This window comes from Paenibacillus sp. J31R120 (genome assembly GCF_056269225.1).
The window spans coordinates 691,092-747,707 of sequence record NZ_JBWDNN010000002.1 but is presented as its reverse complement, the minus strand read 5'-3'; the positions used below and the strand labels follow the sequence as shown (position 1 = coordinate 747,707).

The window sequence follows — 56,616 nt, the reverse complement described above, 5'->3', positions numbered from 1 at the left end:
TTGTCTCCTTACTTCCGGATTACCGGCACCCACAGATCAACCGCTATCGGAAGCGTGACAGCGTGCATATCGCAGCATGTTTTCAGCAAACCATGCAACATCAATCATAAAACCTCCGGGCGCGCCTGCAGTGGCATGCTCGGAGGTTTTATGATTAATCCCAATTTATAATGTTTGTTTTAATCCACGACTCAAGCTCCGTGCTCTCGATCCGGTACGCATGGTTCACGTCACTTGGATGAAGCTCAATTCCGCCGGAAGGTCCGAACAGAATCAGCTTCACCTCTTCGCCGTCCTGAAATGTCATGACCCCTGAACCCGAGTAGCCGTAACTCGTGCCAAGATCGAACCGTGTAAGCGCCGCTTCCTTCATCATCCTGACAAGCATATCCCGTTCCTCAGCCGTGATGCTTATTCGATTATAGTCAAAAGATATATTCGTCACTTCACCCGCCTCAATCCGCTCCTGGAACTGTTTCTCCCACTTCGTACTGACAAATCCGGACGAACAGCTTGATACAATAAGGATGATGCCAACAATGACGCCAATCACACCCGTGATCCGGTGCATAGCAAGAGCCGCATCGCTAGGCTCGGCATCCTTGAACTTCCAGCCGACCGATATATACCAGACAGACTGGGGAGATACAGCTGATATGACGCCAAATATAATCAAAATAAATCCGAACAATCCATTCATGTCAGAATCTCCTTTGCCCTAGCGCATTGCTTTTCTTACGCATAAGGACAGGGAAATGTTCCAGCATTTTCTCTTCTCTTGCCTATTATTATGCCATCACCTCAACGGTGAAGCCTCCCGGAGCCTCCACATAGAACGTCCAAGCATGTGCTCTTTCGGGCGGATCGGCGCTGAAGCCGTCATCGATTAACCGCTTATAGATTTCATTCACCTTCTCCTCGCTCTCCTGGCTAAACCCGATATGAAACGTAGAGGGGTACTTCACTTCTTTCCCTTTCATTAGCGTCAGTACCATTCCATTATCGTCAAACAAAGCCGCGAAGGACCGCCCGCGCTCCCCTCCAAGCTTAAGCCCAAAATAGGTTATCAAAAAGTCTTTTGCCGCTCCTACATCCGTAACCGTAAGATTAAGGTGATTCAGCTTCATTCGATCCGCTCCTTTGGCATCATCATTTGCTTTCTACTTTATTATCGTACATTGATGCAAATGATAAGCTTCGAGTGAAACAGAGTGTTAATCCGGCGAAAACACCGTCACGCACAATTAGCCTTTTGGAGAAGCCCGCCCCTCTATCTCAAACGTGACAGATTTGTATCCCCGCTATACTAAGCGCAAATCTGCAAGCATATAGTTATATCGCTATACCACAAAATCCATTTTTGGGAGGAATTGTTCATGCGCAAAAAAATGACAAAAATGACCGCATCATGGCTTGCACTTGCTCTGCTTATGGTTTCGCTAATCGCCCCGGCTGCAGGCGCACAATCCGGCGCTCCGCTTCAAGTATCCGCACAAGGAACAGCCTGGGGAATCGGCACAAGTTTTGAAACCGCTATCATAGATTTGCGCATTACGAATCTTTATGTGGACCCGGCCAGAAACAATACGATTTCCCCCTGGGTGCTACAATTCGATTTCGACGGCAACATTGAATCCGTCGCAGGCGCAGTCATTACAGCAAGGGATGGAAATCGCTATACGTTAAAGGGTGACACGGACACTGATATCTCCTACGGAGAAACACTGGAGCTGCGCATCACAACTACGCTGAACGGTTCCTCATCGGCTTCCTTTCAAAACCTGACGCTTAAGCCCGAATCAATCGCGGCTCCTTGGCGTTGGCTCGGCACGTACAACGTCAATGATATTGTGGAGTATAACGGCATCTTTTACAAAGCGATTCAGGCCCATACCGCTTACGCGACGAATTGGACCCCTGATCAGACGCCAGCGTTATGGCAGCCGGTAAGCGTCGAATCCTACTCTTATTCCACATCTGTCGATGTCGAGCTGAACATCATCGAATCTTGGACTTTGGGAGGCACTTATACGGCGGGTCAAGTCGTCTTCCATGACGGCTCGTTCTACAGCTGCGTGCAATCCCATACCGCCTATGCCCCGAACTGGTATCCTGGTCCGCAAACGGCAAGCCTGTGGAAGAAGGTCTCGCTGCCCATTTAACGGAGAGAGCAATAAACACTGAATCGCACAAAAAGAGACAGGTCGTCGGGATACGGCCTGTCTCTTCTATACCAATAATATAATGATTGCTATAACTTATTTTTGCTTGCCTTCAAAATAATCCTTCAATCCGTCTACGATCGATTGCGCAACGCGGTTCTGCCAAGCATCGTCAAGCATATTGGCCTCTTCCTGCGGGTTGGTCATAAACCCGACCTCAAGCAGTACTGAGGGCCGCTCGCTGCCGACGAGGACTCGCCACTGCTCCTGCTTCACGCCCCGGTCAGGGAAGCCCGTTGCCCCAACCAGCTTGTCATGAATCGCATTCGCGAGCGGGATGCTGATTAACGAGTCGTAATACGTCTCGGTCCCTTTAATGCTTGGGTCTGTATATGTGTTGCCATGAATCGAAAGAAATGCATCCGCCTCCAGCTCATTCGAATAAGCCGAGCGTTCATCCAGCTCCAGGAACGTATCGTCATTCCGCGTCATATAAGGATCGAACTTAGGGTCCTGCTGAAGCAAGGCGTATACCTTCTTGGCGAGCGCCAAGGTGTAATCCTTCTCCTCCGCTCCGCTCACCCCGTTCGCGCCGGGGTCCTTGCCGCCATGACCCGCATCAATCACGATCGTATATCCGCCCCTATTGCCCGCAATCGTCACCTCGCCTCCATCACTCGCCGGCGGCGCTAATGCTGGATCTACAACGAGCTTGCCTGGAGAATTAAAATCATATTGATTCAAGAAGATCGCAATAAATGCAAGGATACCGAGAAGAAGAAATAGATTGCGAAACCTTGGCTTTTTGCGATAGGCCGGATTTGGTCTCGTATTAGGATTCATCATTCTGTTCGCTCACATCCATCTGTGACATCGTGTCCTGATAAGAACGTTCCATTCTTGCTTTGAACGCATCTGACAGTTCAAGGCTGTTGCTATAATCCTCAGCAGGTAGAATTCGGTAAGCAAAGGTCTGTTGTCCCGGCTCCATATCCCGGTACACCCATGTCGGCACATAATCGACCTTATGGATTTCCGTTGCCCCTGTCTGCTTGTCCTTGCGGATCTCGAATTGAACAATGACGCCGTCTTCCGTAAAGACATTGTCCAGCGTCTCCTGACGCTGATTGGAAATAAAATTGCCCATCGAGTAAACGACGAATGTCTTGCGGTCTCCGCTCTGCAGCCATTCGGACTTCTGTATGACATGAGGATGACTGCCCAGTATAATATCTACGCCGAAACTCGACAAGCGTTGCGCCAGATTAACCTGCCCGCTTGACGGCTCGCGCTCATATTCGTTGCCCCAATGCAGCGAAGCAAGGATAAGGTCAGCCCCTTGCTCCTTGGCGTAAGCAATATCCTCCTGAATCTTCGCCTCATCTACCTTATTCATCATCGCATCCAGCTCCTCCGCGGTCAGCAAACTCTCCAAGCCGTTCAAGCTCTCGGTATAGGACAGAAATGCGAGCTTGATTCCCTTCACTTCTTTGAGCAGCACTCTTGTATCGTGACGGTTTGCATAGGTGCCAACCGTGGCGAGACCGCGGCTGTGAATCGTCTCCAGCGTCCGGATGACACCCTTCTTTCCCGTATCCAAGCTATGATTATTGGCTGTCGTCAAGATATCAAAGCCTGCCTCCTTAAGCGCATCCACCGCTTCATCCGGCGAGTTGAACCGGGGATAGCCTTGATGCTTGTACGGATCAGTACCAGCGGTCGTCGTCTCGAAATTGGCGATTGCGATATCCGCCGTCTCGATGATCGGCTTCACTTGTTCAAAGACCGGCTTGAAATCATAGCCGCCCGTTGCCACTCTTGCGCTTTCCAGTTGGGCATTGTGAAACATCACGTCGCCCACAGCCGCCAGTTGAATAGACTCGTACGCCCCCTCCTCATTCACAACCGGCACAGATGGTTCAGACGGTTCAGAAGCCCCTGTTCCGCTCGCACCCTCCGTCCTCAAATGCTGCAGCCAGCTAGCAGCTCCGATTGCAATACCGATTACGACCGCAGCCGAGATCCCCCTAACAAACCATTTCCTCTTCCCGCTCACTCTCCTGCTCCTCATGGCGCCTCGTTCCCGTTTGTATATTCTTCATACGTCAGCCCGCTGTCAAATACTTTTGTTGCAAGCTCGACGCTCAAGTACCGGATATGCCACGGCTCGTAGATATAGCCCGTTATGCCCTCTTGACCTTTGGGATACCGGATGATGAAGCCATACTGATGAGCATGCTCTGCCAGCCATCGACCCTCATCCGTCTCTCCGAATTCCTCCTTCAATCCCTTGGACACGCTGTCGCTCGTTACATCCATCGCAAGCCCCGTCTGATGCTCGCTCTGTCCAGCCTTCGCGCTGTAACGATTAGCCGCAGCTTCTCCTTCCCTGCTCACATAATCAGCGAACAAGGCTTGCTGCGTCTCGAACGAACGGTAGCCCGACCGGGCAAACAGCTTGTACCCTTCTTTCTCCGCACCAGCGAACAGTCCCTTCAGCGCCTCCGCCGCTTCCTTTCGGAGTTGATTCACTTCCGCATTCTGCAAGACTGTCGGCACTTCAATCGCGACCAAGTCGTCTGGCGCATAAGAACCCGTTAGCGGATGCGTCTTGTTCACCAGCGCCGCAAGGGCAGGATCGGCCGGTGTCTTTTCTTCTCCTTCCTCGCCTTGCGAGCCGGAAGGATTGCCGCTCGTGACCGGTTCAACTTGGGACGAGCCTCCCGCCTTCGTCCCGCTCGCCCCGCCCTGCGCCTCATCCGAGCAAGCCGCTGTCATGGTGATGGAGAGAGCCATAACAGCCGTCCATACCGCCATATACGTCCATCTTTTTTTCCTCATATCGGGTACTCCCCTTCGTCTTTCGTCGTTGACATGCTGTTAGTGTAACGGAGCCAAATATGAGAAGTGAGATCAACTTGTAATGGAGTTGTAAAATTTGCGGGCGGAATCGAAAAAAGAGACCGTTCCGAGTCTCTTCCTTCCAACCATCCTATTGCTTATATTTTTCCTCGTACAAATAAGACGCCTTCACCTTATTCATCAAAAACTGCAAGACGGTCATCATATCCTTGTAGAAGCCAATGCCTTGACCTGTATAAGCATTCAGCAATACGCTGAGCACCACCTCGTCGCTGCCCTTTTTCTTATAATAAAACTCGACGCTTCCGCGATAATAGAAAATATCTCCAAGCTCAAGGTCGCTGAGCTTGAATTCTCCGATTCCCTCCACAAACTCATCGGCATGGCTCTCAAGTTCTTCTCGCGAAAGCTCCTTCTGCTTCACCATACTAAGATCATTCACCTTCGATAATCCCAGCACTTCCCCGTCCTTCGCATTAAGAACGACGCCATATACATCCGAAGAATCATAAATGTTCAAGACGTTAGCCATATAGACACCGCTCGCCACTTTCTTCAAGGGCTCCTTGTATTCCACCAGAAATTCGCGGTCCATCTTAACGTTTTGGGTGGCATCGGCAAGCAGCGACTTGATGCCTTGCTGATCCATGAAGTACATCTCGAACATAATATCGTCGAGCGACAGATTATGCTCAAAATACTTGTTCACCGCATTCATGCTAAGCGTCTTGACCGTCTCTTCGGATAAAACGCCATTGTATTCCACTTCTTCGCCCGGCTTCTGCTCGGGAATCTTTTTCACCATAACCGTATCCTTCGGTATGCCTGTATAGAAGGCCGCACAGCCGGACAGGGCCATACTCGCTAGAGTGAGGCTCACGGCCAGTGCCACATATTTTACGATTCTCACGGCTTCACCTCGCTCCCTTCCTGAGGCTGCGGAAAGACGATCCGAATCGCAGTGCCCGCTTGAACCTCGCTATCCACTTCGATCTCCGCATGATGAATACTCGCTATGCTTCGGCATATAGACAATCCCAGTCCCGCTCCGTTATTATTGCGCGTCCTGGCTTTGTCGGCCATATAGAATGGCTCGAATATTTTATCGAGATGCTCCCGGGGGATGCCGCTTCCCTTATCGGCAACTTCCAGCACACAGCTGCCGCTGCGCTCCAGCGTGCGAATGACCACCTTGCTCCCTTCTCCTGAAGCCTTAACGGCATTGTCCACGAGATTGAAGATGACAATCTTAATCAGATCCTTCTCCAGCGCAAGACGGCAATCCTCGCATTCCAGCTCAAGCCAGATCCCCTTAGGGGCTACAATAGGCTTGAGCGAAGGCTCCAGCTCTGTCACAATTTCCTTCAAATTATCCGGCTTCATCTGGAACTGATGGTCCTTCAACAGAATCAAGTCCATCAGCTTGGTCGCCAGCGCCTCAAGCCGCTTGCCCTCACTATAGATGGCGTTCAGGCCTTCGAGGAACGTTGTTTCGTCGTATTTGGTCGATCGCATATAATTGGCGTATCCGATGATCGAGGTCAGCGGCGTCTTCAGCTCATGCGTAATGTTGTTAATGAACCGCTGCTTCTCGCCGTTATTGCGCTCCAGCTCGTTGATCTTGTCCTCCACGACCGCAGCCATCTCGTTGAAGTTCGTCGCCAGCACGCCGATCTCGTCCCTGGACTTCAGCTGAACCCGTTCCGAGAAGTCGCCTTGCGCAATCTCTTTCGCTGTACGGACCATCGTCTCGATCGGCTTGGTAAGACCTTTGCTGATGAAGAACATGACGATTATATAGATCAAGCACGCCACAATATCCATTTGAGCAAAAAACGTGTATTGATCCATCCGCTCGGTGTAGAGCGGAGTCACGTCCTTGATATACGTGAAGATATAGCTCTTCTGGTTAATATCCATTACATTTGCCGTGAAGAGCAGCGTACGCTCATTGATATCCCGCAATATATATTTGATCTCGCCCGGCTCCAGCTCCTTGCGCTCCTCGCGTGCGGCGGGCATCGCAAAGTTCAGGTTGCTGAAGACAGTCTTATCCTTGTCATCGGCAATATCCAGATAGCTGCCCTGGTCGCTATTTCGCCTCACGAACTCATTCGCGATATTCGTAAGAACAGTCTTCTCATAATCGATGGAATCATAGATGCGCAGGATCGGCACAACTGCATTCACGCTGGAATTAATACTCATATTCGCGCTCAGCGTATTGTTGATCTCCTGCTGCAGCATCTTGCTGTGATTGCGCTCAATGACCATGATGGATGCCGCATTGAAGATGATGATGAAGGTCAGAATGGAGAACAGGCATATTTTTTGCCAAAATTTCATCCGCTAATCCTCCAGCCTGTACCCGATTTTATAGATCGTCTTGATTTGATCCTGCAGGTTCAGCTTCTTTCTGAGCGACTTGATATGCATGTCCACCGTCCGGGTCTCTCCATAGAAGTCGCCGCCCCATACCTTCTCAATGAACTGTTCCCGGGACAGGGCAATATTTTTATTTTTGAGCAAAACAAGAAGAAGATCGAATTCCTTAGGGGTCAGCTCGACAACTTCCTTGCGGACCGTCACTTCCCGCTTGTCCACGTGGACGTCAATATCCTGAAACGTGAGGATGGCCTCCTCCTTGCCATATCGCCGAAGCACCGTCTCCATCCGAGCCAGCAGCTCGATCGCTTCGAACGGTTTGACCATATAATCATCCGCTCCCAGCTTCAGGCCATTCACCTTGTCGAAGACGGCGTTTTTGGCGGTCAGGAAAATAACCGGGATGTTCATTGGCCGAATCTTCTCCATCAGCTCGAAGCCGTCCATCCGCGGAATCATGACATCCAGCAAGATGAGATCGAATCGGCCTCCCCTCACCCTCTCCAGCGCCTCGACTCCGTCATAGACCTGTTCCGTCTCATAGCCGACAAGCGTCAGATTCATCTTAATAATATTGGATATATGAATATCGTCCTCGACGATCAGTATGCTTTTCTTCATCTCGGTCCCTCCCCGCTCCTTCCATCCGAGCCGGCTATCCCTATTGTATAGGAGCAGCGGCACCGGCTGGTGCATCAATTTCTTCCACTCTTCCTCTCAACATAGCATAGTTGGAGGAGCTGAGGAAAGTCCACCGGGAATGCAGGCACAGCAAAAAGCCCGGCAGCGGCTTCTCGAAGAAGCGCTGTCGGACTCAGGCTTGAATCATTAAAGTTTTACCCGTGCAATGCTGCTTGTCTCTTGTAATGGTCTTCCAGAACGAGACTGGCCATTGCTTCAACAACAGGAACAATTCTCGGACAGATGCAAGGATCATGTCTTCCCTCCGTACGAATCTCCCGCTCCTCGCCCTCTTTGTTGATCGTCCGTTGAGGAGACGAAATCGACGAAGTCGGTTTGACTGCTACCCGGAAGATGATCTCTTCACCTGTGCTGATGCCGCCGACGATGCCCCCTGCGTGGTTCGTCAGGAATCCGCTCTTGTCCATCGCATCGTTATGCTCGCTGCCCTGCATGGATGCCGCTGCGAAGCCCTCGCCGAACTCAATGCCTTTCACAGCTCCAATCGAAAGCATCGCCTTCGCCAGCTCTGCATCCAGCTTGTCAAAGGTAGGTTCGCCAATACCAGGCGCTACCCCTCTGATTCGGCATTCCACGATGCCGCCGCAGCTATCGCCGATTGCCGATAGCGCTTCGATCTTCTCCACCATCTTCACAGCCGCTTCCGGATCGCAAGCCCGTACAGGATTCTTCTCAATGATGCTCTCGTCAAAAGTCTGGCACTTGATGTCGCCAACTTGAGTCGTATAAGCGACGATCGATACCCCTCTGCCTTCCAGCGACTTGCGGGCAACAGCCCCTCCGGCAACCCTGCCTGCCGTCTCTCGGCCTGACGCTCGGCCGCTGCCGCGGTAATCCCGGTGTCCGTACTTCTGATCGTACGTAAAATCGGCATGCCCAGGGCGGTACAGCAGCTTAATATCGCTGTAAGCCTCCGGTCTCATATCCGTGTTCTGCAATTGAATACTGAGCGGAGCACCTGTCGTCTTGCCTTCGAATACACCGGACAGGATACGGATCGTGTCGTATTCCTTCCGCGGAGTTGTAACAGAGGACTGCCCCGGCTTTCTGCGGTCCATCTGCACCTGAATATAAGCCTCATCTATTTCCATTCCCGGCGTTACTCCGTCGACAATGACACCGACCGCTACGCCATGGGATTCGCCAAACGTCGTAATTTTGAACCGTTCTCCGAATGTGCTTCCCGCCATAGTGATTCACCTCGTTAAATTATTTTCCTGTTCTTATTGTAGTCAAAGATTTGCAATTAATGAAATCACAATTTCCTATAGCAGCTATAGATTCAATCTATAACACCATGGACTGGCAACTTTTCCAAATGAATGAGCGTTTAATTGGTATTCAATGAATAGAGGAGGAGCCATCAAACATGGAAATCAAATGGCTGGAATGGGCGAAGCAAATTCAAGGCATTGCGCAAACAGGACTTACTTATTCAAAGGATATCTATGACATCGAACGTTATGAACAATTACGGCAGCTTAGCATCGACATCTTATCGAGCTATACGGATGCGGGGACGGATAAAATCAAGCTGACCTTCGCCAGCGATACGGGTTATGCGACACCTAAGGTCGATGTTCGGGCTGTTGTATTCCGGGGTGAGCAAATCCTGCTCGTCCGCGAAAAACTCGACGGAGCCTGGGCGCTGCCAGGCGGCTGGGCCGATATCGGGCTTTCTCCCTCTGAGGTAGCGGCCAAAGAGGTTGAAGAGGAGTCCGGTTACCTCGTCAAGCCGCTCCGGCTGCTCGCCGTACTCGATAAGAAGTTTCACGAGCATCCGCCTGAGCCTTACCATGTCTACAAGCTGTTTATCCTATGCGAGATTGTTGGCGGTGAAGCGCTAAGCGGCATAGAGACAAGTGAGGTTGCGTTCTTCGGCATCGACGAATTGCCTGAGCTGTCGCAGGAGCGGAATACGGAGGCACAAGTTAAGTCCATGTTCCAATACTTGATCAACCCCGATCAAGAGATCGTTCTGGATTGAACCTACGCGCTCGATAGCCGATTCGTTTTTCAGCAATCTACTCATGTGCGCGTATCAGACTTTGCCCTCTTTCAGCGATTCCACCGCTTTGAGAATGCGGCGCTCGCGAGTCTCCGCGGTCTTCGCCTGACCGATTTGGTACACGATTCGATTCTTGTTGCTATAGCTTAGTCCAGCAAAAAAAGCAGCCGCCGCTTCCTCCTGAGCAAGCGCCGCCGCAAGATCATCAGGCACTGCAATCTCTCTCGGTTCCATATCCAGCGACAACTCCACCTCTACATGATCGCCAGCCGCCACTCCGGCGCCTTGGCGATTCTCAGCACTTAGCGGCAGCATGAATTTGCCGCCCATTACGGCAACCGTGCTGCGGTACGAATAACCGCCGATCGTCACGACAACGGGCGGTTTCTTCCCTTTTCCCAGAGACGCTACGACTTCACTCGGCACCTCAAAGCCTGTCGCAGTCTTGCCTCCCAATATGATTTCCGTATTGAACCTCATCAATCATTCTCCCCCCCGTGGCTTGTACATATCTCTTGCCGCTTTATCCAAAAATAACGACAGCATCCTAACGAAACGCCGGAATCTGCGGCATCGCTCTCTATTGCCGTTCTTATGCGCTTGGATCGCCGTTCTGCTCTCTACCCGTTCGTCTTGTCTTTATTGTTCAAAATATTATCCTCCAGAACGGCAAACTTGTCGCCGTATTCCCGGATAATATGGAGTTCTCCCCAATTGCACAAGGCATCCAGTATGGAGCGAAGGCTGTTGCCGTATTCGCTAAGCTCATATTCAACCTTGGGAGGCACCTGATTATAGACGATCCGGTTCACGATTCCGTCATCCTCCAGCTCCCTAAGCTGCTGTGTCAGCATCTTCTGCGTAATGCCGGGCATAAGGCGCTTCAAGTCGCTTGTCCGTCTCTTGCCATATGTAAGATGGCACAGGATGACGCACTTCCACTTGCCGCCAATGACCTCCAGCGTCGCTTCGACCGAGATGTTGTATTTTTTCTTAAGTACCGCTTCTTTGGTCATCCTTTCTCCTCCTTGCCATACGCTATGGGTACTTTTCAGTGCCTATATCACTTGAAAGTACGTACTGTTCATTTTGATCTGTGTCATTGATAATAGCACTTACCGGCCGGATATCACAATATGACAGAGTAGGAGTGGACCCATGACAACAGAGAAAAAAAGAAGTACGTTGGCGCTGCTCGCTTTGGCTGTCAGCGCCTTTGCAATCGGAACAACCGAGTTTATCAGCGTGGGACTGCTTCCGCTCATTGCCGATGACCTTCATATATCCGTCACCACCGCTGGGCTGACTGTGACACTATATGCGCTGGGCGTTATGTTCGGAGCACCGGTGCTTACGTCCATGACCTCCCAAGTGTCCCGGAAGACGCTGCTCTTCTGGATTATGATCGTTTTTATCGCGGGTAATATACTCGCTGCCACCGCAGGAAGTGTGGCTGTCCTGCTTACTGCGCGCATCATATCGGCATTGTCGCACGGCGTCTTCATGTCAATCGGCTCCACGATTGCCGCAGACCTCGTACCGGAGAACCGCCGGGCCAGCGCGATCTCTATTATGTTCTCAGGCTTGACCATCGCCACTGTAACGGGCGTGCCGCTAGGCACCTTCATCGGTCAGCAGCTTGGCTGGCGTGCGGCCTTTGTCGCGATTGTCGCGGTAGGCGTGATCGCTTTGCTGGCGAATATGCTGCTTGTCCCATCCAATCTTAGGAAGGGAGCCAAGGTGCGGCTCGGCGACCAATGGAAGCTCGTAACGAACGGACGGCTGCTGCTTGCCTTCTCCATTACGGCTTTAGGCTACGGCGGCACGTTTGTCGTCTTTACCTATTTATCCCCGTTGCTTCACGATATAACCGGATTCAGTGAACGGTCCGTAGCCGTTATCCTGTTGCTCTACGGAATCGCTATTGCCATCGGCAATGTCATCGGAGGCAAAGCCGCCAACCGCAAGCCGACCCAAGCGCTCTTCTACATGTTTGCTGTTCAGGCGGTGGTCCTAGTCATTCTGACGTTCACCGCACCGTTTAAAATCGCTGGACTAATCACCATATTCTTTATGGGCTTGTTCGCCTTTATGAACGTTCCGGGGCTGCAAGTCTACGTCGTCATGCTCGCCGAGCGTTTCGCACCCGAAGGGAAGGATGTGGCTTCCGCGGTCAATATTGCGGCCTTCAATGCCGGCATTGCAATCGGCGCTTACCTCGGTGGTGTCATCACCGATTCCATTGGCCTCATCCACACGACTTGGATCGGAGCCATTATGGTGGGAGCCGCCGTCATACTGACGGGCTGGGCTCGTGTTCTGGATACACGGGACCAGGCGTCAGCGCCAGCATCTCAAAGAGTCGCTTAATTAGCAGCATACATCGTCTATACATTTACATTAACTCACACAACTTACTGGAGGAATAGGATCATGATAAAACATTTGCAGGATACGGTAGCATTGCACAATGGCGTCAAAATGCCAGGGTTCGGACTTGGCGTATTTAAGGTAGAGGAAGGACCAACTGTCGTTCAAGCGGTGAAAGCCGCAATCGCGCACGGCTATCGGAGTATCGATACAGCCGCCATCTACGGCAACGAACAGACCGTAGGTCAAGGCATTCGCGAAGCATTAGCGGAGAACAACCTGACGAGAGAAGATATCTTCGTGACATCTAAAGTGTGGAATGCAGATCTGGGATATGAAGCCACCCTGGCCGCTTACGAGACAAGCCTTCAGAAGCTGGGACTCGACTACCTTGATCTCTACCTCATCCACTGGCCCGTGCAAGGAAAATATAAAGACGCATGGCGCGCGCTGGAGAACTTGTATGAAGCCGGCAAGGTAAAGGCAATCGGCGTCAGCAACTTCCAGATCCATCACCTCCAAGATGTAATGGCTGATGCGAAGATCAAGCCGATGGTCAATCAAGTGGAGCTTCATCCGCGCCTGACGCAGAAGGAGCTGCTGCACTTCACGAGAGAGCATGGGATTCAACTGGAGGCGTGGTCGCCGCTGATGCAAGGCGAACTGCTCGATAACGAGGTATTGACCGAGATCGGGGCGAAATACGGCAAGTCCGTCGCACAAGTGATTCTGCGCTGGGATGTGCAGCACGGCATCGTCACGATTCCAAAATCGATCAAGGAGCATCGCATTATCGAGAATGCCTCCATCTTCGACTTCGAGCTGAGCCCGGAAGACATGACTCGCATAGATGGACTGAATCAGAATCACCGTGTCGGTCCAGACCCTGATCATTTTGATTTCTAATCCGAAATCATTTTCTAATCATCCAAATTCCTATGAAAGACGCCACTCCTTGCCGGGAGTGGCGTCCTTGTCATATTCTTTATCAGCCGGCACAATACTGCATGTTGCACTTACGCCGCTCGCTTCTTATGTCCATTAACAGGATCTCCGATGTAACATAAAGAGGGTCGCAACGGGCCTTACCGACCATTGCAACCCTCTATCCTATAATCATCTCTGTTAACTATTCATACGTATGATTTATCGTTTGTTTCTTTCGCCTCAAGCTCCTAATGAACTCAAGTACGACTCAAGCTCCGAGCGGATCACAAGCGTCAATTGCCTAGACTTAGCAGCATCGTTGCCGAGAGCCTCTGATGGTGCAGAAGCTTCCTCTAGCACAGCTGCGGATTCATCTCTCACTAACAATGCTTCCCTGTCCAACTCCACACCGCCTTCTAGAAAAGCCCAGTTGACAGCTATCGTAGCGTTCAGCAGTTGCAGTTGCTCCTCGCTCAGCTTCACCTGCTCAATCAAACCAGGAGATGCCGTGAAGTCCACACCCGCCTCCAGGCCGAACCGTTCTTTCAGCCAAAGCTGTACGCCGCCGGGTGTACTAAACTTGATCCGGTATCCGAATCGGATGGCGTCTTCCAACCGTTCGTTATGTTCATGGGCATAGGATACAAATTCATCATAGCTGTAATATTGCGCCTCAGCCACCTGTAAGGAAGTAGTGTCGCCTGTAGCAGCACAACTCAGCAGTTCCTCTTCAGAAACGCCAAATCGGCGTGCACGCTCTAGCAGAATTGCGGTCTGCTGCGATAGTTTTACACGGTTGCTCATCCTAGTCCCTCCTTCTACTCTTTCTAATTGATAGGTTAGATCAATGATGCAAGTGACAAGCCGCAAAATGTCCGGGGGCAATTTCGAGCAATTCCGGCTCCTCTACGCCACAACGCCGAAACGCAAATGGACAACGCGTCCGAAACTTGCAGCCAACGCCGGATTCCATCGGACTTGGCAGCTCGCCCTGCAGTAGCCGATCAGCCGCAAATGGCACCCTTGGGTCAGGTACTGGAATAGCGGCCAGAAGCGCTTGCGTATAGGGATGCGCAGGACGGGCATACAATTCCTCACTAGTCGCGACTTCCACCAGCTTACCCAAATACATGACACCGATGCGATTCGAAATATGACGCACCATCGATAGATCATGCGCGATGAACAAATACGTCAAGCCAAGCTCGTCCTGCAAATCCTCCAGCATATTTACAACCTGAGCCTGCACTGACACATCAAGTGCCGAGATTGGCTCGTCGCATAGTACAAATTGCGGATTGGAAGCAATGGCTCTTGCAATACTGATGCGCTGTCTCTGGCCGCCACTGAATTCATGCGGATACCTTTCCATATGCTCTTGCTTCAGCCCCACTTTGCCAAGCAGTTCGACTACCCGGTTACGGCGTTCCGAGCGGCTAAGGTCAAGATGGATTTCCATCGGCTCGCTAACGAGCTGAAGCACATTCATCCCAGGATTCAACGAGGAATAAGGGTCCTGGAAGATCGCCTGCATCTTCTTGCGATAAGGCTTCAGTTCCTTCTCACTCATAGCAGCCAGATCGACTCCATGATATCGGATTTCCCCGTCGGTAATATCGAACAGACGAATGACACTGCGTCCCGTCGTCGACTTGCCGCAGCCTGACTCCCCCACAAGACCAAAAGTCTCGCCGCTGTCGATATGGAAGCTGACGTCATCGACCGCTTTAAGCACTTTCGTCGTTTTGCCGAAGAGCGACTTCTCTATCGGGAAATGCTTCCTCAATCCGCGAACCTCTATTAAAGGTGTATTGCCGCTCATGCCATCCCCTCCGATCGCTCGCATAGCTTACCTGCCGAGTGCCAGCACATCGAGCGATGGCCTGGCTTTGATTCAAAGTAAGGCGGCAACAAGAGGCACTGATCCGTCGCTTTTGGACATCTTTCCATGAATGGACAGCCCGATGGAGGATTCAACAAATTCGGCGGCGTGCCGTCTATCGGAACGAGCCGCTCACGCTTGCCTTCCCGCGGTTTTGGAATAGAGCGGATAAGCCCTTGCGTATAGGGATGCTGCGGCGACTCGAATATATCCTCTACTCTTCCCTCTTCCATAATCAGACCGCCGTACATAACCATAACACGCGAGCACACTTGCGCTACAACGCCGAGATCATGCGTAATGAGCAGCACGGAGGTGCCTGTTGTACGGCACAGCTTCTTCATTAGCTCCAGAATTTGTGCCTGGATCGTCACATCAAGCGCTGTGGTCGGCTCATCGGCAATGAGCAGCTCCGGGTTGCAGGAAAGGGCCATCGCAATCATGACACGCTGCCGCATACCGCCGCTGAATTCATGAGGATACTGGTCTATTCTGGTCTCTGGCGAAGGAATACCTACTTCTTCAAGCCACTTGATCGCTTGGCGGCGTGCTTCCGACTTACTCAGCTTTTGATGGCGACGCAGCACCTCGGTCAACTGGGAACCAATCGTAAGCACCGGATTGAGCGAGGTCATCGGGTCCTGGAAGATCATAGCGACCCGATTGCCCCGTATCGTCCTCAGCTTCGCCCCAGACATCCGGGTTACGTCGTCTCCGCGCAACTTCACTTCACCGCCAACGATCTGACCGGAGGGCGGCATAAGCCGGATAAGCGATTTCGCCGTTACGCTCTTGCCGCTTCCTGATTCTCCTACTATGCCGACCATCTCCCCTTCACCGATCGAGAAGCTGACGCCTCGCACAGCCCGAACCTCGCCGTCTCGGGTAAAGAACGAGGTGCGCAAATGATGAACAGACAACAACTCAGCCATGCTCCTCACTCCTCTCGTTCATCGTTTATTGCCGGTTCGCTTTCGGCTCGAATGCGGCGCGGAATACGTCACCCAAGTAATTGAAACATAATACCGTCATCAAAATAAGCAATCCTGGGAATAAAGCCAGCGTCGGATGATCCCCGATATGGCCCTTGGCATTGTTCAGCATGCTTCCCCAGGATGCATGCGGCGGGTTAATACCCAGCCCCAGGAAGCTCAGAGCAGACTCCATCATAATCACTCCCGCTATATTAACCGTGGCGGCAACGATAATGGTCGGAACGATGCTTGGTATGATATGCCTTGTAATAATTCGGAACGCGCTTTGGCCCGAAACCCGGGCATACAACACATACTCCCGTTCCTTCACCGATATCGTCTCCGCTCTCACAATCCGCGAGATGGACATCCAACTGAGCAGCCCAATCATCAGTACAATCGTTACGATATTCGGCCTCATATAAGCATTCAGAATGAGCATCAGGAAGAAAGTCGGTACCGACATCCCGATATCGACGCTCCGCATGAGCAAGCTATCCGTTTTGCCGCCGAAATAACCACTGATCGCCCCTACTGTCGTCCCGATCACAAGCGATACCAGCATAGCAAGCACGCCAACACTAAGTGACACTCTAGCGCCATACAAGGCACGCGCGAAGTAATCGCGCCCGTTGTCATCCGTTCCGAACCAATGGTCCGCACTTGGCGGCAGCAGCCGCTTGTCCAAATGAATCGTGTTGGGATCATGTGCCGCCAGCGGCGCGGCCAATGCAACCACTATAAGTATCGCAAGTACAATCAACGCGATCAAAGCCGACTTCTGCTCCAGAAGCTGCTTCGTAAGAAGGCGCCATCTCATCCGGTTCATCCTGTTCACCTCATCGATTTAATGCGGGGATCAACCACGCCGTACAGTACATCCGCAAGCAAGTTGCCGAAGATCAGCAAGAAGGACGACATCATCGTAATGCCCATAATCATCGGGTAGTCCAAAGCGAAGACCGCGTTAATGCCGAGCGAGCCCATGCCCGGCCATGAGAATATACTCTCGACGATGAACGCTCCCGTAATGATCTCGGGCAAGGACAAGCCGAGTATCGTAATGACCGGAAGCAGTACGTTGCGCAAGACATGCCGAAACAAGACCGTCATTCTCGTAGAACCGAAAGCGTATTGAATCTGTACGTAGTCTTCTTCAAGCTGACTGATCGTACTGGAACGAATATAGCGCATATAGACCGCAATGTTCGTTATGCTGAGAACAAGGCACGGCATAATGCCATGCAGAATAACGTCCCACACAGAATTCACACCGATCGTTCGCATACCGATGCTTGGCAGCCAGTTCAGCTTCAAGGAAAAGAAATAAATAAGAATCATCGCAAACCACAGGCCTGGCAGCGAAATACAGATATAGGCGAGCAGGCTGAGCACCCGGTCAATGAGCTTATTCTTATTCAGCGCCGAGATGAGTCCGAATAGAACGCCAATAATAAGAGAGAGGACTAGCGACGAGCCCATCAGACCGAGCGTCGCCGGAATGCGCTCCACGATCAGATCAAGAACCGGACGGTGATTGATTAAGGAATAGCCCAAGTTTCCAGTCAGTACGTTCTGCAGCCAATAGATGTATTGCTGATACAAGGGCTGATCTAGTCCCATGCTGGCCCGAATTCGTTCCACATCCTCTGGACTCATGTTGGGCGTAACGAACGACATCACGGGATCTCCGGGAGAGAGCCTAATTAGCGCGAATGATACAAGGGATATAAACAGCAGCATCGGAATAAGTTGAAGCAATCGTCGCAATATATACTTTCTCAACTGTTACTCCTTCCGGACAGCGCTGTTTGCCTATCCGCTTTAGTCATTACTTTTTGTACAGCTTGGAGAAATCATCGAACAGCACAACCGACTTCGGTACCGCTTCATCCAACCCGCCGAATTTCGAATCAACAGCGATAATCGTATTTCCGTAAGCGATCGGATAGGTGGATACTTCCTCTGCCGACAGCTCCTGAATTTGCTCATAGAGCTTGCCGCGCTTCTCCGCATCCGTCTCGACAGCAGCCTCATGCCACATCTGATCGAATTCCGCATTCTTGTAATGCGAATAGTTATACGCCGCGTCGCTTAGATAAAGCACCTTGTACGCGTCCGGCTCGAAGCCCATGCTGTAACCGCCAAAGGACATATCGTAATCGGTATTGTCCTTGTTCAGTGCTTTCTGGCCAAGCGCCGCCCCATCCAGCGGTATCAATTCAACCTGAATGCCTGCTTCTTTCAGTTTCTGCTGAAGGTAAAGCGCCATATTGGTTTCCGGGGTGCTCGCATTGAAATAAGCGAATCGGATGGTCAGCCCTTCGGCACCTGCAGCTTTCAGCATGTCCCTGGACTTGTCCGGATCATAATCATACGTTTTCACGCCGGTCTTCAGATGAAGCGTTCCCGGCGAGAAGATCGACGTTGCCGGAATCGCAAAATCAGTGGAAGAGAAGCCGGCTTTAATCAATTCCTCTTTATCAATCGCATGGACGATGGCCTGACGCACCTCTTTATTTTTCATGACATCGATATTCAAATTGAAGACCATCGTTGTCACGCCGCCAGATGGGAACATGAGGATGTTTGCTTTGCCGGAGGCATTCACTTTGTCATAGTCCTGCGGCTCGATTCTCAGCAGATTCAGCTCTCCATTCTGAAGCGCCAGCACCGCTGAACTATTGTCCTTCGCCACACGGAAGGTGATGGAATCCAGCTTTGCTTTCCCATCGTGATAATGGTCGGAGCGCTCGACAAGGACATATTCGCCGGCCCGGTATTCCTTAAACTTGAATGGCCCAGAGCCTACCGGATTGTAGTTCTTCTCGCTTTTCTCTAAGTCCGCTTCACCTTCGTAGATATGCTTCGGAATGGGGCGAATCTGAACAAGGGAGCTCTCGAAAGCAGCCGATGCTTGGGGCAATACGAATTGAACCGTACGATCGTCTACCTTGCTCACCTCGATCGGCTTGCCTTCCAACACGAAAGAGCTGCGGAAGTAGCTGTGCTGGCTCTCGTCTAATAAGCTGTTGAACGTAAAGACAACATCATCGGCCGTCAAAGCTTGTCCGTCATGCCAGAGAAGCCCTTCTCTCAGCTTCAGCGTGAACGTTGTCAGATCATCTGAAGCCGTCAAGCTTTCGGCCAATACGAAAGTCTGTTTGCCGTCATTCACGCTGATTAACGGCGCGAACAGGGCATTGCCAATCGTAAGGGACATGCTGTCTCCCGCATAGATGGGGTTGAACGTCTTCGGATCGTCTTTGATTGCAATAATTAAATTGCCTCCCTCACCTGATCCAGAGCTTCCCTGATTGCCGTCTGCCGCAGGCTTGCTGCATGCGCCGGCCACGAGCGATAAGACCAGAACGACTACCAACATCATCCATGAACTTTTGTTTTTTTCCATCTTTCTTCCTCCTAGTAGATCAAAGAATAGGTACAATCGACTGACACCAAGCCTCTAGTTGTCCAGCAGGCAAGAATACCCCATAATTCTAAGATGATTACTTGGTTAAACGGTAAAAAAAAGTTCATATCACGCTTATGTATAAGACGCTTAGTCTGTCTTTTCCCGAAGCACATTGTCCAGAATATGCTCCAGCTTGTTCAAGCCGTTCACGATGTCCTCCAGGTCCTGCTGCGATGCATTCTTCACGAATAGCTGCTGGAAATCGGTTACGTTCGCCCGAATATCGTTCATTCGTTCATTCGCCGTCTCGGTGAGCTGAATCTTGACGACTCGCTGATCATCCTTCATTCTGACACGGGTTACCAGATCCATGTTCTCCAGCCGCGAACAAACAGCCGACACATTGCTGTCCACCATATTCAGCGCAGCGCCAATATCCCCTACCCGCAGAGGTCCTTCTTTCTCAAGCAGAAGCAAAATATTAATCGTTGAGCCTGTCAAATTGTGCGGAGCATAGAATTGATTAATAATTTTCGAGTGCTTCGTATCGATTACCCGCAGCAACCCGCCAATCTGAATACAATAATCGACTAAATTCATGGCGTCTCCTTACATGCTTCCATTTATTTATCATGATAAATATTATTGCGGTAATTAAATAGTAAATGCTCCCTTCGTCCCCGTCAATCCTTTTCCTATATTTATGTTACAAAAAAAGACATCCCCCCAGAGTTTAACCTGAGGAGGATGTCTTCCTTTCCTTGCTATCACGATAACCATCCGATAAGGCAAGGCTTAAAAATTAAGCTCCACCATCGACTGTGCCAGCACCGGATAGTCCGTAATGATGCCGTCAATCTGGAATTTCAGCACTTCCTTCATATTGCGCCTCGTATTGACCGTCCATACCCACACCTCGCGGCCAGAGGCATGCGCTTGCTTAACCAGTTGATCCGTCAGCATCACTTGCTCGATCGTATAGAAGTCGACGTCGAGCGCAGACAGATTGCCGAGCGCAAAGTATAAGATCTGCCCGATCTTAATATCCGGCGCCAGCTCCCGAATCTGCTTCAGCGAGTAGCTGTCGAAGGACTGGATATAGACCTCCTGCTCCATGCCGTAAGCCTGAATCAGGTTGACTACCTCCCTGACCAGATCGTCGCCAGGTCCGTACGGCTTGAGATCAAGCAGCAGCTTGATGCGCCCTTGCGCTTCAGCCAGCGCGTATGCCAGCGTTGGAATATGGATCGATTCCAAATTCTCATCCTGCCCGATGGCCAGCCGGCTGAGCTCCTCATAGGTCAGCTCGGATACGCGCTCAGGTACGCCAGCCATCCGGCGCAGGCTGTAATCATGATGAAGCACGGCTATGCCGTCTTTGGTCATTTGAACGTCAATTTCCACCGACTGAATTCCCTTGTCAATCGCCGCCGTAATGGATGGAATGGAGTTCTCCGGAGCATTCTCCGCATCGCCGCGATGCGCCGAGATCAGTACATTCCATTTCGCGTAGACGAGACTGTCATTGGCTCTAATCCCCACATAAACAGCCAGCCCGATGTAGACGACCGCAATGGAGGCATAGATGAGGCTCGTCCGCTTTCTCCCCCTCAGGAAGGCAGCGAATCTCTGCTCCAGCTTGCCCAGCCTGCTCTGGTAGATATGCAGGTGATCCTTCGGCTTCTCTCCCTTCGTATGTCCGAAATAATAGAACAGACGCGTCAAGAAGATAATATTGATCGGCATAAGAAGCAGTGCGAACATATAAGTCAGAATGGTGGACAGCGTCAAGGAGTAGTGGTTCGTGAATGCCTTAAGCACGTTCATATCCATCCAAGCCGGCAAATAGGAAAGCGACGAAATCGCCAAAAAACCGGTGCCGAATACGACCGCATTCAGCACGAACAGCCAGAAGAAGAGCTGAAGCCTTCTCCCCCTCGTCAAAGCTTGGCTGCTGCGGATCGCTTCGGTAATGGACTTGCCCTCCAGCACGATATAATGGAGCACGAATATCCAGCGCAGCACGGTGTAAAGCACAACTAACATAAGCAGGACATAGACAATCGTCATCGTGTAGGAGGCGTCGAGCACCCGGCTTTGCATGAAGATCGGAAAATTAAACAAAGCATAGAAAGAAGCCGATAACGGCGAATCGATAAAGGGAATCAGCACCAGCAAGAATACGAGCAGCTGAACAATACCGAATCCAAGCAGCCGCGGCGTCTGGCGCAGCGTCGTGAGAAGCGCATCGGCGATATTGACCTGCTTGCCGAAGTAGCGTTGCTGAACAAGAATGACGAGAACGCATAATTCGATGAACAGCGCAAAAGAAGCGACCAGGCCGATCATGACAAGCCCGAGCACTCCTTCATAAGTGTAGCCCAGCCGGTATACCTCGCTGTTCAGCAGCGAGCCAGAGCCGACTACGGTTAATATTCGGTTGAAGATAAACGTAATAACCGGAATGATAATGATGCTCGTAAGCAGCATATACAAATATTCAAAGAGCAGCAGCTTGGTGTATGAGGTTCGGAAATCGCGAATGCTTCTGCCGAGCAACCTGAGCATGTGAATTCATCCTATCTGTGGAAGATGGTTACACACCCATTATACCCTCCAAGCCGCTGCTCCTTGAAGTGATTTTTCATTAACGTACGGATTCGTTCTTGCCAGCGCCTACTTCTTGCGTCCAGCCGAACGGATCTTCCACCGTTCCATACTGAATGCCCGTTAGCGTATCATACAGCTTGTTCGTCAGCTCGCCTGTAAGGCCTTCGCTGATCACCAGCTTCTGGCCGCCCCAGTTCACCTCGCCGATTGGGGAAATAACAGCAGCCGTTCCCGTGCCGAATGCTTCCTCCAGCAAGCCTTGCTGAGCCGCTTCATAGATCTCGTCAATGGACAATCTTCTTTCTTCCACCGTGATGCCCCAATACTTCAACAGCTGAATAACGGAGCTGCGCGTGATGCCCGCAAGAATGCTGCCGTTAAGCGCCGGAGTCACGACCTTGCCGCCGATCTTGAAGAACACGTTCATGCTGCCAACTTCTTCAATGTACTTATGCTCTGCTCCGTCCAGCCACAGCACCTGCGTATAGCCTTGCTCCTTCGCGATCTGCTGCGACTTCAAAGCCGCGGCATAGTTGCCCGCCGTCTTCGCTTCGCCTACGCCGCCGACCATCGCACGTACATAATCGGATTCCACGTAGATTTTCACGGGATTCATGCCTTCCGGATAGTACGCTCCTACCGGAGACATGATGATAATGAATTGATAGTTCTCGGATGGAGCGACGCCCAGCGTTGCTTGGGTTGCGATCACATATGGACGAATGTAGAGCGATGTCCCGGACTCTGTCGGAATCCAGTCGGCATCGACTTCAATCAACCGCTCCAATGCCTCGACGGCCGTGTCGATATCCAGCTCAGGCACGCTCATGCGATCGTTGGAACGATTCATGCGGGCGAAGTTGTCACGAGGGCGGAACAAGCGAATCCGTCCATCAGCGGTCTTATACGCTTTCAGCCCTTCGAAGATCGTCTGGCCGTAATGAAACACTTTGGCAGCCGGGTCCAGTACGATCGGCTGATACGGGATAATGCGCGGGTTATGCCACTCCCGCTCCACGCTGTAATCCATAATGAACATATGATCGGTGAAATGAATGCCGAATCCAAGCTGATCTTGCGGCGGCTTTGCTTTCTTCTGTGCAGTCGTTTCTACGCTTATCGATAGGCTATGAGTCATGAGAGTCCAGCTCCTTCGTTCCATACATTGTGATTGAATACTATCATCTTCTGAGGTATATATAAAATATCTAAACTATTCATCATCCATACCTTTAAAGTATGTCAAAAAGGTTGTTCAAAAGGAGAACATGACGATGGACATCCGGCAATTAAAATATTTTCTCGCTATCGCACAGGAAAAGCAAATTACACGCGCAGCCAAGCTGCTGCATATGGAGCAGCCTCCCCTGAGCAGGCAGCTCATGCTAATGGAGGAGGAACTCGGAGCCCAGCTGTTCGAGCGCAGCCGCAAGCAGCTTACTCTGACCGCTGCCGGAGAGATGCTCAAGGAGCGCGCAGAACAATTGCTGCTGCAGCTTGACGAGACCATAAAGGAAGTGAAGGAAATCGAATCCGGTGTGCGGGGCACCCTATCGATCGGGGCCGTCGTATCCTGCGTCTCCATTCTCCCGAAGCCGATCCAGCTGCTGCGGGAGTCCTATCCCCAGGTTACCTTCAAAATTTCCGAAGGCGACCACTTTATTATGGGGCAGCTGCTGGAGAAACGATCCGTCGAGCTCGTTATCTCGCGGCTTCCGTTCGAAACGAATATTTTGCCGGGCAAATTAGGGGTTCTCCCGCTGCCATCCGATCCCTACGTAGCGCTTATGCCGTCATCGTGGGCTCCGTCTACGGCGGACAAGAGCATCAGCATGGAAGAGCTTGCGACTTATCCGCTGCTGACGCTGAAGACGGACAAAACCACGCGTATGCATGAGCAGGTGGTCAACGAGTTCAGACGGCACGGCATCGAACCTACGATCATATGCGAATGCTCCAGCGTCGCCATTATCATGTCGCTCGTCGCTGCCGGGATCGGAGCTACCGTCTTCCCAAAATCGACGCTTTCGTCATTTCCGCTTGAGGCTGTGACGATGCTGACGATACGCGATGCCGACTTCCAATCCGAAGTTGGTATCCTATGGCTGAAGGATCAGCGCCTGTCGAGACGCGCCCAGCACTTTATTGAGTGCTTGCTGTCGGCGGATTCGGAGGGCTGAATGGAACTTTCATTCAGCTCCGATTAAGCCCGCTCCCCCACCAAGCCGTAAAAAAACATCTCCATTAGCTGATCGATATAGGCACTTGGGTCCCGGCCATGCTTCTCCGCCCACAGCCTGCCCAGCTCATTCTGGTACATGCCAAAGTACATCGCAATCCCTTCGTCCGATTGCTCCTTGCGGATGTATCCTTCCTGCTTGCCCAGCTCGACATATTGCCGAAATAAAGCCGCAAGCTGCTCCTCGGCATAACGCTCCATATCCTGCGCCATTCCGGTCTGCTTAAGCTCTTCCGTCAAAATCTTCACGTTGCGGGCTTCAAGCGTCATAATTTCCTTCGTCTTCTCCGGAAATGCAGCCTCCGACGCCAGAATGTCCCGGTACCGGGCCAGCTGCTTGTCCATCCAATGACGCAGCATAGCTGCCGCCAGCTTTTCCTTTGTCCCAAAATAATTATAGATTGTCGCGGGAGATACTTCGGCCTGCTCCGCGACTTCATTGACGCTTACGTTCTGATATCCGTGCTGAGAGAATAGTAGATTCGCAGCTTGAAAGATTTGCTCAATCTTCCCATTTTTCCTGCGCTCAAATCCATTCATAGCTTCACCTCTTCTTTAGTTTACCTAAAGAAATAGAGTAACTCAACCCAATTAGTACAAAACTATACTACGCCAACTTCATCTCATCCGCGAGCCATTATTATGCCGTCCGCAGTGCCAAGCGGTTCGATACCCGATCCGCTGCGCAATTTCCCTCAGGCTAGCCTTGGAGGCAAGCAGCCACTCCTGCGCTTTCCTGATGCGAATCTCCGACAAATATTTGCTGTACGTGCACCCCTTCTCTTTCTTGAACAGCCTGGAGAAGTATTCCGGGTTGAGGCCCTCTTCCTTATAATGAACGACCGCTCCCGGATTCGCATATATGATTTTCCCCGATTTGGAGATGGGATAGACTTGATCATCCAACCACAGCTCACCTGTGCCGTGTACGATAATGAACAGCGTACAGCTCTCCAGAATAAACTTCTCCCGAGGAACTGATCCCTGTAATTTGGACAGCTTGATATTTTCCAGTGTGTAGACGTGCTGATTTTCCATATTGCAACTCTCTCCTACGAACAAAGTCCTTCCTCTTATATTAAAGGATTCACCCTGTGATTACACTGGATTTTGATTGGTATACAGGCAGGAGATCAGATCGGTATTCAGCCAAATAAAAAAACCAGTGCAGATCACTGGTTTAGTGCCGGCTGCTTGCGCGAAGCCTTCGGCGTCATGCCGACATGCTTCTTGAACAGCCGATTGAAGTTGGTAAGTGAGCGAAAGCCGCATTCCAGGGCGATATCCGTCACCTTCATGCCGCCCCCCTCCAGCATTGCCACTGCCTGCTCCAGCCGAATATGGATAAGGTACAGCAGCGGCGGCATGCCGACCGCCCGCTTGAAGATTTCGCTGAAGCGAGACGGGCTCAGGTAGACCAGAGACGCAAGCTCCTCCAGCGTCCAGGAGTGGGCATAGTTCAGCTCCATCGTCATAATGACCTGGCGCATCTTCTCCAGCTGCTGCTCGCTGATGCTTGGCTCCTGCTGCAGAGCGCCGTCCACCCGGCATTCCCGGTTGACGATAGCCAGGAATCGGAGCAGCAGCGAATAGACAATCGATCCGTAAGATCGCCTCTCCTGTTCATGCTCTTGCTGCAGCTCCATCAGGATGCTCCGCAGCTTGTCCATGGACGGATGCTCGCGGTCAATCAGATTCGTAAAGCATTTACCCACTTCCCGGAACGGGCTAAGCAGCTCGGAATCGAACCTGAGATTGCGGACGAACCAGGTCGGATCGAACGTAATAACCGTCATGACGAGATCCTTGCTTTCGTAAGCGCAGTGCAGATCATTGGAGTTAATCAGCAGGATATCCCCTTGCTGAAACTCGTACTTCTGCCCATTGATCATATAGTAGCCCGTTCCGGACTTAATATAATTAATCTCCAGCACATCATGCCAATGCAGCTTCTGATACACATTCGTAACCCCGATGGTATCGATGACGAATACCGGATAGTTTTTGTCCAAAATCACTTTTTCCTTCGGAATCGCTTCTTCCCTCATAATAGCTGGCATCGCAGGACCCCCGTTTCTATCTCTTCTAACAGGAACAGCTGTCCCGGATTCGATACATCGAACCGGGACAGCCTTATGACACAATCAGACGCGAATATGCTTCACTTCATCAGCTCGGATAAAGCCTGCTTTGCGGAATAATTTGCTTCGACTGGGATGCCGATGACCAGGATAGCTTGGCAATGGCATCTTCCGTATTATCGTAGAATTCCAGCTTAATATCGTACTTCTGGCCGGCTGTCAGATAGATGGAGCCTGACCATTCGGTCTCTGCCTGATCAACCCACTTATCGATAATAAGCTGATTGTTCACCCATAATCGGACGCCGTCATCCGTGCTCGTATGGAACGTATAGTTGCCTGTATACTGCGGCTTCACTTTCCCCGTCCAACGAACGGAGAAGGTATCTGCGCCCATCGAAGAAATCGGCGCTCCGTAGCCCCAATCGAAGTTCACCGTCGCATCAACTCTTGTCGTCTTCAAGGATGTGAAATTCATGTTGTCGTAGTATTGAGCAGTCAAGCCGGTGCCATTGTCCGTTGGCAGCTCGCTTGCCGGCGTGAACTTGATCCAGTCATAATACGCTCGAACCGGCGCTCCCGGATAGTTGAACTTACCCGTCCATATCTCTGCCGGGCCAGAGCCCGACCATAGATTAACCATGATGTGGCCGGGACTGGTCGGCAGCGCGCCTCTTGATCCATTCTCCGTATGCACGAGAACTCCGTCTACGTACCACTTAATGTAGGTAGGCGACCACTCGAACGCATAGTCATGGAAATCAAGCGAAGCATCGAAGCCCAGATCGATACTCGTGCTGTGGTGACCGACACCATTAGTGAAATAGTTCGTCTCCAGCTTGGTTGTGTCTTTGCCCAAAATTTCAATATCAATCTCGTCATTGGATGTACCCGCCGCTAGGCCAGAATACGTAAACAGGCTGGTTACGAGCCCGGTACCTTTCGCTGCCTTCATCCGGGCTTCCACTTTACCGTATCCGTACTTCACATTCGTGGCGTATTCACCTGAAGCATAGTTCTTGCCAGAGCAGCTTGCGGGACATCCCGCATTATCCAACCGCAAAGCCATGATGCCATTCGAAAATTCCTGGTTGGCAGCTTTCCAGCCAACGCCGAAGTCGACACCGTTGGCCCAGCCGTCCGAAGTGTAGAACATGCCTGGATTCGTCCCGTTCAGCGGTTCAAGAAATGCAACGTCGGCAGCCGAAGATGAAATCGGCAGGAGCAATACTGCAAGCATAGCAGCAGCCGCAAGCAGGGCTGTCATTCTTTTTCTGATAGGCATCACCTTGTTGTTCATAGATACACACCTCTTTCATGGAATGTGATCGATAATGGACAATCGCAAGATTAGGACAAGCTTCTGGAAATCTTAATCAGCTGGTTCTGAGCGTCCCGCTCCACCTGGGCTCCAACCGCATCTGCCAGTGCCGCAAGCGGCACATATGCGACGCCATTCCGAAGCGTAACAGGTTCAGCCAGTGTAAGTTTCTCGCCATTCACCATAGCAGTCTTGGAGCCTGTCTTGAAGATGAGTTTTGCACCTGATGCAGCATCAGTGACGTGAATTTCCTGCTTCGCGCCGTTCCACTCCACCTTCGCATTCAGGGACTCCATCAGATAGCGCAGAGGCGCCATCTCAGTCTGGCCGATACGGTAGATTAGCGGCTTGTTCGGATCTTCTACTTGCAGCTCGACCGATTGCACTTCGCCTTGCGGCTGCTCTGCTTTCGTATACGCGATCCGGTCGAACTCAGCGACCAGCGTCTGACCATGATGCGTATAGTCGCCCGCCCAGCCATTCGTCTTGGTTGCCGGCCACACGTTGGCAATGATATGGCCCGGCGTAGACGGCAATTCGCCTCTCTCGCCCGTCTCGGTGTGGACCAGCTTGCCGTCTACATACCACTTGATCCAATCCGGCGTCCATTCGAAGGCATAGTCGTGGAAGTCATCTGCCGCATCAAAGCCCAGCGGGATCACCGTAGAGTGCATGCCTACGCTTTTCGTAAAATAATTCGTTTCCAGCTTGGTCGTGTCTTTGCCCAAAATCTCAACGTCAATCTCATGCGCCGTGCCATCGGGATCGGTGCCATACGTGAAGAAGCCCGTTACGACGCCTACTCCTTTAACCGCTTTCAATCTGGCTTCGAATTTGCCGTAGCCATACCGCTGATTCGTCGCATACTCTCCTGATGCATAGGGCTGACCGGAGCATAAGGCCTGATCATCCACACAAGGCTTGTCATCGAGCAGCAGCTTCAGCTTGCCATCCTCGAATACGACATGGTCGTCTCTCCACCCGTTTAGGAAAGTGCCTCCATTGCTCCACCCATTCGATGAGTAGAAACGGTCGGTGTCCTTCTTGTCGAGGTGATCCTCGAAGTTCGTGCCGAGAACCTCTGGCGCCGCATCCTCCGCCATTGCTGTTAGCGGCGTTAGAAGCGCCACTGTGGTGAAAGCGGATACAAGCAACATCGTCCATCTGCGTCTAAGCTTCATGAATCGTCATCCTCCTCCTCTTCACTTCTTGAAATCAGAATCATTAATCAACTTAATCCTACATGCTATCGCCTCTGTGATCTCAGCCATTCCCACCATAAAACTGCACTATTTAACGGATATTTGAAATGGGTGTAAGTCCGTCGCCATAATAAAAGGCCGGATAAAGGACGACCATTCGTCCTTATCCGGCCTTTCATGCCTTGATTATTCTTTGCCTAAAATAGCTTCTATGAAACTTTCTTATGAAAGCAATACATGAGGAGCAGTCCAGTCACAACGCTAAAGGATTCCAGGCTTAATGGCGACTGCGGACTGGCTGCCGGCAGCAATTGGTCGACTACGTTAATCAGGGGAACAACGTTGTAATGCAACTGGGAGAGCATGGCAGGCACAGGTAGCAGAAGCAACGGGAGCACAACGATCAGGAACAAGGGCCAGTTGAACCCCCATTTCCCCTGCTTTGCACGAAGGTGAAAAAGCCGAATCACACCAAGCAACAGACCTAGCAGCACGGGCAACATCATGGGAACAGCTGCCGCTGCAACATGCTTCAGCTGCCTCTTCCCTCCTATTGGGAAGAACGGATGGTACTGGACGGACGCGCTCCAATTCGAAATATAGGTGAAGAGATGCATCAGGCCAAAAATCGTGATTAGCAAGCCTGTATATGTCGCTATTTGTTTCATCATCTTTGGCACCTCCTGCTAGGCGATAAAATGGATTCCGCTCGCCCGCTCTCCGATCGATGCTTCCTCCTATGCTAGCCGGGGCGGCGCTTTAAACACCGTTCGATTGATGACTTCCGCCACAATCCATAGCCCAATAATCGAAATATAGACCGATACCGTGTAGCTGGTCGTAAAGGTTAAGCCAAATCCCTTCTGGAGCAGGTTCAAGGATAGATGAGTGACCGCATTGGTAAAGCAAAAGACATAGCTTCGCACCATCCACTGCCGATGGCTGTTCACCTGTTTCTTTCTAATTTTGGATATCGCGATAATGGTGATAATGGGCCAGACAATATTTAAAATGTTGAACGGGATACTGGTCGCCTTGCCTCCGGTAGAATAAGGAGCCATATAGCCCGATGTGATATCTACGATAAGAATTGCAATCAGATAAGCGTATCCGTTCATTCGATGAAACTTTTTGAACTTCTTCATCACAGCGCTTGAAAAGTTGACCGCCCCTGCTAATAACGCGATACAGGCAAAAGCCACATGAACATACATCACATTCAGCCATAGAGGCAGTTGAAGCGTACGCTTCAAATCCATCTTTTGACTGAGAAATCGATCCGCAGACGGATCATAGATATAATTCGCGATTACCGCATACAGCACCGCACCGATTGCCGCTGCGATAACTAGCTTGTATAGAAGCTTTGATTTGAACATATAGAATTGAGCCTCACTTCATCATGCATTCAACCGTACAAGTCCCATCTGACGTAACCCATTCTACCTTAAGGCACGGGCTGAGTATAGTATGGTTGCTGATGAGCGATGGAATATAGCGAAAACACTGCCGCCGGGCGCTCCCCCGTCTCGCAGTGTCGTAAGGCTGATTCAGCTCAGCCACAGCTAGTATGAACTTCAGAGCCAATACGATTCAAGCAATGCCTTCAACGGCTGTTCATGCTCCTTCAACCACCGATCCCTGTCGCGAAACTGGTTCAGTATATAGGTCAAGTTGGATTCAATAGGGACACCCGCATAATGCTGGCCGATGTAAATATGAAGAAGCGCAATGTGATAGATTCGGGTCAGATGTCGTAGCTGGGCAATCTCTTGGGCTGAGCTCTTGCAGAAAGCCGCGTAGCTCTTGACGAAAGCCTCCAGCATGCGCCACGAGCCGCCTGCTAGCTGCAGCACATGATTCAGGCAGATGGCAAGCTCCATGCACCTGGCATCCATCGCGATAAAATCAAAGTCCAGTACCCCGCTGATATGATGATTCTTGGCCAATAGGTTGAAGACAAGCAAATCATGATGAACCAACTGCCACGGCAATTCATTTAATACAGACTCAGCCGATTCAATTGACTCGACCATTTCGGTATAAAACGCAAGTTCGCCACCCGATATCGAAAATGGCGGCTGAGCGAAAAACGTCTGGACCGCATCCCGGTCTGCAAGCGGATGAAGGCTGTACAAATTGGAAAAAGCTTGCCCCTTATAGGCCAGCTTCTCGGTTGCAACGGTGCTGAGCACAGCAGACATTTCGCCGACAACTCGCCCGAACTCGGCCGCATGGCTTTCCTCAGATAATGCAGGCACGCTACCCTCTATGAACGAAACCATCACGCCAAGCGTTCCATCTGGCAGCTCTACGTATTCATCTCCCTTGTGGGTAGACAAGAAGGCCGGTACTTGAAAGGACAGATTCGCATGATTCAGATAGGAGGTAATTCTCGCCTCCAGCTCCAGACTTTCTTTGCTTTTGGTATGGCGATTATAGATTCGGGCTATATATTTTACATCATTAACCTCTATAATTCTCGTCAGATTCGTAAGGCCAAACGGTACCGGCTTCATCTTGCAATGGGAATGGTCTTTAAAATAATAGCTTAGCAGCTCGCGTATTTTATCCTCCATATGTATCCCCTTCCTATGCCCCAGCAACCGGCAGGCTTACTCTTCTTCTACTTTGCAAACAGGGATTGCAACCTGTGCAATCCCTGCTTGATACGTTCTTTTTCTCAGAATATAACAACTTTGGTTAGTTGTACACCTTAAATTCCCTGATCGACCACCAGTTGGATGCCGTGCCCGTCTGTACAACCTTGATATACCGCGCATTGGTCTGTGCGAATTGGGCCGTTACGACTGGGCCGCCTCCTGTTCCGCTGGCAATGGCACCTCCAAAGTTCACGCCGTCTTGCGATACGTACACCTCGTAGCCCCGCGCATAGTCGTCATTACTCCCTGTGGAGTCCATGACAATCTTGCTGAAGCTCTGCGGGGAGCCCATGTCGATCGTGAGCGATTGACCGGGAGCCATCGCTGCGCCCGTGCTCCAGCGTGTCCCCATATCCCCGTCGAGCAGATTAGCCGCAAGGTCTCCGCTCGATGGTGATGAAGCGGCAACCCAGCCGGAACGGGACAGCTCCGCGCCTGTGCCGCCTCCATTGTTGCCTCCGCTGCCGTTCGTATACACGTTCAGCTCCCGGATCGACCACCAGTTGGACGCCGTGCCGGTCTGCACGATCTTGATATAGCGCGCCGACTGTGCAGGGAATACGGCTTCTACAACCGGTCCGCTGCCTGTGCCGCTCGCTACCGCGCTGCCATAGTTCACGCCATCGCTCGATACATATACTTCGAAACCGCGAGCGTAGTCGTCATTGCTGCCTGTCGAGTCCATGACGAGCTTGTTAAAGCTCTTCGACGCTTTCATATCGATGGTCAGCGACTGCCCTGGAGCCATCGCCGTGCCTGCACTCCAGCGCGTTGCCATACTGCCATCCAGCAGATTTGCGGCTACATCTCCACTTGAAGGAGAGGAAGACGCCGTCCAGCCGGTACGATCAAGCGCAGTCTCTACGCCTCCAGGACCTCCCGGTCCGCCTGTGCCCGTGCCGATAAATTCGTTGACCGTCTGCCTCATGCCCTCCGCAGGCGAATTGGCGTAGACGCGGCCTCCCAGCTTATTGATGACATGCGTAATTTCGCTGCCCGGCGTTCCCGCCAGCCATATTGATGTCGCATGGTGAACCTTGATGCCTGCCGTATCTGGCACTTCAATGCCGCTCTCCAGCTTCACAGGCGCATCTCTGAAGAATGAGTATACGCCCAGTCCCCATACCTCATGGTCTGTCACATGGTCGGCTACCTTATAGGAGGCATAGCCGTTCACTGTTCCATTCTGGCTCATCCAGCCCGCTTGATCCGGTACATCGTATGGAATTTCGGATTGGTAGAAGTAGACGCGGCCTCCATTGCCGTTCCATAACGTCTGGTATTCATGATGATGCTCATTGAACAAGCCATAGATGGTAACCTGATTCCCGTTCACGACTAGACCGTTCTTCGATATATTGTCCGTCCAGCCCACACCTGCGCCATGGTCCGCGCGCCAGATCCAGAAGTGATCGCCGATGACGTCATTACTGTTAATGGTCAAGCTGGCGTCGTTTTTGCCGATAGCTGCTCCGCCGATCCGGAAGAACAGATCATGCAGCGAAGTCGGATTGGCTGCATGGCTGGCATGGCTTCCGCTTGGGCCCACTTCAAGAAGTGAAGTCGAATTCACCGGACCTGCGTCCAGCACAAGCCCCGCTATCTTCACGCCGTCTACATCGGCGACCTTCATCGTCACTTGCCCGTTCGTCGGGATGAGAGTTGGCAGACCGATGCCCAGCACAACCGTATTGGCGCGGTTCAATTGGATTGTCTCGCTCAGATGATAGATGCCCGGGGTGAAGATCAAGTTTTTGCCTTGGCTGAGCGCCGCATTGATATTGGCAGCTGTCGCCGTCTCCGGGCGCGTGATGTGGAACGTGTCAATCGACAGCGATTCACCCGGCGTGGAGCCGTTCACCCAGCTGACGCCCTTCCGGTCATGCTGCAGCGAAGGCACGAACACGCGATACTGCCCTGCATCGTCAATGTACAGATACGGCTTCTCGCGCAGCACCGGCGCCTCTTCGACGACCGTATACGGCGGATCAGGGAACTGGCCTGCCGGCGGATTCGTATCGCCGACGAATACCATATTCCATACGCCATTCGTCCAGTTGCCGTATTGACTGTTGCGCGAGAACCACTGCTGCTGCGAGCCCGGCACGATCGTGCCGTTGACGACGGAATCAGCCAGCAAGCCGCCGCTCGCCCAGCCTGCATTCCAGTTGTTATCGAAGTCGAACAATTGAAGTTCGCCGTTAATGTTCAACCGGCGCAGCGGTGCCGCCTGCGACACAGCGATGCGCGTCATGCCGCTTGCCGGAGTGATCGACAGATTCTCGATCGCGCGCCAGAAGTTGCGCGTCGCGTTGCCGTTATCCCACTTGGCGTCGACGTTAAGCGCGCCGCCCGTCAAATTCACTTGCCCCGGATTTTGCCCGAGTCCCGCAACATGCGTGAAGAAGCCTACTTTCATATCGATGTTGTACGTGCCCGGCTTGAAGAGAAGGGCATACCTTTGGCTGCTGAATTCATTGCTCTCTTGTTCGTTGAACACCGCGCTTGTCACCGCCTGAATGTCGGCAACCGGCATGGATGGATCAAACACATATACGTTCGGGCCAAATATCGTCTGATTCGCCGTCGAAGGCGGCGGCGCCGCTTCCAAGCGGTCGGGAGACACAGCATACGTACTGACGAGAAGCGCCAACGTTGCGATTATTGCTATCCATTTCTTCAAAGTTAATTCCCTCCAACTATTGTGGAATATGAATCGAACCCGACGAATCTGCTGCTAGCCTGCTCCTCCTTTCCCGTGTGATGGGCGAACGTGACAGCGTCCTCGCCCACTCTCGTTACTTCACTCCACACCCGGACGAAAACGCTTACATTTATCATAGTGCGATACCTTCTTCTTCGACAGGCGGAAAATTTTAGATGGATAGCTGGATTTTTTAGATCATGCCATGCGGAGCTTGAATAGTTCAGGGATGATTTGACACCCATTCATTAGTACTGTATAGTTCTAATCATGAAAAAGAACACTACCCCAAGCAACCGAACAATCGTCATGCAGGTCGCAACTGCCCTGTTTTTGGAGAAGGGTTATCAGACCACCAGCATGGATGAGATTGTAGCCGTCAGCAGAGTGTCCAAGACAAATATCTACTATCATTTCAAAAGCAAGGAGGAGCTCTTGGCCGCTATCGTTGATCTAATGATTAATCGGTATACGGACATGATTGATGAGATCGCAGCCCAAACGGATTTGCCGGTAACGGATCGAATTGGCCGGTTTGCCGCGCTGCTTACAGAGCAGACGCCAAACAGCCTGGGCGGTTGCCCGTTTCTGACCCTATACGTTCAAACCTCGCATGATTCAGAGTATGTCCGAGAAGCGATCGGGGCTTTTTTTCACAAACAAACCACTACCATGGAGACGCTGCTTCAGGAAGGAATGGACCGCAAGGAAATACAGACGGCCCTCCCGCTCCCTCAGCTAGCTGCTCTTCTGGTGTCGACGATTGAAGGGGCGTTATTCTTGCAGCATGCTCAAAAGGACCCTGCGCTGCTATCGACCATTCTTCATACTTTGGCAAATATGCTGAAGTAATTTTTTTGCCCATCATTAGTACTAAACAGTACTATTAAAATGCATAAGGAGGACTACAACCATGAAAACCGTATTTCTGACAGGGGGCAGCGGGTTCATCGGACGGCATGTTCTGGCACAGCTAGTCAGAGCAGGCCATAAGGTGTATGCTCTTGCCCGCTCCAAGCCAAAGCTGATTGAGACGATGAGGAGCTTGGGATTGGATGACATCTCGTCGATTACACCGCTTAAAGGCGATCTCACCAAACCCGCTCTCGGGCTAAGCTGCGAGGATCAAGAGCAATTAAGGCAAATAGATGTCATCATTCATGCTGGCGGACCCATGGATATTCTATTGCAGGCGGAAGAAGCGCAAAAGGTATTCCGGGATGCCGCAGCCGAAATGATTCAACTGGCAGCATCCATCCATGAAAATGGTTCACTCAAGCACTTTATACATGTCGTTGGTTTTAAATCGCCTTATTCGGAACAGCATGACCACCTCAATCTCCATGAGGATCATCGCCATAAAGCTCCTCCTTATGAACAAATGAAATTTGAAGCCGACCTGTTGATTCGGCAGAAGCTTGGTCAATTGGGGGTGCCGTTATCCGTTATTAATCCAAGCGTCGTCATCGGAGACTCTGTTACAGGAATAACCGAGCAAGTCGGCGGACTTGGCATACTGGTCAACAGCGTGCGCAGAGGGCTGATGGCTCTTGCCCCAGGCGGCAGACAATATTGGCTCCCCCTCGTTCATGTCGATCATGTGGCGGCATGTATTGCAGCTCTAACGCAAGAAGAGCATCCTGTGAACGATACGTATTTCTTATTGGATCAGCAGATGGACAGCCCCGATATGATGGAGCTTACCCGGCTAATTGCCATGGAATCAGGCGCCAGTGGACCCTTAGGCGCAATTCCTTATCGCTGGATCAAAGGCTTGCTGAACCTTGGAATAGACAAATGGCTGAAGATGCCCAGGGAGTCGATCGATTTTATCGTCAACTCCGAATTTCCGCTTGCCTCCAAGCTGGGCCTGGAAGCCAAACATGATCTTCAATTGTCTGTCGTTCCGTCTACCTTGCCTTTTGTCGTTGCAGATTTGGATTTTCGGATTTCACACGGCAACGTGCAGCTCCCTCATCCGTTCCGATTCGGCAGGCGGGCGAATTTGGCAACGATCGAAAAGGAAGGCCGCGGAGCGCCTCTTATTCTTCTGCATGGCGCCTTCAGCTCAGCCTATCAGTTGTTGCCGCTGGCACAGCATCTCGCCAACATCTGCGAGAATCCGATCTATTTGGCAGATTTGCCCGGATTCGGACGTTCGCCTCTCCGCCATAACACTGCACGGTTAGAAGGCTTGGAGCATGCCGTCCGAGAACTGCTCATGAGCATAGACTCGCCAGTCATCCTTGCCGGACATTCGCTTGGGGGTTATCTCGCTGCCAAAATGATGGATCAAATGCAGGAGCGTATTCAACAGACTCTGCTGCTGCAGCCAGTATTACAGCCTCTTTCTTCCAAGTACAAATCCGGATTTTGGACTCGTTCCTTATTGCAATTCGCCTCTGAGGCTGCACTAAAGCGTGTAATGCTGAAGGATCAAAGCTTTGTTCACGAGCAAGAAATTCCCGCGGAATATATCAGCTATATCCATGATGAACTGCAATCAGTCCGAGTCAGGACGGCCACCGCAGAAGTCATGTCCACGCTGACGAAACCCGAGAGCTTCACCTTCTCCCCTGACAAATGGCACGATCACAAACTATCAATCTTGTGGGGGACTCAGGAGCTTAGCTTTCATATCCCGGACCAGTATGCTAAATTCCCTGTCGTCCGATTGCCCTATGCCCATCAGTTCCCCATATCCCATCCTGCAGAAACGGCGCGCAGGATTCGCGAGATGATGCAATAGCAGAGAGCAGCTTCTTGTATACAAGAATCTATTGTGCTGCTTCATCTACATTGTATATAATCTCCATAATAACGAACTTATGGAGGGTTCCCATGCTCAAAGAAAAAATCCCTTGGTAAGCCCGTGCACCGCCTCCTCTCACATCATTCACGCTAACACATTCCAATAAGAGCCGAGAGGATGACGAACATGTGGCCACAATCCGTAAATTGGAAAGACTTAACCTTTGGTGTAGAGATCGAGTTTGCAGGAGGCCAGCCGGAGCAATTGGAGCTACTGCCGGGCTGGATCATGTCGCTCGAGGAGCGGCAGCTTGACGAGACCGGATTGGAGTCCGGCAGCGAGCTGAAGCCTCCCCCGTTGCTTTGGGCGGACCGGGAGCAGATCCGCATCATGCTGGAACGGCTTCAGGCGCAAGGCGCTTCCGTGAATTGGAGCTGCGGCCTTCATGTCCATGTGGGGTTGGCGTCCTGGGGACAGGATATCATTCCCCGCCTTCTGGAAGCGGCGCTGCACTGCCAGGAGACCATTCAGAAGCTGCTGACAACGAGTCCTCATCGCAGAATCTTCTGTCCGCCCATCACACCGGAGATGAAGGAACGCTATGAAGCTTCTCCTCAGGAGGAATCCGTTCGCCATTTCGGACGCCCGCAATCCCATCGATGCGGCATTAATACGGCAGCCTGGTTCGATATTCAGACGGTTGAGATCAGGTATGCAAACGGCTCGCTGGATTATGATGAAATTCTTGCAACCGTGGAGCTATGCCTTCGATTCGTTGCTGCGGTCGGAGAAGGACGCTCGTTATCCGGCGAGCTCAAAGAACTGGCTATGCAACTCGGGGCGCCTCTGACTGGATATCCGCCTCCATTGCCGCCGCCAAGATGGTTCGAAGAGAGGACCTGGCTGGAGGACAGCCTTATCCCGGTCTTAGCCTCCATGGCGGCGGACCTTGTACTGCATGGCGAGATCCATCATATTCTGCCTGTCCCGGAAGGATTGCTGCTGGCGGTCGAGGATCGTGAAGGACATCTCTTCAAATTTGTCATTCAGCCGCCTGCGGCGGAATGGAAGGTTGTTCGTCAAATCGCAGAGTAAGGAATAAAGCCATGCCGCACCAAAGCGGCATGGCTTTTTCACGACGATTGACCTTGCATATAAGTGGACTATAACCGGATGGCATTTCGTACGCTAGAAGATAAAGTGGACAAAGGGAGGAATGTCGATGTGGGAACGCAAGGAACTGAAGGATAATGCCAAATATGTGCTTAGAACCTCGTATTGGAAGGCTTTTCTGGTCAGCCTGATTCTAGGCTTTGTCGGCGGAGGAGCCGGCATTCCAAATGTGAACTTCAATTACAGATCATCGGATTCATCATTTGATTCTCAAACCGGATGGATCGACTGGGGACTATTAGCGCCTTTCCTTGCTCTTGCCGTCGGATTTATCATCGTTGCCATTTTTCTCGCGCTAGCATTTAGAATTTTCCTCGGCTTTCCTCTTGAAGTCGGCTCGATGAAATTTTTCAAACGATCCGCAGAGCAGGACGTGAACTTGAATCATCTGGGTTATGCCTTCAATGGACAGCGGTATATGGATATTGTCGTGGCCATGCTATGGAGGGGGTTTCTTAATTTTCTGTGGTATTTGCTGCTCATTATTCCAGGCATCGTGAAATCCTACGCCTATAGCATGGTCCCGTTCATACTGGCGAACAACCCGAATATCGGATACAAGCGATCCGTTGAATTAAGCAATCAAATGACAAGAGGACATAAGTTCCGCATCTTCGTCCTGGATTTAAGCTTTCTTGGCTGGATCTTCCTTGGCCTGCTGGCTTGCGGCGTAGGCGTCTTGTTCGTCATGCCTTATATCAATGCCACAAAAGCAGAGCTTTATCTCGCATTGCGCAAAGAAGCGCTTGAGCGCAATCTGACGACGGAAGAAGAGCTTCGGCTCATCCCGCCGCCTCTCTTCTAATTCGCTTCACAGCTTCTCCGCTCACTATGCACAAGGCCGGTCACCCCACCCGGGTGCCGGCCTTGCCCATTTTATTTATAGCCATCCGTTGCCGTGAGCTTTCTCCGTCGCCTGCTGCCTCGTCTCGACACCCAGCTTCTGAATCGCCGTGGACAAATAATTGCGGACGGTCCCATTGGTCAAATAAAGCTGCCCCGCGATCTCGCCTGTAGACAGTCCCGCTCTGGACAGCCTGAGCACATCGCTTTCCCTATCGGTCAGCGGATTCTCTTCCTTTACAAACAGTGCTGTTGCCAGCTCCTTGCTGATGACATGCCCGCCAGCCATCACCTCGCGAATAGCGTCAATTAGAAATTCAATCGGCTCATCCTTAAGCAAGTAACCCTCTACCTTCAAGTCTCTGGCCTTCTGCAAAAAGCCCGGGCGGGCGAAGGTGGTCACCATAATAATTTTAGGCGCATGTCCCTCCCGCTTCAGCTTCTCCGCAAGCTCAAGACCGGACAGAAACGGAATTTCAATGTCCAGCAGGCACAGATCCGGCTCACACCTGCGAATGACCTCCAAGGCTTGCAGTCCGTCCTCCGCTTCTCCTACCACATCGATGTCGTCTTCCAGGGATAATAGCGATCTAAGCGTCCCTCTAAGCAGTTTCTGATCTTCAGCGATTACGATTCGGATCACTTCTTATACCCTCCCATTATTCATTAGCGGAAGCTTCAACGTCACGACCGCGCCCCTGTCGGGATTGGCTGAGATGTAAGCATCTCCTTGCAGCATAGCCATCCGTTCTCTCATGGATTGCAGGCCATTCCCTTGGCCCTGCTGGTCCAAGCCTTTGCCATTATCGATGATTTGAATATAATAGTGCTCGCCCTGGACGTAATGGGTAAGCGTACAACGGGTCGCTTCGCTATGCTTAATAATATTAGTTACCGCTTCCCGAAGGGATAGAGCCACCATCGTCTCGGCTGTATCGGATAACGGCCTTAACCCTTCTTCCGCTGCGGTCATGTCGATATCGGCGTCCCTCAATAGCTCCCTTGACCGTGCGATCTCTTTCGCAAGAGAGACAAACCTCATATCGGTCACCAGTTCCCGCACTTGCTTAAGCGCGTAGCGTGACGTGTCCAATATATCGTTCAGCTCATGCTTCGCTTTCTCCGGTTGCTTATCAACCAGCCTGATCGTCAATTCGCTCTTCAGCTTAATCATCGTCAGCGTCTGTCCCAGTGTATCGTGAAGGTCTCTGGCGATCCGGTTCCGCTCTTCTTCCTGAATATAATGCTCCAGCTGCGCATTCGCGATATCCAGCTTTGCCTTGAGCTGCTTCGTCTTTTCCTTGGTATGTATCACAATGGTCGTCGTCAATTGCATGATCATGCCCGCAAAGAACAAATCCGTGAATATCGCAAAAGGACTTCCCGCATAGAGCCAGCTATGCGCCAGATACATGATTACGATGCCAGCCATTCCGCCAACCATCACCCTCAAGCGCTTCGTGCGGCCTAGCAGATCGGCAAATACAAATCCATAGAGCAGCATCCAGTTGGCGATATAAAGGCCGAGCACAACCATCAAAGCGCACCAAACGAGACTGGCCCCAAGAAGGCGCCAGTCCCGATACCATAAGCCAACATAGAAGGATGCCAGAAACAACAGGAACGCTGCTATTCTCCCAACAAGAGGAATCGTATGGCTCGCAATGAACACATGATAGATAAAGACGACCACGACTAGCATGTCGATAATCAAATATTTCTCAATCTGATCCCGGGGATAAATCCGTCTCCACATCGTTGCCCAACACACCTTATCTATTCTAATTTTTCGTCTTTGCGATCAAGCCCGTAGCGAATCTTCGTGCTGACTCCATCGGACCAAACTTGAAGCGTCCCAGCCACACATAAGCGAACAACATCTGAACGCAGCTGATTGCGAGCCATACTCCTGCCACAGCTGCCGGGTTCAGCTTGCCGCCGAGACCCAGTCCCCAGCCGTAGAAAATGACGCCGGAAATTACATTTTGCAGTACATAGCAGCTAAGCGACATTTTGCCGACCTGCTCCAATCGATTCCATAACCATAGCTTCTCGCTGCTTTCTACCAGCTTCGCAATGAGTCCGAGATAACCAAGCGCCAGAATCGGCGCGAACAAATAGCGTACAGGCAGATCGAAGTAACCGCCAGGGACGAATATCAGCATGTTAAGCGGGATGCCCAAGCAAAGCCCCCATTGCAGGAGCTTCCTCCGCTTCTTCCTCCCGTCCTCGTCCGCTGCAAAATAACCCGACCGCATCAGCCGTATGCCGAGCAGGAACAGGAAGATATTCATTGGAATGACGAACAGGACTTCCGTGCGGAGCATCAAGAAATGAGAAAGGCGGTAATCCACTTGCTGCAGCCAGCTGCCATCCTTATATAATAACACTGTACCATTCATATCGCCTAAGTTCACATTCCCCCCGCTCAAGCCGAGCAAGACACCGCCTGCTAAGAGGAGCAGCATAACAGCTCCGTGAAACCCGCCGAATAGGATCATCGCTCTGCGAATGGCTTTATCCCCGCCCTTAATGATAAAGGCTGTGATGACAGCCGTTATCCCGTAGCTCATCAAGATGTCATATTCCATTACCAATGCAAAATGGATAAAGCCCTCCGTCATCAGAATGACCGATGTCCAGATATAGACGCCCGGCCAAGCGTTACCGCGCCTTAAGGACTGCTGATACTTCATCTCCAGCCCGACACCGAACATAATCGTCAGCAAGCCCAGAAGCTTTCCGTTCACCAGGAACAGCACGAATACGCGAATAAATTCCTGGAACGACGTCCACCACGCATCCACGTTAAAGGTCAGAATATAATTCAAGTCGCCCAAGTAAGCGAACAGCCATATATTCGTTCCCAGCGTACCCATTACTGCAAACCCTCTCAATATGTCGAGCAAACGCAATCTTCCGCTTTTTTCCGCCATGCCAATCCCCTCTTCGTTCAAGTTAATAACTTTATTGTATGGATGAAGGGATGGCCGCGATATTCACAGCAGTCAGCAGTTTGATATGACAGTGTCATATGGGTCAAGTCGCACAAACTTAACAACCGCATCTCCATGAGATGCGGCTGCCTATATCCATATAGGAAGCGACTGCCCTTCGCGTTGTTATTGTTTAGCCAGCTGCCTCACCTTGTCCAAATGCTCGCCGAGATAGCTGTACAGGGACGGGCATGCCTCCAGGTCCATCCATGAATAGTGAAAGATCCAGCCGTTATCCTCGTCGTTGCTTTGCACCACATGGGTGAAGGCTTCCGGGGCGGAAGCTTCGAGCTGATAGTAGTAACGGTGTACATACTGCTTCAAGGTCTCGGAATAGTAGTCATGCTCGCCAAGAAGGGCAATATTGTCGACCTCTCGTATGCCCGATTCCTCCATAATCTCTCTCCTAAGCGCGTCTAACAACGGTTCGTTTTCCTCGACTGTACCGCCTGGAACCTGCCAGCCCAAATCCTCATAATCCTGTTCCCGGAAAACCAGCAGCTGCAATTTCCCTTCATGCATTCTAGTGATGTAGGCTGTTACTTTATAGACCATATCCGCTTTCATATCTATGCACCTCGTTTCGAATTTCATAGGTTCACTTCTGATTGACGGCTTTTTCCAGCTCCATGATGCGGGTTCGCAAAAAAGACACTTCATCCTCCAGCGCTACTCTCGTCCTGCGGGTCAGCATCGTTACCATGATCGCCAGCACGCTGACCGCGATGACCGAGAAAGCTCCGAAGAAGACAACTTCCCGATCGAGCAAGCTGCCGCCTTCTATTAGCATAATAAGTCCATAACATGCCAAAACGATGATGACGATGCTGACCACAGTACAGACAGCCGCCAGTCTTCTAAAGCCTGTCTCGGAAAACATTCCATCTCTCCTCATACTCTTATTCTCTCGTCATCCAATATCTTCCTGAATCATCTGTTTATATTAACGCTCTACAAGAGAGGAAGGTTTCAACACATCGCATGTTTCGCTATCGAATCACTATAAGAGCTCCTCTTTCTAATAGCGCCACTCCGCATAAAAACGAGCTGGTTCCACTTCTATGACCCTGATGGCAACCGTTTCAATATTTACCGCTACTAACCCGGAGAATAGACAAAGAGAAGACCCCTTTGAATAAGGGGTCTTCTTCTCATTGAAGTTGATTAGCCAACCGCTTCGGATGGCCGCTTAGAGGGCTTGCGATTCACGAAATAGATGCTGACCAGAATGCATGCCAGCCCAGCGACCAGCGTCAGCGTAAGCGGCTCATGCAGGAACAAGGTGCCTGCCAAAATAGCCACGACCGGGATGAGGAACGTGTAGGAGGCCATCTTGCCCGCCTCGCCGGAATCCATCAACTTATAGAACACCAGCCAGCCCATTGCAATAACAAAGATTGAGATAAATAAAAGGCTGCCGATGAAGGCGGCATTCCAGTGCACATCCCCCCAGCTTTCCACTCCGCTGCCTGTCGCCGTCATAAGCACTCCGCCAATCAGGAGCTGGAGCGTAACAAGCCAGATCGGGTCGACGCTGCCGCTTTTCCTCTTCACATAGACCGTCCCCAGCGCCCAGCTCAGCGCGGAGCCAAGAGCAAGCAGAACGCCCTCTACCGAGATATGGCCGGACAAGCCCCCTGCCCCGGTGCTGATAATGCCGACTCCGGCGAAGCCGAGCAGCAGGCCTGTTACTTTCATGCCGTTCATCGACTCGCCTAGCCACATCCAGGAGAAAAGCCCGACCAGCACCGGCTGGAGGAACACAATTGCCGAGAACAAGCCGGACGGCAAGTAGTTAAGACCGATGGACTGAAGGCCGTAATACAGAATGATATTGACGATTGCGGAAATGACATACACCGGCCACGTTCGGCTGAAATTTAGCTTCTTGTATCGCGGCAGGGCGAACATAAGAAGCAGAATACCGCCGAGCAGCGTTCTCACTCCCGAGAACAGCACCGGCGGCATATAGGCTAAAGCAAACTTGGATAAAGGCCAATTGATTCCCCATACGAGCACGAGGAACAGAATTAGCAAAGCCGTATTGGCTTTGGACAGTTGTTGTTGCATGGTACAGGACTCCTTGTTGTAGGTTCACATGAGGTTTGAACGAGCCATTACATCCATCATCATACTCCTGTCCCCTGATCGAAGCAACCGTCCTTTTTAAGGATCAAGAAAAAAACTAGAACATATGATCCTATTGGATTATAATGGAATAGAATTGACCGAGCCTCTCTTACGGCGCTCTGCCGAATCCGGAGGACTAACCCCTTTCAGGAGGAATTCGAATGGAATTTCGTATTGTAACCAAACCTGGCTTTGATGTAATCGGATATGCCATCCGTACCCGCATGGCGGACGGACAGAACCATCGTGACATTCCGGCATTCTGGCAGCGTTATATGGAGGAGAAACTTGGGGAAACATTGTACGAACAGGCTGTCTCGATGGCAGAGTACGGCATCTGTGATGACTTCGATATGGAGGCGGGTGAATTCAGCTACATCATCGGGGTTGAAGCCAGAGACGGCGCCGAAGCGCCCGCAGGGACGATTCGCCGCCATTACCCGGAGCAGACCTATGCGGTGTTTACGACTCCCAAGAGCACACATGAGCAATTTTCCGATTCCATTCAGCAAACTTGGGGTTATATTATGGGGGAATGGCTCCCTAAAGCCCCTTATGTGCATGCGGCCGCTGCCGAATTCGAATATTATGACGAGCGCTGCTGGCAGGATCGAAACGAGCTGCTGGAGATGGACATTTATATCCCGGTACAACCGAAATCTGCGGAAATGTAACGCATGAAGAGCGGGGACTTCATCGTTCACGTATAAAAAAACAAGGTGCCATAAAGACACCTCGTAACAAACGAGATAAGGCTGGGCTTTTCGCTGCTCAGCCTATTTCTATTTATACCGGAACTGCTCAATTCCGCTTTGCAGAGCAACAGTCATGTTTTGCAATTCGTTGGAAGCGGCCGCAACCTCCTCCACCATCGCGTTCTGCTCTTGTACTGATGCCGAGATCTTGCCCAGCTTGTCCGCATTTTCTCTGGCCGCATCCGCAACTTGCTCCGCGTCGACGAGCATCGTGTTCATTTTCGTGGACTGAGTATCCATGAGCGCGGCAATGCGATCAATTGCTGTGACGGTTCGGTCGACCGATTGCGCAATAAGCTGCAGATGGCCGATCGTTTCGGTCGTTTTGGACGCTCCTGCATGCGTATGCTGCGCTTGCAGCTCCATACGGCTGACCGCCAGGCTCAGATCGGTATGAATGGCTTCGATCAGGTTGCCGATGTTTTTCACTTCCAATGAGGTGTGGTTCGCCAGCTTCCTGATCTCAATCGCGACTACCTGGAAGCCTTGGCCATGCTCGCCTGCATGGGCTGCTTCAATCGAAGCATTCAATGCCAGCAGATGGGTTCTGGACGAAATTTCCTCTACGGCATGAATGATGTCGCCGATCTGTTCCGCACGCTCCCTGAGCTTCGTCATTATAATCGACGTTTCTTCACCCTCCGCAGCAAGTCGATTCATCGTCGACGACAACGCATCTACCGACTCGTTACTGCTGATCATGGCAAGCGACATGTCCTTGGCATCCTGCTGGGCAGCCTCCGTACAAGCCGACGCATCGGATGATAATCCAGCAATATCCTGGATGGACGCATACATCGCGTCCGACAATTGAGCCTGTGTATCCGTATTGGAGGAGATCTCTCCTACACGCTCCGTTACCACGGTCAGCAGCGTCGCTACCTGCTCCAGCGCCAGTCTCAAATGCTCGACTTCTGTGCCTGTTGCTTTGGAATGCGTATCGATATTGGCGATGATGCCCCGGAGGCTCGTAATCATCTGATTGAACGAGGTCGCCAGCTGCGACAATTCATCGCCCGACTTCGGAATCGTCACGCCTGCCTTGAGATCTCCCTTAGCCGCAATATCCGCCGCCTTGTGCAGATCGTTAAGCGGCTTAACCAGCCATCTTGCGGTCAGCCACCCCAGAAAGCCTGTCCAGAACACGCCTAACCCGAAGGTCAAGCTTGTAAAAAGCCATGACTCCATATTCGGAGCCAAATAATCCTTCAATACAAAAATAAAAAATGCGCTTGTCCCATATGTAGCTGTTGCCACGAGACTGATCCCTGCCACAATTTTGGTAACCAAGCTTGTTGATATCTTCATCTGACAGCCCTCCGCAAGTGAATATTGTACCCGCCTTGCTACTTACCCTGATCCATTATGACCTTTCTCCCGGGCAAGAACTGTGACGAAAGTCACAAAAGAAGGTGAAAACAGGAAACAATTTTTGAGCCATTCGTCACAGCGTAATCCTTTTGCGCATAAAAAAACACCGCCGCAAGGGCGATGTTTAAAGCGAGCTTAGGCTCTATTATTTTCCGTTCTTAACCTCATCCAATATGGACAGATCCAGGAATTTGCTGAGGTCTAGCGTATCTACCGTTACATCCTTGATGTAGCCTGCCTCGATCGAGACTCTTGCCATCTCCTCAATCGCTTCCTGGCTTACGTCGGATGTTAATCTCATGTGGGACAAGGCAGCCTTGATCAGAGCCACATCCAATCCTTTGCCGCTAAGCTCGCTCAGGCGCTTGTTGATCAGCTCGTAGGATTCATCCGGATTGGCTTGAATAAATTCAATGGATTCCAGGTTGGCTTTCACAATCGCTTTGGCGAGGTCTCTATGCTCTTTGATGAACTTATCGCTTGCTACCAGAATAACTAGCGGATAGTCGCCGTTGTTCGGCGGAATTTGATCCCAAGGCACGATGACCTTGCCGATGCCTTCCTGCTCAATCTGTGTACCCCACGGCTCCGGAATAAGCGTCGCATGCACTTCGTTCTGACGAAGAGCGACCAGCGTATCGGAAGGTGCGCGCGCTACGATCTGAGCACCAGAGCTGTCAGTCGTAACCGGGACGCCCTCTTGCTCCAGCAGCAGACGCAGCGAAATTTCGTTTGTGCTGCCTTTAGTCGGAATTGCAATGGTTTTGCCTACGAGATCTTTGACCGTCTCCACACCGGAATCCTTGCCTGCGACAAGTACGGCACCGCCGTTATCCGCGCCGGAGATAACTCGGAAGTTGCTGCTCTTCAGGAACTGGTTCGTCGATGGACCTGGTCCAACATAGCCGATATCGATCTGGCCTGTCGCTATAGCGGTCGAGAAGTCGGAGCCGTTATCAAAGGCTTGAACCTCGATCTTCACATTTTCGCCAAGCTGCTTCTGGAAAAACTCCTTCTCCAGGCCAATATAACCCGCTGCGTGCGTCACGTTCTTGAAGATACCGAGCTTCACCGTTACTTGATCCTTGGAGCCCGAGCCCTCTGACTTCCCGCCGCAAGCCGCAAGCGTGAACACCAGAACAAATGCCATAACCAGTATGCCGATCTTTCTCATAGACAACCCCTTCTCTCTCCCTATAAGGACATAAATAATTTCTCTTATTCCGACTAATTATATATGATTACTGTTAAATGTCAACTCTTACTATTGCTTTCCAATCCATACCGCACGAGCAGCCTGTCTTCAAGCTTTTTGAAGCAGAAGTGGTCGGATAATGTACCCAATACTGCAATAATGATGACGACGTTCAGCATTAATGCGGTATCACCCAAGCCTCTGCCGTCTTGCAGCAGCTGCCCAAGGCCTGCGCCGTTCGCAATAAGCTCGCCCGCTACAAGCGCGCGCCAAGCAAAGGCCCACGATACACGTACGCCGGTCATCAGATGCGGGAACGCCCCCGGTATAAGGATTTGGGTGAACATGCGCCACCCCGTGCCTGTACCCAGGGTTTGAGCGGCTCTCAGATAGATCGGGGGTATGTTTTTGATTCCGGTTCTGGTTGCAATGGACATCGTCCAGGTTGCGCCGAGCGCCGTGATGAAGATAACAGATACATCATTAAAGCCGAACCAAATAATCGCAAAAGGAAGCCACGCAATACTAGGCACTGTCTGAAGCGCAATGACCAGAAATCCAATCGTATCGTCAATTGCCTTGAACTTCGCGAACATGAAGCCTAACAACATGCCAACGGACAGGGAGATAGCGAACGCGATGAACAGCCTTCTAAGCGAGTTATAGATGGCATCAAGCAGCTGCCCGTGGGCGAAGCCGGTATAGAATGACTCCACCGTCTGAAACAAGGAAGGGAACTTCCACGACTCCCATCCAATCAGCCTATATGCCGCCTCCCATATCACCAATATCACGATTATGAATATCGTTCTTCTTAAAGCTGTAGTTGTCATCGTCCATTTCCTCCTTGATCACTTTCTCCATCTCATCCGCCAAGCAATCCATAACTGACCGTTCCACATGATGAATGAGCGGGTCGGCGCTGTCTCTCGGTCTTGCGGCTTGTACCGTAAATTCCTTCTTGATCGTGCCAGGCCGAGTGGACATCACAAGTACTCGATCGGACAACATTACAGCTTCCCGAATGTTATGCGTAATAAAGAGAATGGTCTTGCCTGTCTTCATCCATATATCTTCAAGCTCCTTGTGCAGCACAAGCCGGGTTTGCTCGTCGAGTGCGGCGAAGGGCTCGTCCATAAGCAGAATCTTCGGATTCATAATAAGCGCCCGCGCAATCGCGGCACGCTGCTTCATACCGCCAGAGAGCTCATGCGGATAGCGATCGGCGAATTTGCCCAGATGGACATAACGGATCTGCTCTCTAGCCCGCTCCAGCCGCTCCTTCTTGCCTACTCCTTGCTGCTTCAATCCAAAAGCTACATTTTCCAGCACAGTCATCCATGGGAACAAGCCATGCTCTTGAAATACGACGACCCGATCCGGTCCAGGCTCCTTGATGCTCTCGCCAGACACCCCGATGGAGCCCTCGTATTGCCGGTCGAAGCCGGCGATCAAATTCAGAATTGTCGATTTCCCGCAGCCGGACGGACCAAGCAACGAGACGAACTCGCCTTCTTTAATGGTGATGCTCACATCATCGATGGCCTTAAAGCGGCTCCCGTCACGCTGTTGAAACTGCTTACTCACGTGGTCAATGACAATCATCGTGTTGAACCCCATTTCATAAAAACTTTATTTCTTTATAATTCTTATTGGTTATGTATGAATTGTCAATTAGAAATGTAGAAAAAGCTGTTAGAAAAGGACAAAATACCTTTTTACTTATTCTGAATGATGGCAGATTAACGACCGATTGTGCAGCAAAAAAGCCGCCGATGCTCTCGTTCCCGAGAATACACCGGCGGCTTTGCCGCTGCTTGCCTGATTCATTTATTCAAGACCAAATTGGGCCTTTGACTGCAGTTCATCGCCTAGAAAGCTGAAGCTTGCGGATGCTCCCAATTCGCCGGAGCCTTCATACATGACAACGAACACATAGAGATCGCTGCCCTTCTTACCGCTTTCTGCCATAACCTCGCCTTCGCTGCCGACAATTTCGATAATTTCCTCATAGGTCATACCGCTTTCGATTTTGGCATACTGCTCCTTTGTAATACGTCCGCTTTTCGCTTCCGAATCGTTGTCCGCAGGCGGTGCGGATTCCGTGGCAACTGGACTTTCCTCAGGCTTTGCCGATTCCGTCGCAGCCGGGCTGTTCACCGGTTCGCTCGTACCTTTATTGTTCGCGTTGCTACAAGCCGCAGCTGTAAGAATGAGACTCGCTGCGATGATGAGACGAATGATTTTCATAGCTCCTCCTATATCTGTGCAGGCATATATTTCCTCTCCACAAAATTATAGGCCATCGCTACCGTCCATTATCAGGTGCAAAGTAACTAATTCAGGCATCTTTGACACTGCCCGCATGGCGCTGAGGTCCCATTATCGCCCAAGCTGCAATAGTGCTCCAAGGGCTCCGCAATACTCTCCGTTCTCCAGGAACATCGGCGTGGCGCCACGCAGCCTCGTGTATCCCTCCACCGCGTCTTTCAGAAGCTCATTGCGAATAAAGGATGATCCGATGAAGACCACTGTATCGGCTCCAACTTGGCCCGCTGCAAGCACGCTCGTCGTGGCGACCGTCTCCCCCACAAGTCCGATGACAGAGGACAACAAGTCGCTTTTGGTTAGTTCGCCCATGGCTGCAAGCGAGCTCAGCCTGCCGAAGTTACTCGCCGTCAGTTCCCCCGGAATTGGCGGCTCTGCCCCTTCGTAGATATGCCTGACCTTCAGGTCGATCTGCTCCCGCGAGCCGTTTGCCGCTAATTGGACCAGCTCGTCAAAGTCGGTAAGTCCCGTCAACGCATACGACAAGCCCATAATCGTTCCGCCCCCGACACCCGTCCCCCCTACCCGCCGATGAGTTTGCTCCGACAAGTAGTGAATCGAGGTCCCGGTCCCGACATTCGTCAGAATGAACGATTCAAGCGGCACTCCTTTTTCCTGTAAAAGATAACGAACCCCCCGGTACGTCGCTTCAAACTCTACGATCCCCGTCTGCGGCCGGACTCCGCAGGCCTCCAGCTGCTTGGCTTTGCCGCCAGTTACGCAAATTTCCGCCGGGCCGCACTTCAGAATCCAATCCGCCGCAGCCTCTATATGAGATGACGAAAACGTCCGATAGCGAATGGAGCCTGGCTCTCCTTCTATGTATGCGATCTTGATTAATGTGCCTCCAGCATCAATGCCCAGCTTCATCCTCTGGTTCCCCCTCATAAACCCAACTGCCTCTATATCCAAAAAAGAATGCAATCATTATAACCCATTCCGCACAAAAAAACGCCTCTCAGCCTAGATTCACTAGTCTAAAAGGCGCTGCCAGCCTTCAAAAGCTCAGACAGGCAAAGCGTATGAAGACATAAAAAAACGCCGCAAATTGTGGCGATCTCATGAACTTTTTATTTTTCACCTCTTTATTATACCATAAAATTACATAAAAATCAAGTATTGTTTCATCATTGCGCTGAATGCTACAACTGAATAGAGGTGATTTCGAAATGGAAAAACAAAGCTTAACCGCTCTGGTCAGCGCATTTGCCAGAGCCTATCATGCCGGGCATAACGAGATCAAAATATTCAATGACCCGCTTGCCAGACAACTGATCAGCGACAAGGAATATGCGGGTATTAGCGGCAACATGGCGAAGGCCGTCGCTTTCTTCCGTCCGGAATTGTCCGGCTCCCCAGAAGAAGCGCTGCGCGAGGTCGTCGACCATCAGCTGTCCCCGACGCCGCTTGGCCGGGCAGCCTTCACCGAAGAAACGCTCGAAGCGGCTGTGCGGCTTGGTGCACGACAATACCTCATTTTCGCCGCGGGCTACGATACGTTCGCTTACCGCCAGCCGGCATGGGCAGCGCCGCTCCAAATCTTCGAGATCGACCATCCCGCAACGGCTGAAGACAAACAGAGGCGCGTATCGGCCTTTCCGATCGAGACGCCAGCTAATCTGCACGGCATCTCCGCTGACTTCCGCGAGCCGAACTGGCGAAGCCGCGTGCTGGACTGTCCCGCTTTTGACCCGATGCGCATCAGCTTCTGCAGTTTGCTTGGCATCAGCTATTATTTGACCAAAGAGGTGTTCCGGCAATTGTTGTCCGATATCGCCTCCATGCTCCCGCGCGGCAGCAGCATCGTCTTTGACTATCCCGATGAGCTGACTTTCACGGAACAAGCAGGCGATCGAGCCAAGAAGCAGGTCATGATGGCAGCACAGGCAGGCGAGCCCATGCTGGCCAGCTACTCCTATACGGAGATGGAGCGCATGCTGGAAGAAGCCCATTTGCTCATATACAAGCATCTGCAGCCTGATGAGATTACCGCCCAGTTGTTTCAAGCTTATAACGACAGTCAGCCCGAACATGCGATTATAGCATTCGATCATGTTCATTATGTCTTGGCGGTCAAGCAATAATACGCAGCATGCATACGGTACCTTTAAGCTCATGAGAAGAGGGAGTCAACGCTCCCCCTCTCTGGTTTCGCTGAAGTTACTGTTCCTGACCGTCCTCCGACGTAATCGCTCTTGTCTCTTGCACGGTTCCGAAAGGATGCTCCGGCGGCGCATAGATCACATAGACCTTCAGCGGCTCGTCGCCAGTATTGGTCACATTATGCCACTTGCCTGCGGGCACCATGATCGCGTAGTCCTCAGAGGCTTCCGCCTGGAAATCAAGCCGGTCCCTGTGATCGCCCATCTGGACCAGTCCTTTTCCTTCCTCGATGCGGATGAACTGATCGGTTGTCGGATGGACTTCGAGGCCAATATCCTCGCCGACCTTGATGCTCATCACAGTGACCTGCAAGTGCTTTCCTGTCCAAATGGCTGTACGATACGCATTGTTCTGCTCGGTGACCTTCTCTATGTTGACGACGTACGGCTTGCCGCCCTGGTCGGTGGACCGTTCCCGATCCAATGCAGCAAATCGTACCACATTCTCTCTTTCCGCCATTGAAGCATTTAAGAAGAGATGCTGAACGTAAGGATAGGGAGTAACAGAAGCCAGCTGACGGTAGTATACGCTGCCCTCCAGGCTAGCTCCGAATGCCATCTCCGCTCCTTCGCCGTAGCTGTGGAACGTCGTTCGCTCAGCCACGTACGATGGCGACACCCCTGTTAACGAGCGATAAAATTCGGAAAACTGGCTGAACTGCGTGTGCGCGTTGTCCACCGCTTGATGGATAAGGGCTCTCTGCTGCGGGCTAGGTGCTGTATGGGCCAACCGGTAATAGAAGTCTAGAATTGAAGCTTGTCTTGTCAGGCTGTCATGAATCGCTTGAATTGCGGCTTGCGCCGACTCCTGCGGGTTACTCGTGGTCATGTGGGGAAATTGATTCATCTCCGGGCGTTCCCTCCATAGGTTAATACCCGCATTATATGCCCATAGCGGAAGAACGTTCATATGATCCTATCTACGCGTGACCTTCAGCAACAAAAAGAACAGGAGCTATTCCGATGAGAATAGCTCCTGTTCTTATATCGTTGGATACTCCGAAAGAATTCAGAGAGCATCTATCTTCCATTACGCTTTAGCCTGAATGTAACCTTCCGCCTTCAGCAGCTCGGCGATCAATACAGCGCCGCCTGCCGCGCCGCGTAGTGTGTTGTGCGAGAGGCCGACGAACTTGAAGTCGTACAGGGAATCCTCGCGCAGTCTGCCTGCGGATACGCCCATGCCGCCTTCGATGTTGCGGTCCTGATTCGTCTGCGGTCTGTTCTCTTCCTCGAAGTACGTGATGAACTGCTTAGGTGCGCTTGGAAGCTCCAGCTCCTGCGGACGGCCCTTGTAGGATTTCCACAGCTCCAATATTTGCTCCTTCGAAGGTTTGTTCTCGAACGATACGAATACGGTAGCCAAGTGGCCATCCGTTACCGGAACGCGAATACACTGGGTAGTAATATGCGGCTCGCTTGCTTTCACAATCGCTCCGTCTTCCACGCTGCCCCAGATGCGAAGCGGCTCCTGCTCGCTCTTCTCTTCCTCACCGCCGATGTACGGAATGACGTTGTCGAGCATTTCCGGCCAGTCCGTGAAGTTTTTGCCCGCGCCGGAGATCGCTTGATAGGTCGAAGCGACAACCGTCTTCGGCTTGAACTCCTGCAGCGCATGCAGCATAGGCACGTAGCTTTGGATGGAGCAGTTCGGTTTTACCGCGATGAAGCCAGTCTCCGTGCCCAGACGCTTGCGCTGAGCGGCAATAACGTCCAGATGGCCCGGGTTGATCTCAGGGATTACCATCGGCACATCCGCTGTCCAGCGGTGAGCGGAGTTGTTCGAGACGACAGGCGTTCCCGTCTGCGCATAGGCTTCTTCCAGCGCCTTAATCTCGTCCTTCTTCATATCTACCGCACAGAAAATAAAGTCAACGCCAACCGCGACTTCTTCCACTTTGGATGCATCCTGCACGACGATGGACTTTACCTCTTCCGGAATCGGCGTGTCCAGCTTCCATCTGCCCTGTACGGATTGCTCATAGGTCTTGCCAGCCGAGCTTGCGCTTGCGGCGATTGCCGTTACTTGAAACCAAGGATGTCCATCCAGCAGCTGTACGAATCGCTGCCCTACCATTCCTGTACCGCCGACAATGCCAACTTTCAGTAATTGTGCCATAAGATTTATCTCCTCCTAAGTAGTATCCACTCGTCATGTCTGTCTTATTATTACATGTCATCCGCTATACTTTCGGAACAACAAAAAAATCCCACCCCCAAGACTGCTATCAGTCTCAGGGACGAGATTGGATTCTCGCGGTACCACCCTAAATTCGCGTATATGTCGCCATATCCGCCTCTTCAAGTACGGCATGAACGGGCCATGCTTATACTCTAGCTCTGTAACAGGAGCTCCTGGCACACCACCCCCTGCAACCATGCAGGTTCCGATGCGCTGCTCTGAGTCTTTTTTCGATCATGGATTCTTTGCTCCTTTTCAGCTGCCGGAGCTCTCTGCGAAAGAATGGTCCACCATCTACTCGTCTCTTCATCGCATTTCTTGTGATTTATCTTATCAAGTATCGGGCCCGAGGTAAACCTTCTTTTTCAAAAAAGTAAAAATTTTTGTGCATTCGCTTAGTCAAATAGCAAATACCAGTATATCGCAACCTCTGTACGATTCTTATTCAGCCCGCGATATACGCGTGTATCGAATCCGCCGATGACAAAGCCGCAGCTTTCGTACAGACGGCAAGCGCGCACATTATGATTTTGCGTCTCCAGCATAATGCCAGGCATACCACCTTCTCGCGCCCATTGTATGGCCTGTTCCACAAGCCGCCGCCCTATGCCACCGCCTCTTTGCTTCGCATCCACTACAATGTCTTCGATCAGCGCATACCGGTTCCAATTCCGCTTCAACAGGATGCGCCCGACAACCTGATTCCCGGCATAAGCCACGTACATGACCTGATCGGGATTATCGATATAATCGGCCGAATCCTCTTCATCCGTCTCTTCTTCTGCCGCTGTCTCTGCATAGCTTTTCACGTAGCCGGGCATTTCTTGCACGGTATAGCTAATTTCTCCATCGGCCATGGAAAGAACAAGAGCCGAGTCTATTGTAAAGCGGTCGTCGATATCCTTCCATCCGTCGCCATCCCCGCGTGCGAGCTTTCGAATTTCGATCATTACGTTTCCCCCGATTTCCCTTCAAACACAATCATAAGCACATTTTACCGCATGCAAGACATGTTTTGAAGGATGGGCTTATGGCTCATTGACCAAGTTGGCTGTAACGACAGTTTGGGATAATTCATTATTGCTGACTTTGACATGAATAGATCTCGTCGTAATATTGCCATCGCGATCTGTAATGACAATCGTTATGGTATCCTGCAACAGCTCTTCAGGATAGCCTTCCAGTTGAATATGGCCTATCCCCGACAGACTGCCCGCTGCCATCTCCCTCTCTTCTTGTGATCCTGAAGGCGGCGGAGTAAGCCCCGCCCCGAGAAAACGAGAGAAGTTATCCTCTGCTGCCCACTTGTACAAATTCCACGCCGTCCAGAAATACCATATCTCACCGTAGTCTGTAAAATCCTCTTCAAAGGTCATCGTCATCTTTTTATCATACAGCAGATTGTAATCGGCAATTGAAATCTTCCGCTCCTCATCAAAGGTTTGATAGTATTCGAGGTTCCAATATTTCTCGTGCTGCGTCTTTGTCCAATCAGCGGCGTACAGGTATTCGTTTACGGATGAGATTTCGATTTTGGCGATATTGTCGCCCTCGATATAAAATTCCAGGCCCGGACGAGAATCGATGTTGCTGACCGTTGTACTGAATTGATCTGGAGATTTCTGACGGTCTGCGAGCTTGAACGTATGCGCCTCTTCACCGACTTTAAGATGAATGGCGTATACTGGCGCTGTTCCTCCAAAAGGACCGCTCAAGAAAACGACTACAGCCAACATAAGGCATAACGCAGGTGCAGCCCACCATATGTAACGATGCCTCGCGGGCCGCTCCCCGCTCGCCTCCGAGGACTGCTTGCGGTTCATGAGATGACTCCGCATCCTCTTCTTCTGAGACTCGTCTGGCGACATATTTTCAAATAATGAAGTTAGTTCCTCTCTACTCATACCTATCATCTCCCATCTGCAATTTCAGTCGTTTCCGCGCGCTTCTCATCTGCGACTTCACCGTGTTTGGATTCAGCTTTAACATAACAGCGATTTCGGCTACTTTATAACCTTCGTAATAATACAGGTACAGGAGCAGTCTGAGCGTCGATGGAAGCTTGCGCAGGTTGTCCTCCAACTCGCGGGTTTCAACTGTTGCTAGACCAGCTAGCTCCATCGTGCTGGGATCAATATCCACCACTTTTTTCTTCCACCATTTGCGGTGCATATCACGGCAATGGTTCCGGGCCGTCACAATTAACCATGCTTTCTCATGAT

The 56,616-nt window shown here is 51.4% G+C and carries 57 protein-coding genes, 1 pseudogene and 1 other annotated feature (1 of these 59 cut by a window edge); of the genes and pseudogenes, 11 read left to right on the top strand and 47 right to left on the bottom strand.

What is annotated here, in order from left to right; all coding sequences use genetic code 11:
* Positions 1 to 154: 154 nt before the first annotated feature.
* Both AC0YNW_RS09895 and AC0YNW_RS09890 read right to left on the bottom strand, forming a co-directional pair.
* A complete protein-coding gene (locus AC0YNW_RS09895) occupies positions 155 to 700 on the bottom strand; it encodes a DUF6199 family natural product biosynthesis protein (protein WP_475831805.1) in 546 nt (181 codons plus the stop codon).
* 88 nt (positions 701 to 788) lie between these two features.
* Positions 789 to 1,127, bottom strand: coding sequence for a VOC family protein (locus AC0YNW_RS09890; protein WP_387469958.1), 339 nt, complete (start codon positions 1,125 to 1,127; stop codon positions 789 to 791).
* A gap of 249 nt (positions 1,128 to 1,376) precedes the next feature.
* Between AC0YNW_RS09890 and AC0YNW_RS09885 the strand changes: the two genes are divergently transcribed.
* Entirely contained in the window at positions 1,377 to 2,162 is a 786-nt protein-coding gene (locus tag AC0YNW_RS09885) for a carbohydrate-binding protein (RefSeq protein WP_475831804.1), read from the top strand.
* A 96-nt stretch (positions 2,163 to 2,258) separates the two neighbouring features.
* Here AC0YNW_RS09885 and AC0YNW_RS09880 read toward each other — a convergent pair whose 3' ends face one another.
* The 7 genes from AC0YNW_RS09880 to aroC form a co-directional block, all read right to left on the bottom strand.
* Positions 2,259 to 3,008 (bottom strand): N-acetylmuramoyl-L-alanine amidase family protein, encoded by a 750-nt coding sequence (locus AC0YNW_RS09880; RefSeq protein ID WP_475831803.1) that lies wholly within the window; start codon positions 3,006 to 3,008, stop codon positions 2,259 to 2,261.
* Positions 2,995 to 4,218 (bottom strand): CapA family protein, encoded by a 1,224-nt coding sequence (locus AC0YNW_RS09875; RefSeq protein ID WP_475831802.1) that lies wholly within the window; start codon positions 4,216 to 4,218, stop codon positions 2,995 to 2,997. Before AC0YNW_RS09875 ends, AC0YNW_RS09880 begins: the two co-directional genes overlap by 14 nt.
* Before the next feature lie 11 nt (positions 4,219 to 4,229).
* Entirely contained in the window at positions 4,230 to 5,003 is a 774-nt protein-coding gene (locus AC0YNW_RS09870; RefSeq protein ID WP_475831801.1) for a M15 family metallopeptidase, read from the bottom strand.
* A 151-nt stretch (positions 5,004 to 5,154) separates the two neighbouring features.
* On the bottom strand, positions 5,155 to 5,934 hold the full coding sequence (locus AC0YNW_RS09865; RefSeq protein ID WP_475831800.1) for a hypothetical protein: 780 nt from the start codon (positions 5,932 to 5,934) through the stop codon (positions 5,155 to 5,157).
* Entirely contained in the window at positions 5,931 to 7,370 is a 1,440-nt protein-coding gene (locus AC0YNW_RS09860; protein ID WP_475831799.1) for a sensor histidine kinase, read from the bottom strand. The genes AC0YNW_RS09865 and AC0YNW_RS09860 overlap by 4 nt, the downstream gene beginning before the upstream one ends.
* Positions 7,371 to 7,373: 3 nt before the next feature.
* The gene (locus AC0YNW_RS09855; protein WP_387469972.1) at positions 7,374 to 8,030 is read right to left on the bottom strand and encodes a response regulator transcription factor; all 657 of its coding nucleotides are present in this window, start codon (positions 8,028 to 8,030) and stop codon (positions 7,374 to 7,376) included.
* Positions 8,031 to 8,245: 215 nt separating this feature from the next.
* A complete protein-coding gene (gene aroC, locus AC0YNW_RS09850) occupies positions 8,246 to 9,301 on the bottom strand; it encodes a chorismate synthase (protein ID WP_475831798.1) in 1,056 nt (351 codons plus the stop codon).
* 179 nt (positions 9,302 to 9,480) lie between these two features.
* Here aroC and AC0YNW_RS09845 point away from each other — a divergent pair, with 179 nt between their 5' ends.
* Positions 9,481 to 10,098, top strand: coding sequence for an NUDIX hydrolase (locus AC0YNW_RS09845; protein ID WP_475831797.1), 618 nt, complete (start codon positions 9,481 to 9,483; stop codon positions 10,096 to 10,098).
* Between the two features lie 54 nt (positions 10,099 to 10,152).
* Here AC0YNW_RS09845 and AC0YNW_RS09840 read toward each other — a convergent pair whose 3' ends face one another.
* On the bottom strand, positions 10,153 to 10,599 hold the full coding sequence (locus AC0YNW_RS09840) for a YdeI/OmpD-associated family protein (protein WP_475831796.1): 447 nt from the start codon (positions 10,597 to 10,599) through the stop codon (positions 10,153 to 10,155).
* 140 nt (positions 10,600 to 10,739) lie between these two features.
* Positions 10,740 to 11,135 carry a winged helix-turn-helix transcriptional regulator gene (locus AC0YNW_RS09835; RefSeq protein WP_475831795.1) on the bottom strand — a complete coding sequence of 132 codons (396 nt, stop codon included), beginning with the start codon at positions 11,133 to 11,135 and terminating at the stop codon, positions 10,740 to 10,742.
* Positions 11,136 to 11,277: 142 nt separating this feature from the next.
* On the opposite strand from AC0YNW_RS09835, the gene AC0YNW_RS09830 reads away from it, so the two are divergent.
* Positions 11,278 to 12,489: an MFS transporter gene (locus AC0YNW_RS09830; protein WP_475831794.1), complete on the top strand. Its 1,212-nt coding sequence runs from the start codon at positions 11,278 to 11,280 to the stop codon at positions 12,487 to 12,489.
* 63 nt (positions 12,490 to 12,552) lie between these two features.
* Entirely contained in the window at positions 12,553 to 13,395 is an 843-nt protein-coding gene (locus AC0YNW_RS09825; protein WP_475831793.1) for an aldo/keto reductase, read from the top strand.
* Positions 13,396 to 13,656: 261 nt separating this feature from the next.
* Here the strand turns inward: AC0YNW_RS09825 and AC0YNW_RS09820 are convergent, their stop codons facing one another.
* From AC0YNW_RS09820 to AC0YNW_RS09780, 9 genes are all read right to left on the bottom strand, one after another.
* On the bottom strand, positions 13,657 to 14,220 hold the full coding sequence (locus AC0YNW_RS09820; RefSeq protein ID WP_475831792.1) for a hypothetical protein: 564 nt from the start codon (positions 14,218 to 14,220) through the stop codon (positions 13,657 to 13,659).
* A gap of 40 nt (positions 14,221 to 14,260) precedes the next feature.
* Positions 14,261 to 15,238, bottom strand: a complete 978-nt coding sequence (locus AC0YNW_RS09815) for an ABC transporter ATP-binding protein (protein ID WP_475831791.1) — start codon at positions 15,236 to 15,238, stop codon at positions 14,261 to 14,263.
* Positions 15,235 to 16,230, bottom strand: a complete 996-nt coding sequence (locus tag AC0YNW_RS09810) for an ABC transporter ATP-binding protein (RefSeq protein WP_475831790.1) — start codon at positions 16,228 to 16,230, stop codon at positions 15,235 to 15,237. Before AC0YNW_RS09810 ends, AC0YNW_RS09815 begins: the two co-directional genes overlap by 4 nt.
* A gap of 25 nt (positions 16,231 to 16,255) precedes the next feature.
* The gene (locus AC0YNW_RS09805) at positions 16,256 to 17,101 is read right to left on the bottom strand and encodes an ABC transporter permease (protein ID WP_387469992.1); all 846 of its coding nucleotides are present in this window, start codon (positions 17,099 to 17,101) and stop codon (positions 16,256 to 16,258) included.
* 5 nt (positions 17,102 to 17,106) lie between these two features.
* Positions 17,107 to 18,015, bottom strand: coding sequence for an ABC transporter permease (locus AC0YNW_RS09800; RefSeq protein ID WP_387470545.1), 909 nt, complete (start codon positions 18,013 to 18,015; stop codon positions 17,107 to 17,109).
* Between the two features lie 88 nt (positions 18,016 to 18,103).
* Positions 18,104 to 19,684 carry an ABC transporter substrate-binding protein gene (locus tag AC0YNW_RS09795; protein WP_475831789.1) on the bottom strand — a complete coding sequence of 527 codons (1,581 nt, stop codon included), beginning with the start codon at positions 19,682 to 19,684 and terminating at the stop codon, positions 18,104 to 18,106.
* 150 nt (positions 19,685 to 19,834) lie between these two features.
* Positions 19,835 to 20,287, bottom strand: coding sequence for a MarR family winged helix-turn-helix transcriptional regulator (locus AC0YNW_RS09790; RefSeq protein WP_475831788.1), 453 nt, complete (start codon positions 20,285 to 20,287; stop codon positions 19,835 to 19,837).
* A 195-nt stretch (positions 20,288 to 20,482) separates the two neighbouring features.
* Positions 20,483 to 22,255: a glycerophosphoryl diester phosphodiesterase membrane domain-containing protein gene (locus AC0YNW_RS09785; RefSeq protein WP_475831787.1), complete on the bottom strand. Its 1,773-nt coding sequence runs from the start codon at positions 22,253 to 22,255 to the stop codon at positions 20,483 to 20,485.
* Positions 22,256 to 22,334: 79 nt separating this feature from the next.
* Positions 22,335 to 23,435, bottom strand: coding sequence for a branched-chain amino acid aminotransferase (locus AC0YNW_RS09780; RefSeq protein ID WP_387470000.1), 1,101 nt, complete (start codon positions 23,433 to 23,435; stop codon positions 22,335 to 22,337).
* A gap of 136 nt (positions 23,436 to 23,571) precedes the next feature.
* On the opposite strand from AC0YNW_RS09780, the gene AC0YNW_RS09775 reads away from it, so the two are divergent.
* Positions 23,572 to 24,477, top strand: a complete 906-nt coding sequence (locus AC0YNW_RS09775) for a LysR family transcriptional regulator (protein WP_475831786.1) — start codon at positions 23,572 to 23,574, stop codon at positions 24,475 to 24,477.
* A gap of 23 nt (positions 24,478 to 24,500) precedes the next feature.
* On the opposite strand, the gene AC0YNW_RS09770 is transcribed toward AC0YNW_RS09775, so the two are convergent.
* The 10 genes and pseudogenes from AC0YNW_RS09770 to AC0YNW_RS09725 all read right to left on the bottom strand — a co-directional run bounded on the left by AC0YNW_RS09770 (position 24,501) and on the right by AC0YNW_RS09725 (position 34,486).
* A complete protein-coding gene (locus AC0YNW_RS09770) occupies positions 24,501 to 25,076 on the bottom strand; it encodes a TetR/AcrR family transcriptional regulator (protein WP_475831785.1) in 576 nt (191 codons plus the stop codon).
* 78 nt (positions 25,077 to 25,154) lie between these two features.
* Complete coding sequence (locus tag AC0YNW_RS09765) at positions 25,155 to 25,574, bottom strand: helix-turn-helix domain-containing protein (RefSeq protein ID WP_475831784.1); 420 nt, start codon at positions 25,572 to 25,574, stop codon at positions 25,155 to 25,157.
* A 134-nt stretch (positions 25,575 to 25,708) separates the two neighbouring features.
* Positions 25,709 to 26,596, bottom strand: a complete 888-nt coding sequence (locus AC0YNW_RS09760; protein ID WP_475831783.1) for an AraC family transcriptional regulator — start codon at positions 26,594 to 26,596, stop codon at positions 25,709 to 25,711.
* 109 nt (positions 26,597 to 26,705) lie between these two features.
* Entirely contained in the window at positions 26,706 to 27,119 is a 414-nt protein-coding gene (locus AC0YNW_RS09755; protein ID WP_475832200.1) for a PA14 domain-containing protein, read from the bottom strand.
* A gap of 27 nt (positions 27,120 to 27,146) precedes the next feature.
* A pseudogene (bglS, locus tag AC0YNW_RS09750) lies at positions 27,147 to 27,902 on the bottom strand (beta-glucanase); the annotation flags it as partial.
* Between the two features lie 65 nt (positions 27,903 to 27,967).
* Complete coding sequence (locus AC0YNW_RS09745; RefSeq protein ID WP_475831782.1) at positions 27,968 to 29,119, bottom strand: family 16 glycosylhydrolase; 1,152 nt, start codon at positions 29,117 to 29,119, stop codon at positions 27,968 to 27,970.
* A gap of 230 nt (positions 29,120 to 29,349) precedes the next feature.
* A complete protein-coding gene (locus AC0YNW_RS09740) occupies positions 29,350 to 29,811 on the bottom strand; it encodes a hypothetical protein (protein WP_475831781.1) in 462 nt (153 codons plus the stop codon).
* A gap of 66 nt (positions 29,812 to 29,877) precedes the next feature.
* Positions 29,878 to 30,519, bottom strand: coding sequence for a DUF2306 domain-containing protein (locus AC0YNW_RS09735; protein ID WP_475831780.1), 642 nt, complete (start codon positions 30,517 to 30,519; stop codon positions 29,878 to 29,880).
* 198 nt (positions 30,520 to 30,717) lie between these two features.
* Positions 30,718 to 31,719, bottom strand: a complete 1,002-nt coding sequence (locus AC0YNW_RS09730) for a phosphotransferase enzyme family protein (RefSeq protein WP_475831779.1) — start codon at positions 31,717 to 31,719, stop codon at positions 30,718 to 30,720.
* 124 nt (positions 31,720 to 31,843) lie between these two features.
* A complete protein-coding gene (locus AC0YNW_RS09725) occupies positions 31,844 to 34,486 on the bottom strand; it encodes a discoidin domain-containing protein (protein WP_475831778.1) in 2,643 nt (880 codons plus the stop codon).
* 291 nt (positions 34,487 to 34,777) lie between these two features.
* On the opposite strand from AC0YNW_RS09725, the gene AC0YNW_RS09720 reads away from it, so the two are divergent.
* The 4 genes from AC0YNW_RS09720 (at position 34,778) to AC0YNW_RS09705 (ending at position 39,237) form a co-directional block, all read left to right on the top strand.
* Entirely contained in the window at positions 34,778 to 35,359 is a 582-nt protein-coding gene (locus AC0YNW_RS09720) for a TetR/AcrR family transcriptional regulator (protein WP_475831777.1), read from the top strand.
* A gap of 61 nt (positions 35,360 to 35,420) precedes the next feature.
* Positions 35,421 to 37,256: an alpha/beta fold hydrolase gene (locus AC0YNW_RS09715; protein ID WP_475831776.1), complete on the top strand. Its 1,836-nt coding sequence runs from the start codon at positions 35,421 to 35,423 to the stop codon at positions 37,254 to 37,256.
* Positions 37,257 to 37,445: 189 nt separating this feature from the next.
* A complete protein-coding gene (locus AC0YNW_RS09710) occupies positions 37,446 to 38,354 on the top strand; it encodes an amidoligase family protein (protein WP_475831775.1) in 909 nt (302 codons plus the stop codon).
* Between the two features lie 127 nt (positions 38,355 to 38,481).
* On the top strand, positions 38,482 to 39,237 hold the full coding sequence (locus AC0YNW_RS09705) for a DUF975 family protein (protein ID WP_475831774.1): 756 nt from the start codon (positions 38,482 to 38,484) through the stop codon (positions 39,235 to 39,237).
* A gap of 75 nt (positions 39,238 to 39,312) precedes the next feature.
* On the opposite strand, the gene AC0YNW_RS09700 is transcribed toward AC0YNW_RS09705, so the two are convergent.
* The 6 genes from AC0YNW_RS09700 to AC0YNW_RS09675 form a co-directional block, all read right to left on the bottom strand.
* Positions 39,313 to 39,918: a response regulator gene (locus AC0YNW_RS09700; protein WP_475831773.1), complete on the bottom strand. Its 606-nt coding sequence runs from the start codon at positions 39,916 to 39,918 to the stop codon at positions 39,313 to 39,315.
* 3 nt (positions 39,919 to 39,921) lie between these two features.
* Positions 39,922 to 41,031: a sensor histidine kinase gene (locus tag AC0YNW_RS09695; protein WP_475831772.1), complete on the bottom strand. Its 1,110-nt coding sequence runs from the start codon at positions 41,029 to 41,031 to the stop codon at positions 39,922 to 39,924.
* A 25-nt stretch (positions 41,032 to 41,056) separates the two neighbouring features.
* Positions 41,057 to 42,211, bottom strand: a complete 1,155-nt coding sequence (locus AC0YNW_RS09690; protein WP_475831771.1) for a DUF418 domain-containing protein — start codon at positions 42,209 to 42,211, stop codon at positions 41,057 to 41,059.
* Between the two features lie 186 nt (positions 42,212 to 42,397).
* Positions 42,398 to 42,838, bottom strand: a complete 441-nt coding sequence (locus AC0YNW_RS09685) for an NUDIX domain-containing protein (RefSeq protein WP_475831770.1) — start codon at positions 42,836 to 42,838, stop codon at positions 42,398 to 42,400.
* Between the two features lie 31 nt (positions 42,839 to 42,869).
* On the bottom strand, positions 42,870 to 43,151 hold the full coding sequence (locus AC0YNW_RS09680; protein WP_475831769.1) for a hypothetical protein: 282 nt from the start codon (positions 43,149 to 43,151) through the stop codon (positions 42,870 to 42,872).
* 284 nt (positions 43,152 to 43,435) lie between these two features.
* Positions 43,436 to 44,341, bottom strand: a complete 906-nt coding sequence (locus tag AC0YNW_RS09675) for a DMT family transporter (protein WP_475831768.1) — start codon at positions 44,339 to 44,341, stop codon at positions 43,436 to 43,438.
* A gap of 221 nt (positions 44,342 to 44,562) precedes the next feature.
* Between AC0YNW_RS09675 and AC0YNW_RS09670 the strand changes: the two genes are divergently transcribed.
* Entirely contained in the window at positions 44,563 to 45,075 is a 513-nt protein-coding gene (locus AC0YNW_RS09670; RefSeq protein WP_475831767.1) for a GyrI-like domain-containing protein, read from the top strand.
* A gap of 108 nt (positions 45,076 to 45,183) precedes the next feature.
* On the opposite strand, the gene AC0YNW_RS09665 is transcribed toward AC0YNW_RS09670, so the two are convergent.
* The 6 genes from AC0YNW_RS09665 to coaW all read right to left on the bottom strand — a co-directional run bounded on the left by AC0YNW_RS09665 (position 45,184) and on the right by coaW (position 50,920).
* Complete coding sequence (locus AC0YNW_RS09665; protein WP_475831766.1) at positions 45,184 to 46,464, bottom strand: methyl-accepting chemotaxis protein; 1,281 nt, start codon at positions 46,462 to 46,464, stop codon at positions 45,184 to 45,186.
* A 208-nt stretch (positions 46,465 to 46,672) separates the two neighbouring features.
* On the bottom strand, positions 46,673 to 47,701 hold the full coding sequence (locus tag AC0YNW_RS09660) for an ABC transporter substrate-binding protein (RefSeq protein ID WP_475832199.1): 1,029 nt from the start codon (positions 47,699 to 47,701) through the stop codon (positions 46,673 to 46,675).
* An 80-nt stretch (positions 47,702 to 47,781) separates the two neighbouring features.
* Positions 47,782 to 48,555: an ABC transporter permease gene (locus tag AC0YNW_RS09655; RefSeq protein ID WP_475831765.1), complete on the bottom strand. Its 774-nt coding sequence runs from the start codon at positions 48,553 to 48,555 to the stop codon at positions 47,782 to 47,784.
* Positions 48,485 to 49,327, bottom strand: coding sequence for an ABC transporter ATP-binding protein (locus AC0YNW_RS09650; RefSeq protein ID WP_475831764.1), 843 nt, complete (start codon positions 49,325 to 49,327; stop codon positions 48,485 to 48,487). The genes AC0YNW_RS09655 and AC0YNW_RS09650 overlap by 71 nt, the downstream gene beginning before the upstream one ends.
* Positions 49,328 to 49,552: 225 nt before the next feature.
* Entirely contained in the window at positions 49,553 to 49,972 is a 420-nt protein-coding gene (locus AC0YNW_RS09645) for a hypothetical protein (protein WP_475831763.1), read from the bottom strand.
* A 132-nt stretch (positions 49,973 to 50,104) separates the two neighbouring features.
* Entirely contained in the window at positions 50,105 to 50,920 is an 816-nt protein-coding gene (gene coaW / locus AC0YNW_RS09640) for a type II pantothenate kinase (protein ID WP_475831762.1), read from the bottom strand.
* Positions 50,921 to 51,219: 299 nt separating this feature from the next.
* Between coaW and AC0YNW_RS09635 the strand changes: the two genes are divergently transcribed.
* A complete protein-coding gene (locus tag AC0YNW_RS09635; protein WP_475831761.1) occupies positions 51,220 to 52,134 on the top strand; it encodes a class I SAM-dependent methyltransferase in 915 nt (304 codons plus the stop codon).
* Positions 52,135 to 52,210: 76 nt separating this feature from the next.
* On the opposite strand, the gene AC0YNW_RS09630 is transcribed toward AC0YNW_RS09635, so the two are convergent.
* From AC0YNW_RS09630 to AC0YNW_RS09610, 5 genes are all read right to left on the bottom strand, one after another.
* Positions 52,211 to 53,059: a cupin domain-containing protein gene (locus tag AC0YNW_RS09630; protein WP_475831760.1), complete on the bottom strand. Its 849-nt coding sequence runs from the start codon at positions 53,057 to 53,059 to the stop codon at positions 52,211 to 52,213.
* Between the two features lie 183 nt (positions 53,060 to 53,242).
* Positions 53,243 to 54,331, bottom strand: a complete 1,089-nt coding sequence (asd, locus tag AC0YNW_RS09625; RefSeq protein WP_475831759.1) for an aspartate-semialdehyde dehydrogenase — start codon at positions 54,329 to 54,331, stop codon at positions 53,243 to 53,245.
* A 114-nt stretch (positions 54,332 to 54,445) separates the two neighbouring features.
* Positions 54,446 to 54,713: a binding site (T-box leader), on the bottom strand.
* A gap of 76 nt (positions 54,714 to 54,789) precedes the next feature.
* Positions 54,790 to 55,344, bottom strand: coding sequence for a GNAT family N-acetyltransferase (locus AC0YNW_RS09620; protein WP_475831758.1), 555 nt, complete (start codon positions 55,342 to 55,344; stop codon positions 54,790 to 54,792).
* Between the two features lie 78 nt (positions 55,345 to 55,422).
* A complete protein-coding gene (locus AC0YNW_RS09615; protein WP_475831757.1) occupies positions 55,423 to 56,298 on the bottom strand; it encodes a hypothetical protein in 876 nt (291 codons plus the stop codon).
* Positions 56,291 to 56,616 carry the 3' portion of an RNA polymerase sigma factor gene (locus AC0YNW_RS09610; protein WP_475831756.1) on the bottom strand. 214 nt of this gene lie beyond the right edge of the window, so only the last 326 of its 540 coding nucleotides appear in the window; the start codon falls outside the window, past its right edge; it ends in the stop codon at positions 56,291 to 56,293. The genes AC0YNW_RS09615 and AC0YNW_RS09610 overlap by 8 nt, the downstream gene beginning before the upstream one ends.

Excerpts from the sequence above, each read along its gene's own strand:
- AC0YNW_RS09895 (WP_475831805.1), bottom strand. The coding sequence starts at position 700 with ATGAATGGATTGTTCGGATTTATTTTGATTATATTTGGCGTCATATCA.
- AC0YNW_RS09890 (WP_387469958.1), bottom strand. The coding sequence starts at position 1,127 with ATGAAGCTGAATCACCTTAATCTTACGGTTACGGATGTAGGAGCGGCA.
- AC0YNW_RS09885 (WP_475831804.1), top strand. The coding sequence starts at position 1,377 with ATGCGCAAAAAAATGACAAAAATGACCGCATCATGGCTTGCACTTGCT.
- AC0YNW_RS09880 (WP_475831803.1), bottom strand. The coding sequence starts at position 3,008 with ATGATGAATCCTAATACGAGACCAAATCCGGCCTATCGCAAAAAGCCA.
- AC0YNW_RS09870 (WP_475831801.1), bottom strand. The coding sequence starts at position 5,003 with ATGAGGAAAAAAAGATGGACGTATATGGCGGTATGGACGGCTGTTATG.
- AC0YNW_RS09860 (WP_475831799.1), bottom strand. The coding sequence starts at position 7,370 with ATGAAATTTTGGCAAAAAATATGCCTGTTCTCCATTCTGACCTTCATC.
- AC0YNW_RS09855 (WP_387469972.1), bottom strand. The coding sequence starts at position 8,030 with ATGAAGAAAAGCATACTGATCGTCGAGGACGATATTCATATATCCAAT.
- aroC (WP_475831798.1), bottom strand. The coding sequence starts at position 9,301 with ATGGCGGGAAGCACATTCGGAGAACGGTTCAAAATTACGACGTTTGGC.
- AC0YNW_RS09845 (WP_475831797.1), top strand. The coding sequence starts at position 9,481 with ATGGAAATCAAATGGCTGGAATGGGCGAAGCAAATTCAAGGCATTGCG.
- AC0YNW_RS09840 (WP_475831796.1), bottom strand. The coding sequence starts at position 10,599 with ATGAGGTTCAATACGGAAATCATATTGGGAGGCAAGACTGCGACAGGC.
- AC0YNW_RS09835 (WP_475831795.1), bottom strand. The coding sequence starts at position 11,135 with ATGACCAAAGAAGCGGTACTTAAGAAAAAATACAACATCTCGGTCGAA.
- AC0YNW_RS09830 (WP_475831794.1), top strand. The coding sequence starts at position 11,278 with ATGACAACAGAGAAAAAAAGAAGTACGTTGGCGCTGCTCGCTTTGGCT.
- AC0YNW_RS09825 (WP_475831793.1), top strand. The coding sequence starts at position 12,553 with ATGATAAAACATTTGCAGGATACGGTAGCATTGCACAATGGCGTCAAA.
- AC0YNW_RS09820 (WP_475831792.1), bottom strand. The coding sequence starts at position 14,220 with ATGAGCAACCGTGTAAAACTATCGCAGCAGACCGCAATTCTGCTAGAG.
- AC0YNW_RS09815 (WP_475831791.1), bottom strand. The coding sequence starts at position 15,238 with ATGAGCGGCAATACACCTTTAATAGAGGTTCGCGGATTGAGGAAGCAT.
- AC0YNW_RS09810 (WP_475831790.1), bottom strand. The coding sequence starts at position 16,230 with ATGGCTGAGTTGTTGTCTGTTCATCATTTGCGCACCTCGTTCTTTACC.
- AC0YNW_RS09805 (WP_387469992.1), bottom strand. The coding sequence starts at position 17,101 with ATGAACCGGATGAGATGGCGCCTTCTTACGAAGCAGCTTCTGGAGCAG.
- AC0YNW_RS09800 (WP_387470545.1), bottom strand. The coding sequence starts at position 18,015 with ATGCTGCTGTTTATATCCCTTGTATCATTCGCGCTAATTAGGCTCTCT.
- AC0YNW_RS09795 (WP_475831789.1), bottom strand. The coding sequence starts at position 19,684 with ATGGAAAAAAACAAAAGTTCATGGATGATGTTGGTAGTCGTTCTGGTC.
- AC0YNW_RS09790 (WP_475831788.1), bottom strand. The coding sequence starts at position 20,287 with ATGAATTTAGTCGATTATTGTATTCAGATTGGCGGGTTGCTGCGGGTA.
- AC0YNW_RS09785 (WP_475831787.1), bottom strand. The coding sequence starts at position 22,255 with ATGCTCAGGTTGCTCGGCAGAAGCATTCGCGATTTCCGAACCTCATAC.
- AC0YNW_RS09780 (WP_387470000.1), bottom strand. The coding sequence starts at position 23,435 with ATGACTCATAGCCTATCGATAAGCGTAGAAACGACTGCACAGAAGAAA.
- AC0YNW_RS09775 (WP_475831786.1), top strand. The coding sequence starts at position 23,572 with ATGGACATCCGGCAATTAAAATATTTTCTCGCTATCGCACAGGAAAAG.
- AC0YNW_RS09770 (WP_475831785.1), bottom strand. The coding sequence starts at position 25,076 with ATGAATGGATTTGAGCGCAGGAAAAATGGGAAGATTGAGCAAATCTTT.
- AC0YNW_RS09765 (WP_475831784.1), bottom strand. The coding sequence starts at position 25,574 with ATGGAAAATCAGCACGTCTACACACTGGAAAATATCAAGCTGTCCAAA.
- AC0YNW_RS09760 (WP_475831783.1), bottom strand. The coding sequence starts at position 26,596 with ATGCCAGCTATTATGAGGGAAGAAGCGATTCCGAAGGAAAAAGTGATT.
- AC0YNW_RS09745 (WP_475831782.1), bottom strand. The coding sequence starts at position 29,119 with ATGAAGCTTAGACGCAGATGGACGATGTTGCTTGTATCCGCTTTCACC.
- AC0YNW_RS09740 (WP_475831781.1), bottom strand. The coding sequence starts at position 29,811 with ATGATGAAACAAATAGCGACATATACAGGCTTGCTAATCACGATTTTT.
- AC0YNW_RS09735 (WP_475831780.1), bottom strand. The coding sequence starts at position 30,519 with ATGTTCAAATCAAAGCTTCTATACAAGCTAGTTATCGCAGCGGCAATC.
- AC0YNW_RS09730 (WP_475831779.1), bottom strand. The coding sequence starts at position 31,719 with ATGGAGGATAAAATACGCGAGCTGCTAAGCTATTATTTTAAAGACCAT.
- AC0YNW_RS09720 (WP_475831777.1), top strand. The coding sequence starts at position 34,778 with ATGAAAAAGAACACTACCCCAAGCAACCGAACAATCGTCATGCAGGTC.
- AC0YNW_RS09715 (WP_475831776.1), top strand. The coding sequence starts at position 35,421 with ATGAAAACCGTATTTCTGACAGGGGGCAGCGGGTTCATCGGACGGCAT.
- AC0YNW_RS09710 (WP_475831775.1), top strand. The coding sequence starts at position 37,446 with ATGTGGCCACAATCCGTAAATTGGAAAGACTTAACCTTTGGTGTAGAG.
- AC0YNW_RS09705 (WP_475831774.1), top strand. The coding sequence starts at position 38,482 with ATGTGGGAACGCAAGGAACTGAAGGATAATGCCAAATATGTGCTTAGA.
- AC0YNW_RS09695 (WP_475831772.1), bottom strand. The coding sequence starts at position 41,031 with ATGTGGAGACGGATTTATCCCCGGGATCAGATTGAGAAATATTTGATT.
- AC0YNW_RS09690 (WP_475831771.1), bottom strand. The coding sequence starts at position 42,211 with ATGGCGGAAAAAAGCGGAAGATTGCGTTTGCTCGACATATTGAGAGGG.
- AC0YNW_RS09685 (WP_475831770.1), bottom strand. The coding sequence starts at position 42,838 with ATGAAAGCGGATATGGTCTATAAAGTAACAGCCTACATCACTAGAATG.
- AC0YNW_RS09680 (WP_475831769.1), bottom strand. The coding sequence starts at position 43,151 with ATGTTTTCCGAGACAGGCTTTAGAAGACTGGCGGCTGTCTGTACTGTG.
- AC0YNW_RS09675 (WP_475831768.1), bottom strand. The coding sequence starts at position 44,341 with ATGCAACAACAACTGTCCAAAGCCAATACGGCTTTGCTAATTCTGTTC.
- AC0YNW_RS09670 (WP_475831767.1), top strand. The coding sequence starts at position 44,563 with ATGGAATTTCGTATTGTAACCAAACCTGGCTTTGATGTAATCGGATAT.
- AC0YNW_RS09665 (WP_475831766.1), bottom strand. The coding sequence starts at position 46,464 with ATGAAGATATCAACAAGCTTGGTTACCAAAATTGTGGCAGGGATCAGT.
- AC0YNW_RS09660 (WP_475832199.1), bottom strand. The coding sequence starts at position 47,701 with ATGAGAAAGATCGGCATACTGGTTATGGCATTTGTTCTGGTGTTCACG.
- AC0YNW_RS09655 (WP_475831765.1), bottom strand. The coding sequence starts at position 48,555 with ATGACAACTACAGCTTTAAGAAGAACGATATTCATAATCGTGATATTG.
- AC0YNW_RS09650 (WP_475831764.1), bottom strand. The coding sequence starts at position 49,327 with ATGATTGTCATTGACCACGTGAGTAAGCAGTTTCAACAGCGTGACGGG.
- AC0YNW_RS09645 (WP_475831763.1), bottom strand. The coding sequence starts at position 49,972 with ATGAAAATCATTCGTCTCATCATCGCAGCGAGTCTCATTCTTACAGCT.
- coaW (WP_475831762.1), bottom strand. The coding sequence starts at position 50,920 with ATGAAGCTGGGCATTGATGCTGGAGGCACATTAATCAAGATCGCATAC.
- AC0YNW_RS09635 (WP_475831761.1), top strand. The coding sequence starts at position 51,220 with ATGGAAAAACAAAGCTTAACCGCTCTGGTCAGCGCATTTGCCAGAGCC.
- AC0YNW_RS09630 (WP_475831760.1), bottom strand. The coding sequence starts at position 53,059 with ATGAATCAATTTCCCCACATGACCACGAGTAACCCGCAGGAGTCGGCG.
- asd (WP_475831759.1), bottom strand. The coding sequence starts at position 54,331 with ATGGCACAATTACTGAAAGTTGGCATTGTCGGCGGTACAGGAATGGTA.
- AC0YNW_RS09620 (WP_475831758.1), bottom strand. The coding sequence starts at position 55,344 with ATGATCGAAATTCGAAAGCTCGCACGCGGGGATGGCGACGGATGGAAG.
- AC0YNW_RS09615 (WP_475831757.1), bottom strand. The coding sequence starts at position 56,298 with ATGAGTAGAGAGGAACTAACTTCATTATTTGAAAATATGTCGCCAGAC.